47 protein-coding genes and 1 tRNA gene (2 of these 48 only partly in view) are annotated in these 57671 nt (G+C 65.0%); 4 read left to right on the forward strand and 44 right to left on the reverse strand.

The window, feature by feature from the left end; all coding sequences use genetic code 11:
* From ACSUZJ_RS18360 to ACSUZJ_RS18375, 4 genes are all read right to left on the reverse strand, one after another.
* Positions 1-687: the 5' portion of a GspE/PulE family protein gene (locus tag ACSUZJ_RS18360; RefSeq protein WP_499416595.1), read on the reverse strand. It extends 966 nt beyond the left edge of the window; 687 of the gene's 1653 nt are visible here — the first part of the coding sequence; the start codon lies at positions 685-687; the stop codon falls past the left edge of the window.
* Positions 688-710: 23 nt separating this feature from the next.
* The gene (locus ACSUZJ_RS18365) at positions 711-1910 is read right to left on the reverse strand and encodes a type II secretion system F family protein (RefSeq protein WP_499410546.1); all 1200 of its coding nucleotides are present in this window, start codon (positions 1908-1910) and stop codon (positions 711-713) included.
* Positions 1911-1949: 39 nt separating this feature from the next.
* The gene (gene gspG, locus ACSUZJ_RS18370) at positions 1950-2390 is read right to left on the reverse strand and encodes a type II secretion system major pseudopilin GspG (protein WP_499410548.1); all 441 of its coding nucleotides are present in this window, start codon (positions 2388-2390) and stop codon (positions 1950-1952) included.
* A gap of 152 nt (positions 2391-2542) precedes the next feature.
* Positions 2543-2965, reverse strand: coding sequence for a hypothetical protein (locus ACSUZJ_RS18375; protein ID WP_499410550.1), 423 nt, complete (start codon positions 2963-2965; stop codon positions 2543-2545).
* 321 nt (positions 2966-3286) lie between these two features.
* Here ACSUZJ_RS18375 and ACSUZJ_RS18380 point away from each other — a divergent pair, with 321 nt between their 5' ends.
* Entirely contained in the window at positions 3287-3571 is a 285-nt protein-coding gene (locus ACSUZJ_RS18380; RefSeq protein WP_499410552.1) for a hypothetical protein, read from the forward strand.
* 115 nt (positions 3572-3686) lie between these two features.
* On the opposite strand, the gene ACSUZJ_RS18385 is transcribed toward ACSUZJ_RS18380, so the two are convergent.
* The 29 genes from ACSUZJ_RS18385 to ACSUZJ_RS18525 all read right to left on the reverse strand — a co-directional run bounded on the left by ACSUZJ_RS18385 (position 3687) and on the right by ACSUZJ_RS18525 (position 41665).
* Positions 3687-4271, reverse strand: a complete 585-nt coding sequence (locus tag ACSUZJ_RS18385) for an NF038129 family PEP-CTERM protein (RefSeq protein WP_499410554.1) — start codon at positions 4269-4271, stop codon at positions 3687-3689.
* 11 nt (positions 4272-4282) lie between these two features.
* On the reverse strand, positions 4283-7258 hold the full coding sequence (locus ACSUZJ_RS18390) for an ExeM/NucH family extracellular endonuclease (RefSeq protein WP_499410556.1): 2976 nt from the start codon (positions 7256-7258) through the stop codon (positions 4283-4285).
* A gap of 207 nt (positions 7259-7465) precedes the next feature.
* Complete coding sequence (locus ACSUZJ_RS18395) at positions 7466-8521, reverse strand: TIGR03790 family protein (protein ID WP_499410558.1); 1056 nt, start codon at positions 8519-8521, stop codon at positions 7466-7468.
* 10 nt (positions 8522-8531) lie between these two features.
* The gene (locus tag ACSUZJ_RS18400; RefSeq protein WP_499410560.1) at positions 8532-9278 is read right to left on the reverse strand and encodes a PEP_CTERM-anchored TLD domain-containing protein; all 747 of its coding nucleotides are present in this window, start codon (positions 9276-9278) and stop codon (positions 8532-8534) included.
* Between the two features lie 305 nt (positions 9279-9583).
* Entirely contained in the window at positions 9584-11002 is a 1419-nt protein-coding gene (locus tag ACSUZJ_RS18405) for a mannose-1-phosphate guanylyltransferase/mannose-6-phosphate isomerase (RefSeq protein WP_499410562.1), read from the reverse strand.
* Positions 10999-12168: a nucleotidyltransferase family protein gene (locus tag ACSUZJ_RS18410; RefSeq protein WP_499410564.1), complete on the reverse strand. Its 1170-nt coding sequence runs from the start codon at positions 12166-12168 to the stop codon at positions 10999-11001. Before ACSUZJ_RS18410 ends, ACSUZJ_RS18405 begins: the two co-directional genes overlap by 4 nt.
* Before the next feature lie 120 nt (positions 12169-12288).
* On the reverse strand, positions 12289-13293 hold the full coding sequence (gene galE, locus ACSUZJ_RS18415; RefSeq protein ID WP_499410565.1) for a UDP-glucose 4-epimerase GalE: 1005 nt from the start codon (positions 13291-13293) through the stop codon (positions 12289-12291).
* A 140-nt stretch (positions 13294-13433) separates the two neighbouring features.
* Positions 13434-14180 (reverse strand): WecB/TagA/CpsF family glycosyltransferase, encoded by a 747-nt coding sequence (locus ACSUZJ_RS18420; RefSeq protein WP_499410567.1) that lies wholly within the window; start codon positions 14178-14180, stop codon positions 13434-13436.
* A gap of 5 nt (positions 14181-14185) precedes the next feature.
* The gene (wecB, locus tag ACSUZJ_RS18425; protein WP_499410569.1) at positions 14186-15271 is read right to left on the reverse strand and encodes a non-hydrolyzing UDP-N-acetylglucosamine 2-epimerase; all 1086 of its coding nucleotides are present in this window, start codon (positions 15269-15271) and stop codon (positions 14186-14188) included.
* 78 nt (positions 15272-15349) lie between these two features.
* Positions 15350-17317 (reverse strand): heparinase II/III family protein, encoded by a 1968-nt coding sequence (locus ACSUZJ_RS18430; protein WP_499410571.1) that lies wholly within the window; start codon positions 17315-17317, stop codon positions 15350-15352.
* Positions 17314-18384: a glycosyltransferase family 4 protein gene (locus ACSUZJ_RS18435; protein WP_499410573.1), complete on the reverse strand. Its 1071-nt coding sequence runs from the start codon at positions 18382-18384 to the stop codon at positions 17314-17316. The genes ACSUZJ_RS18430 and ACSUZJ_RS18435 overlap by 4 nt, the downstream gene beginning before the upstream one ends.
* Before the next feature lie 115 nt (positions 18385-18499).
* Positions 18500-19768 carry a phenylacetate--CoA ligase family protein gene (locus ACSUZJ_RS18440; RefSeq protein ID WP_499410575.1) on the reverse strand — a complete coding sequence of 423 codons (1269 nt, stop codon included), beginning with the start codon at positions 19766-19768 and terminating at the stop codon, positions 18500-18502.
* Positions 19765-21000 carry a glycosyltransferase gene (locus ACSUZJ_RS18445; protein ID WP_499410577.1) on the reverse strand — a complete coding sequence of 412 codons (1236 nt, stop codon included), beginning with the start codon at positions 20998-21000 and terminating at the stop codon, positions 19765-19767. Before ACSUZJ_RS18445 ends, ACSUZJ_RS18440 begins: the two co-directional genes overlap by 4 nt.
* A gap of 127 nt (positions 21001-21127) precedes the next feature.
* Complete coding sequence (locus tag ACSUZJ_RS18450) at positions 21128-21991, reverse strand: beta-1,6-N-acetylglucosaminyltransferase (RefSeq protein ID WP_499410579.1); 864 nt, start codon at positions 21989-21991, stop codon at positions 21128-21130.
* A 121-nt stretch (positions 21992-22112) separates the two neighbouring features.
* Entirely contained in the window at positions 22113-24350 is a 2238-nt protein-coding gene (locus tag ACSUZJ_RS18455; protein ID WP_499410581.1) for a heparinase II/III domain-containing protein, read from the reverse strand.
* A gap of 337 nt (positions 24351-24687) precedes the next feature.
* Entirely contained in the window at positions 24688-25446 is a 759-nt protein-coding gene (locus ACSUZJ_RS18460; protein ID WP_499410583.1) for a glycosyltransferase family 2 protein, read from the reverse strand.
* A complete protein-coding gene (locus ACSUZJ_RS18465; protein WP_499410585.1) occupies positions 25436-26647 on the reverse strand; it encodes a glycosyltransferase family 4 protein in 1212 nt (403 codons plus the stop codon). Before ACSUZJ_RS18465 ends, ACSUZJ_RS18460 begins: the two co-directional genes overlap by 11 nt.
* Positions 26648-26657: 10 nt before the next feature.
* Positions 26658-28175 carry an oligosaccharide flippase family protein gene (locus tag ACSUZJ_RS18470; RefSeq protein ID WP_499410587.1) on the reverse strand — a complete coding sequence of 506 codons (1518 nt, stop codon included), beginning with the start codon at positions 28173-28175 and terminating at the stop codon, positions 26658-26660.
* Entirely contained in the window at positions 28172-29656 is a 1485-nt protein-coding gene (locus tag ACSUZJ_RS18475; RefSeq protein ID WP_499410589.1) for an O-antigen ligase family protein, read from the reverse strand. Before ACSUZJ_RS18475 ends, ACSUZJ_RS18470 begins: the two co-directional genes overlap by 4 nt.
* Before the next feature lie 12 nt (positions 29657-29668).
* Positions 29669-30361, reverse strand: a complete 693-nt coding sequence (gene epsI / locus ACSUZJ_RS18480; RefSeq protein ID WP_499410591.1) for an exosortase-associated protein EpsI, B-type — start codon at positions 30359-30361, stop codon at positions 29669-29671.
* Positions 30358-31287 (reverse strand): exosortase B, encoded by a 930-nt coding sequence (xrtB, locus tag ACSUZJ_RS18485; RefSeq protein WP_499410593.1) that lies wholly within the window; start codon positions 31285-31287, stop codon positions 30358-30360. Before xrtB ends, epsI begins: the two co-directional genes overlap by 4 nt.
* On the reverse strand, positions 31288-32163 hold the full coding sequence (gene epsG / locus ACSUZJ_RS18490) for a chain length determinant protein tyrosine kinase EpsG (protein WP_499410595.1): 876 nt from the start codon (positions 32161-32163) through the stop codon (positions 31288-31290).
* Positions 32164-32172: 9 nt separating this feature from the next.
* Positions 32173-33582: a chain length determinant protein EpsF gene (gene epsF, locus ACSUZJ_RS18495; protein WP_499410597.1), complete on the reverse strand. Its 1410-nt coding sequence runs from the start codon at positions 33580-33582 to the stop codon at positions 32173-32175.
* Positions 33583-33597: 15 nt separating this feature from the next.
* Positions 33598-34386 (reverse strand): polysaccharide export protein EpsE, encoded by a 789-nt coding sequence (epsE, locus tag ACSUZJ_RS18500; RefSeq protein WP_499410599.1) that lies wholly within the window; start codon positions 34384-34386, stop codon positions 33598-33600.
* A gap of 34 nt (positions 34387-34420) precedes the next feature.
* Positions 34421-35473 (reverse strand): EpsD family peptidyl-prolyl cis-trans isomerase, encoded by a 1053-nt coding sequence (locus ACSUZJ_RS18505; protein ID WP_499410601.1) that lies wholly within the window; start codon positions 35471-35473, stop codon positions 34421-34423.
* A gap of 91 nt (positions 35474-35564) precedes the next feature.
* Positions 35565-36539: a GDP-L-fucose synthase gene (fcl, locus tag ACSUZJ_RS18510; protein ID WP_499410603.1), complete on the reverse strand. Its 975-nt coding sequence runs from the start codon at positions 36537-36539 to the stop codon at positions 35565-35567.
* 368 nt (positions 36540-36907) lie between these two features.
* The gene (locus tag ACSUZJ_RS18515; RefSeq protein ID WP_499410605.1) at positions 36908-38290 is read right to left on the reverse strand and encodes an undecaprenyl-phosphate glucose phosphotransferase; all 1383 of its coding nucleotides are present in this window, start codon (positions 38288-38290) and stop codon (positions 36908-36910) included.
* A 10-nt stretch (positions 38291-38300) separates the two neighbouring features.
* A complete protein-coding gene (epsL, locus tag ACSUZJ_RS18520) occupies positions 38301-39497 on the reverse strand; it encodes an XrtB/PEP-CTERM-associated polysaccharide biosynthesis outer membrane protein EpsL (protein ID WP_499410607.1) in 1197 nt (398 codons plus the stop codon).
* A gap of 239 nt (positions 39498-39736) precedes the next feature.
* On the reverse strand, positions 39737-41665 hold the full coding sequence (locus ACSUZJ_RS18525) for an ATP-binding cassette domain-containing protein (RefSeq protein ID WP_499410609.1): 1929 nt from the start codon (positions 41663-41665) through the stop codon (positions 39737-39739).
* 210 nt (positions 41666-41875) lie between these two features.
* Here ACSUZJ_RS18525 and ACSUZJ_RS18530 point away from each other — a divergent pair.
* Positions 41876-41950: transfer RNA gene (locus ACSUZJ_RS18530), tRNA-Arg, on the forward strand.
* Positions 41951-42125: 175 nt separating this feature from the next.
* Positions 42126-43343 carry a tyrosine-type recombinase/integrase gene (locus tag ACSUZJ_RS18535; RefSeq protein WP_499410611.1) on the forward strand — a complete coding sequence of 406 codons (1218 nt, stop codon included), beginning with the start codon at positions 42126-42128 and terminating at the stop codon, positions 43341-43343.
* On the opposite strand, the gene ACSUZJ_RS18540 is transcribed toward ACSUZJ_RS18535, so the two are convergent.
* Positions 43344-43568, reverse strand: coding sequence for a helix-turn-helix transcriptional regulator (locus ACSUZJ_RS18540; RefSeq protein WP_499410613.1), 225 nt, complete (start codon positions 43566-43568; stop codon positions 43344-43346).
* Positions 43569-43840: 272 nt separating this feature from the next.
* On the opposite strand from ACSUZJ_RS18540, the gene ACSUZJ_RS18545 reads away from it, so the two are divergent.
* On the forward strand, positions 43841-44053 hold the full coding sequence (locus ACSUZJ_RS18545) for a hypothetical protein (RefSeq protein WP_499410615.1): 213 nt from the start codon (positions 43841-43843) through the stop codon (positions 44051-44053).
* Positions 44054-44394: 341 nt separating this feature from the next.
* Here the strand turns inward: ACSUZJ_RS18545 and ACSUZJ_RS18550 are convergent, their stop codons facing one another.
* The 10 genes from ACSUZJ_RS18550 to ACSUZJ_RS18595 all read right to left on the reverse strand — a co-directional run.
* Complete coding sequence (locus ACSUZJ_RS18550) at positions 44395-45123, reverse strand: M48 family metallopeptidase (protein ID WP_499410617.1); 729 nt, start codon at positions 45121-45123, stop codon at positions 44395-44397.
* 1 nt (position 45124) lies between these two features.
* Positions 45125-48406 (reverse strand): type I restriction endonuclease subunit R, encoded by a 3282-nt coding sequence (locus ACSUZJ_RS18555; protein ID WP_499410619.1) that lies wholly within the window; start codon positions 48404-48406, stop codon positions 45125-45127.
* Positions 48403-49653 (reverse strand): restriction endonuclease subunit S, encoded by a 1251-nt coding sequence (locus ACSUZJ_RS18560; RefSeq protein ID WP_499410621.1) that lies wholly within the window; start codon positions 49651-49653, stop codon positions 48403-48405. The genes ACSUZJ_RS18555 and ACSUZJ_RS18560 overlap by 4 nt, the downstream gene beginning before the upstream one ends.
* Positions 49643-50692, reverse strand: coding sequence for a virulence RhuM family protein (locus ACSUZJ_RS18565; protein WP_499410623.1), 1050 nt, complete (start codon positions 50690-50692; stop codon positions 49643-49645). Before ACSUZJ_RS18565 ends, ACSUZJ_RS18560 begins: the two co-directional genes overlap by 11 nt.
* Complete coding sequence (locus tag ACSUZJ_RS18570; protein WP_499410624.1) at positions 50685-52196, reverse strand: type I restriction-modification system subunit M; 1512 nt, start codon at positions 52194-52196, stop codon at positions 50685-50687. The genes ACSUZJ_RS18565 and ACSUZJ_RS18570 overlap by 8 nt, the downstream gene beginning before the upstream one ends.
* Positions 52197-52199: 3 nt before the next feature.
* On the reverse strand, positions 52200-52787 hold the full coding sequence (locus tag ACSUZJ_RS18575; RefSeq protein ID WP_499410626.1) for a restriction endonuclease subunit S: 588 nt from the start codon (positions 52785-52787) through the stop codon (positions 52200-52202).
* Positions 52788-52945: 158 nt separating this feature from the next.
* Entirely contained in the window at positions 52946-53212 is a 267-nt protein-coding gene (locus tag ACSUZJ_RS18580; RefSeq protein ID WP_499410628.1) for a PAAR domain-containing protein, read from the reverse strand.
* A 3-nt stretch (positions 53213-53215) separates the two neighbouring features.
* The gene (locus ACSUZJ_RS18585; protein ID WP_499410629.1) at positions 53216-54700 is read right to left on the reverse strand and encodes a T6SS immunity protein Tli4 family protein; all 1485 of its coding nucleotides are present in this window, start codon (positions 54698-54700) and stop codon (positions 53216-53218) included.
* 10 nt (positions 54701-54710) lie between these two features.
* A complete protein-coding gene (locus ACSUZJ_RS18590) occupies positions 54711-56480 on the reverse strand; it encodes an esterase/lipase family protein (RefSeq protein WP_499410630.1) in 1770 nt (589 codons plus the stop codon).
* A 19-nt stretch (positions 56481-56499) separates the two neighbouring features.
* Positions 56500-57671, reverse strand: partial view of a type VI secretion system Vgr family protein gene (locus ACSUZJ_RS18595; protein WP_499410631.1) — the final stretch only. 1579 nt of this gene lie beyond the right edge of the window; the window shows 1172 of its 2751 coding nt (coding positions 1580-2751); its start codon lies off the right edge, out of view — the gene reads right to left on this strand; its stop codon occupies positions 56500-56502.

A 57671-nucleotide genomic window follows, 5' to 3' on the forward strand; every position in this document is an offset into this window, starting at 1 on the left:
GCGCTCGGCGATGTCGAGTTCGGCCAGCACCTTCAGGCGCGAGATGATGTGCTCGGCCAGCTCGATGCCGCCGACCGTGGTGGCGTGATCGAGCACGCCGTCGACCCGGTACTTCACCGCCAGCCCGGACGCCGTGCTCTCGAGGTGGATGTCCGAGGCGCCCGCCTTCAGCGCATCGTAGAGCGTGGAGTTGACCAGCTTGACGGCCGGGCTGCCCGCTTCCGACACCGAGGCGAAGGACAGTACGGCCGCGGTCTTGCCGTCGCGCCGGGCCTCGCTGCTGCTGGGCGCGAGCGTGTCGACCGCGCGCGCCGAGGCTTCCTGGCGCGAGAGGTAGGCCTGGATATCGGACTGCAGCGCCAGGCGCAGGTGCAGCGGCGCGCGCGGCGTGGCGCCGGCCTGGCTCGACAGCCAGGTCTGCTGGTCGAGGTCGAAAGGATCGGCGATCACGCCGGTGACCTGGCCGCCGGGGCCGCGCAGCAGCACGCAATGGCGCGACATGGCCTGGGCCAGCGGCAGCAGGTCGAAGGCCGGCTCCTGGCTGAGCATCTCGGCCGTTTCCATCACGGAGAGGCCGAAGGGCTCGGCCAGGGCGACGACCAGCTGGCGCGGATCGAGGCCGCTCAATGCTTCCAGCTCGGTCACCAGCGAACGCTGCGACTGGCGGCTCTGGGCGCGGGCGCGCATCAGGAGCGCTGAATCGATGACGCTCACGACATGTCTCCGGCAAGGTCGAAGATCGGCATGTAGAGCAGCACCACGATGGCGCCGACCACGAGGCCGATGGCCGCCATCAGCAGCGGCTCGAAGGTGCGCGTGAAGCGGTCGATCCAGCGGCTGATTTCGCCGTCGTAGAAGGCGGCCGATTGCGTGAGCATCGGCCCCATCTCGCCGGTGCGTTCGCCCACGCGCAGCATGCGCAGCGAAATCGGCGTGGTCAGGCCGTGGGCCTCGAAAGCATCCGACAGCGGGCGGCCCGATTCGATGGCAGCACGGGCGCTGGACAGGGCCTGGCGCAGCGTATTCGAGACCATGGGCTGCACGGTCTCGATGGCGTTGACGATGGTGATGCCACCCTCGGTCAGCATGCCCAGCGTCAGATACAGGCGCGAGAGTTCGTAGATACGGGCGCGCTCGCCGATGCCGGGCAGGCGCGCCAGCAGGCGGGTGATGCCGCCGTTCCTGATCGCCCGGCGCACACCGGCGACCAGCAGCGCGATGCAGGCCACGGCGAAGAGCAGGATCGCCATGCCGTGGCCGGCCGCGAACTGGCCCCATTCGAGCAGCAGTTGCGACATCCACGGCAGGTTGCGCCCCGCCCCCTGGTAGACCTCGGCGAAGCGCGGCACCACATAGCCGATCAGGAAGGCGCTCACGCCGCCGCCCACGCAGAGCAGGATCACCGGGTAGATCGAGGCGCTGACGATTTTCGAGCGCACGGTATCGATGCGCTGCTGGTATTCGATGTAGCGCGAGAGCGCGCGCGGCAGATCGCTCGTGCCTTCGGCGGCGCGCACGATGCCGATGTAGAGCGGCGGGAACAGGGCCGGCTGGCTTGCCAACACGCTGGAAAAGCGCTTGCCTTCGCGCAGGCCGGCGAGCAGGCGCTCGAGCACCGTGCGCGCGGCGGGAGTGGCTTCCTTTTCCAACAGGGCTTCGAGGCCCTCGACGATGCCGAGGCCCGCGTTGAGCAGGGCCAGCAATTCCTGGCTGAACAGGACCAGCGAGAGCTTGCCGCCGCGCTGGCCCGTCAGGCGAGCATCCAATGTAAAACGCGCCGCCGGTTCGACCGCGCTGACGAAGAGGCCGCGCGCCTCGACCTGGCGGCGCGCGTCGGCTTCATCGAGCGCGTCGATGACGACGCTGGTGATCGACAGATCGGGCGCAAGGGTGCGAACCGCAAACTGCATGTGGACGTGCCCGGAGGTGAAGAAAGTAAGGGTACGGAATCAGAGCGAGGAGATATCGGCGTTGTCGCCGGTGCCGCCTGGCTGGCCATCCCTGCCGAACGAAACGATTTCGTATTCTCCCTTGGCGCCGGGCGAACGGTATTGATACGGATGGCCCCATGGGTCCTGTGGCACGCCCTTCTTCAGGTAGGGACCGTTCCACTTGGCGCCGGCGCTGGCGGGCGCCGTCATCAGGGCGGCCAGGCCTTCTTCGCCGGTCGGGTAGCGCCCGACGTCGAGACGGTAGGTGTCGAGCGACTTCTCGAAGGCCTCGATCTGGGCTTTCGCGATCGTCACTTCAGACTTGCCGAGCTGGGAAAAATACTTGGGACCGACATAGGCCGCGAGCAGGCCGATGATCACGATGACCACCAGCAGTTCGAGCAGCGTGAAGCCGCTGACGCGCTGGCATGGGGCTTTGGCGGACATTGACTGCGACATCCAATTACTCCTGATTTGGCCAGGCGGCCGCATCCGTACAGACTACCATGGCGATATCTAAGAGGCAACGCAAATGCGGAAATGCAGCCCTTTCCTCGTACAGCATATAGTCGCTGGCGCAACGGAAAATCTACCTGAAGCGGCAGGCGCGCTTACCTCACCGACAACGCATCCGTCAGCTGGCAACTCCCTGCCCGGCACACCGCCGCCGGCGGCGCGATCGCGCGGCAGTCCGACACCATGCCCGAGCGCGCATTGCGCTCCTGCTGTTCGGTGCGGAAGCGGTCGGCCAGGGCCTGGATGTCGCTGGAGGACGTCTTGGCGGTGGACCAGGCCAGGTAGCTGGCCGGGCCGCCGCAGGGACGGGAGCCGATCGGCAGGGCCTGGCACTGGCTGTCCGATGAGCATTCCGCCTTGCCGATCAGGTCCTTGATCTGGGCGAGCGTGTCCGGCTGGCTAGTCGCCGGTGCGCCGACCGTAGCGGCAGGCTGGGACGCTTGCGGCGTGGCCGGACCGTCGGCCCGGGTCGTGCAGGCCGCGCAGGCCAGCAGTGAAAGAAGGACAAGTTTTCGCATCAGCTCATCATACGCTTGCCGCGCCCGTGGTCAAGCGTGCAAGCCAGTTCGACAAGTTTCCCGATGCGCCCTTGGCGAGAGTCCAGAAGCGCTCGCAAGCCTGTGGCGGGAATGCGACGAGCCTTGCTTTCGTTACCTTAGTGCACTTTTTATTTCCTGTAGGATACATCCTACTATCGTCATTCAACTTCTTCCATCTTGCCGTCTTTTAACGTTCAATATCTTTTAACTTCTGCTATCTTTACGAAAATAAATTGATGTTTGGAAAAATTCCTCGCTACAATAGTTCATATCACTGACGAGCCCGCCTCAAACATCATCATGAACACCCAACGCCTCCGCAATCTTCTCAGCATTTCCCTGATCGCCGCCACCCTGTGCGCCTGCGGCGGCGCCAGCATCGATACCCCGTCCGCACCGGTCCAGACCGCCGCCGCCATCAAGGTGGTCGACCTGTCGGTAGATCCAGCATCGGTCGGCCAAAGCCCGGCACCGGATTGCGCCGCCGACGGCTGCGCCGGCCTGCGCATCATCGACGGCAACGCCGAAGCCTACCGCATCGACGCCATGCGCCGCGCTGCCCAGGACGGCGGCGCCGGCGCTTAAGCCTCCTCCCCCGGCTGCTGCGCCAAACAAAAAAGGCACACCGGGCCGCAGCCCGGTGTGCCTTTCTCCTGCAAGTGCCTTGTGCCTGCGACGGTCGAGGCCTGGTGCGCGCCGCTCAGCGCATGCGGCGCCGGCGCGGGGTCCAGCCCAGCAGCATCAGGCCCATCATCATCACAGCCATGGAAGCCGGCTCCGGCACTTCGCTGACGCGGGTCAGCGGGTTGTCCGCCGACACGACGATGGCGCTGCCCGGCATCAGGTCGAACTGGGCCAGGTTGCCCTCGACACCGAGATAAGCACTCAGATCGTCGTTGTACAGGGCCACGCCGAGCGTGGTGCCGTCGCCCTCCGGCGCTACGTCGAAGCGCACGGTGAAGCGGAACAGGTCGCCCAGCGTGACCGCCTGCAGGTAGTCGTTGAAGCCGCTGCCGTTGCCCAGCACGATGCCGGTTTCGCGGCTGCCGCTGGCGTCGCCCTCCAGCACAAAGTCGCCGAAAGCCCCGCTGAAGCCGCTCAGGTAGGCGGTGGCGGCGCCGGACGATTCCAGGCCGAGGAAGGCGAAGTCGAGCAGGCCGGTGCCATCCATGCCCCTGGTGTCGATGGTGACCTGGTAGATCGGGCCGGCCGAGGCGGCGCCGGCGCCGGTTGCGAGCATCAGCGCCAGCAGCGCACGGGCGAACAGGTTTTTCAGGTTCCACATGGTTCAATTCCTCAGAAGGTGCCGGAGAACAGCTTGGCGGTGTAGCCGATGCTGACCTTCGATGGGTTGGTAAAGGTGGTGGTGACGGTGACCGAGGCGCCGGCGGCCAGCGAGGCGTTCGGCAGCGTCAGGTAAGGGGCGCCGCCCTGCTCGCCGCTCTTGCCGTCCAGCGTGACGCCGGCCGGCAGGCCCTGCAGCACCAGGTGCAGCGGACCCTTCAGCGCCGCGGCGCCCGTATTGGTGATGGTCACGATGCCGCTGTACTTGCCGGTGATACGGTTCAGGGCAATGCCCGACCTGGCGATCTTCGTTTGAGCGGTAACGTCGCTGAAGGTCGGCGCCAGGTTCAGGCTCACCACCACCGGATCGTGGTCCGAAGCGCGGTAGGCGTTCTTCACGTACGGGTCCTCGGCGGTGTCGTTCAGGTTGTAGTCGATCGCATCCGGTTCGTCGGCGTTGTTGTGCCACTCGGTCACGCCCGCAACCTGGGCGGACAGGGCCGTGCTGGCCAGCGCGTGGTCGAGGTAGCCGCTCTCGCCGCCGAACACGTAGGAGTAGGGAATGCCCTGCGGACGCACGAAGCGCTCGATCTCGTTGCCGTAGCCGGCCGCGTTCAGCAGGCGGATCGGGTCTTCGTGACCGTAGGCGTTCATGTCGCCGACAATCAGCACGTCGGGATCGTTCGCGGCGGCCGTCACCTGGGGCAGGAAGTAGTCGCGCAGGCGTGCGGCCTGTTCGACGCGGGAAGCGTTCCAGCAGCCCTGGCCATCGCCCCTGTCGCTGTCGCCGCCGCTGGCGCCGCCGCAGCTGCCCTTCGACTTCAGGTGGTTCACGACCAGCGAGAACTTGCCGCCGTTCGTCGCCTTGAAGGTCTGGGCCATCGGCGGACGGTTGTTGACGGCGTCGCCGTCCGACAGCGACGAACCAACCAGGCTGACCACCGCCGGCTTGTAGATCATCGCCACGCGGATCGCGTCGGTGCCGGTCGCCGCCGGTTTCGGCACGACGGCGTAGGTGCCGGCGCCCATCTTCGCATTGAGCTGGTCCACCAGGTAGGAAGCGGCGATGTCGCCGTTGTTCTGGATTTCCATCAGGCCCACCACATCGGCATTGACTGCGCTGAGCGACTCGACGATCTTGTCGCGCTGGCGCACGAATTCGGTCATGTTGTCGGCGCCGCGGCAATTCGAGGCGCGGGTGGTGCCGCCGATGGTGCAGCCCTGGCCGGTGCGGCCCCAGGCGTCGGCGCCGTTGGTGAAGGTGGTGAAGAAGTTCAGCACGTTGGCGCTGGCGACCCTCACGTTGCCGGCAGCGACCACCGGGGCCGGCAGGCGTTCGTTGGTGCGCGAGAACACCGGCGTGACCGTCGGCTGCAGCTTGAAGGCCGCGCCGCCACCGCCGATTGCGCCGAAGTCGAGCACGCCCGTCAGATCAAGCACGGTGTCGCCCGCGCGCACGGTGCCGTCCGCTGCGAGGTAGGGAATCGTGGTCGGGGCAACGAAAATGCCGTCGTCCAGCACGATCATGTTCGCCGCGTTCTCGGCAGCCAGCGCCTTCGCTTCCGGCGAGCCGGCCGGATAGCGGTTGGTCGGGATCTCGCGGCGGCCGTAGGACAGGGTCAGTTCGCCGCGATCGCCCAGGTAGGCATTGCCGTTGACGGTGAGCGGCGTGGTGAAGCGCACCAGCATGCCTTCGAAGCGCGCCAGGTCGGCGTTCGGCATCTCGACATTGGTCGGGGCGATGCTGTAGCCGCTGCCCAGTTTCGTGACCGCGGTCAGATCCTTGAACTCGGTGTAGGAGCGGGTCGCGCCGCTCGGCTTGTATTCGGTGACGGTGCCGGTGATACGCACCTGGTCGCCCACGTTGGCCGCGCCGGCGCTGCCGAAGACGAAGATCGCGTCCGAGGTAGCCGGGTCGCCGTCGCCGTTGGGGTCCTGCAGGAAGAAGCCGCTGCCGACCTTGGCGGTGATCACGCCCTGGGTGGTCTGCACGGTGTTGTTGTAGGCGGTGCTCGGGCCGCTGCCCTGGATCTGCGGGATGGTGAGCTGCCCGGCGACGCTGACGGCGATGTTGCAGCTGGCGCTCTGGCCGTCGTTGTTGGCGAAGGTGACGCGCAGCGGATAGTTGCCGGCGGCGACCGAGGCAGCGACCGAGAGGTTGGCGCTGGCGCTGCCGCCGCTTGCGCCGGCCGGCACGAAGCCGGTCAGGTTGATGCCGGGCACGGCGCCCGATTCGATCACCGCGCTGTTGACGATGCTGTCGCCGTCGCTGGCGCCGAGCGCCACGACAGCGCCCTTGCCCTGCTCGGCCTGCACGCTGGCCGGGCAGTTCAGGACGATCTGCTGCACCACCGGGCCGGCATTGCAGCTGTTCAGCGGCGAGGTCGAACGGCGCGGGCCGGCGACCGGCGCGGCCGTGAAGTCGACGGCGTTGTTGTCGGTATCGACGCAGCCGAGCTGCGCGCGCTGGATCGAGTTGACGATCGATGGCGCCGGCGCGACCGCGGTTTCGTAGCGGTTGGCGGTGCCGAAGCCCACCAGGTCGACCACGGCCTCGCCTTCCGGCGTGGTCATGGCCTTGGCCACGTTCGCCAGCGCCACCTTGCCGGTGGTAGCCGACAGGCTCAGGCCGCCGGTCTGGTCGGCCGTACCGACGTCGCTGCCGGTGGCGGCGCCCTGCCCCGTCACCAGGAAGTATTGTCCCGGCTGCAGGCTCACGTCCGGCAGCGCGGTGGCCTGCCAGGTGGTGCCTGCCGCCGCTTGATACTGCACGCTCCAGCCCTTCAGGCTGACCGGGCCGCCGCTGCGGTTGAACAGCTCGATGAAGTCCCGGTTCCACAGCGCGCCGCCGCTGCCGGCGCCGCCGTAAACCTGGCTGATCACGACATCGCCCGGGGTGGCGAAGGCCGGCGCCGCCAGTCCGGCCAGCAGCACGGCCAGGACAGTCAGCCGTCCGGCTGGTGTGTGTGTTGCAACGTGCATTTTCATGGGCATCCTGAATAGGGTGGGTAAGCAAGCCAATCGGGAAACTGTTGTTATTACGAATAGGAATTTTATTATCAAAAAAGATAATAAATCCACAATTTGACAGGAGAATGACGGCCAAGCGCCAATTCGGTGCGGCGGATGAGGTATGCAGACAACATCTGCACGTCAAGCGCACACTGGCGGTGCGGCTGTCGAGGGCGTGGCGCATCAGCGCCGCCGGTAGGGCGCAGCGAGCGGCTCGCCGATGAACAGGCCTTGGGACGGCCAGGCCACGCTCTTCCAATAGGCTTCGATGGCGCTGTTGCCCTGCACGTAGTGGCGCAGGAGCACGGCCGGGTTGGGGAATTTCTGCCAGTGGTTGCAGGGTTCGCTGACGGTGCCGTAGCTGGCGGTGGCGCCGGCTTCCAGCCAGCGCAGGCTGCTCATCTGGGTGCTGCCGAGCAGGTCGCCGCCGTGCGAGGTCAGGTGGTCGGCCAGGGCGCCGGGCAGGAAGCGCAGGGTGTCGAGCTTGTCGACGCTGGCCTTGCCGAGCTGGTAGATCATGATGTCGTGCGCCCTCTCGAGGGCGTCGGCCTGCAAGCGCCGGGTCGCCAGCTTTTTCGCCGCGATCCGGCCCGGGGGCGGAAAGAACATCGCGCGGCTGTTGCGGGCCGCATCAGGCGTCGTCAGGTAATAGGCGCTGGCCGGCACCAGCCGGAAGCCGCTGGCGATGCCGCGGTCGATCACCTCCTTTGCCGCCGCCACCGACTCGGTTGGCAGCAGCATGGCCAGGCGCATGCCGTGAGTCGCATAGGGACGGGTGCTGTTCGAATTGAAGTAGGCGCTGGGTTGGCCGGCGGCGCAGGTCTCGCGGCACAGGGCGCCGTCGAAACCGAGGGTATAGGCGCCGGTGATGGAATTGCAGGCCACGGCATAAGGCGCGGTCCAGACCATGAGCACGGCCTGGACCCCGGGCTTGAGCTGGCTGTCGATCTCCTCCTTCAGCAGCTGGAAGCGCGCCGGGTCGAGACTGTGGGGCTTGCCGGGAATACGCACGTGCACCACGTTGGCGTCGGGGATGGCGCGCCGGCGGCGGTAGTAGTCGCCGACCGCGACGCTGGCCGGGTCGTCGTCGTTGATGACGATGGCCAGCTGCGCCGCGGTCAGTCCGCCGCGTTCCAATAATGGCAGCTGCGGCTGCAGCCGCGCCTGCGCTGCGGCGGCGCCGTGCAGGAACAAGAGCGGCAGGATCGGCCAGAGCGCCGCCCACAGGAGCCGGACCATGGGCCACCGCTCAGGCCTGGTCCGGTCCGGATGCCTCGGCGCCGGAGCGTCCGGTGCGGCGGCGGGCCCGCCGCAACCTCAGCGCCGCCCCGGCCAGTCCCAGCCCGGCCGCCAGCATGGCCGCATGCGCCGGCTCGGGAATCGGCGACACCGCATACAGCTCCATCGCGTCGATATTGAATAGCTGCCCGCCCCTGCTCTGGTCGATGATGCTCAGCCCTTCGTCGGCGGGGGCGCCATAGCTCAGGCGCCAGGAGAAGGCCGTGTCGAGCCGGTTGTTGACGAAGAGGTCGGGCCCGGCCCCGAAGGACGGCCCCTGGTTGGGCGCGTTATAGGTCTGGAACGAGCCCTGGCTGGGCAGCTCGAGCCCGGTCAGCACCTGGCGGTAGACGGCCGGAGCCGTGTAGTTGAACAGGAAGGCCGTACGCTGGAAATCGCGTTCGGTGACATTCCAGCCGGTGTCGAACTCCCAGCTTTGCGGGTTGTAGCCGCCGATCAGGTAGCTGTTCCCTAGCGGGTCGCTCACGCGCATCAGCGTGAAGGTGGGGCCGCGCTCGTCGACCGCCGCGTGGAAGTCGAGCGAGGTATCGCCCGGCTGGCGGGTGTAGAGATTGTCGAAGATCTGGTCGCCGGCCCCGAGCCAGCGCTCGAGCTGGGCTTCGAGCACGGGGTCCAGGGGTGGGTCGCCGGTCTGCGCCGAAGCCTGCGGTGCCGCGAGAACCAGCGCCAGCGCGCCGGCTGCAAAGAGCGTCTTCATGATCACCTCCTGACGGGGTTCACTGACCAAGCATTGTATGCCTGCGCGGTGCAGGGTCTCACACTGTTGACCTGGAAACCTTGCGCTGAACGATGGTGGTTCCTGTAGGGTGGACACCTGTGTCCACGCTGTACGACGGATGCATGGCGTCGCGGTCGGCGAGATCGTGGAATGCGCACGTCGGCGATACTTGCACTGCCCGTAGCGCTCAACCGTACCATACCGCGTGGACACAGGTGTCCACCCTACGAGAAACGAAAAAAAACGGGCCTTGCGGCCCGTTTGCGCTCTTGCGAACGACGTTCTTACGAACGCTTGTAGATATCCTCGAAGCGGACGATGTCGTCCTCGCCGAGGTAGCTGCCCGACTGCACTTCGATGATGTGCAGCGGCAGCTTGCCCGGGTTTTCCAGGCGGTGATTCATGCCGATCGGGATGTAGGTCGATTCGTTTTCCGACAGCAGGCTGACCTTGTCGCCGCAGGTCACGCGCGCGGTGCCGGAGACGACCACCCAGTGCTCGGCGCGGTGGTGGTGCATCTGCAGCGACAGCTTCTCGCCCGGCTTGACCGTGATGCGCTTGACCTGGAAACGGTCGCCCGCATCGATGCCCTCGTAGTGGCCCCAGGGGCGGTAGACGCGGGTGTGGTGCAGGTGCTCGGTGCGCTCCTTTGACTTCAGGTGGTCGACCACCTGCTTGACGCGCTGGACCTGGTCCTTGTGTGCGACCAGCACCGCATCCTGGGTCTCGACGACGACGATGTCCTCGACGCCGACGACCGCGACGATGCGGCTCTCGGCGCGCACCAGGGAGTTCTTGACGCCGTCGAGGTAGACGTCGCCGCGCTGGGCGTTGCCGTTCTCGTCGTGCGGCTGCACTTCCCACAGCGCCGACCAGGAGCCGACGTCGCTCCAGCCGATGTCGGCCGGCACCACCACGGCATCATGGGTATGCTCCATGACTGCGTAGTCGATCGAGTCCGACGGGCAGGCCGTGAAGGCCGCTTCGTCGAGGCGGCAGAAGTCGAGGTCGCGGTAGCCGGTATGGACCGCCTTGTCGGCGGCGGCGGCGATTTCCGGAGCAAACTTTTCCAGTTCGGTCAGGTAGCGCTCGGCGGCGAACATGAACATGCCGCTGTTCCAGTAATAGCCACCGTCGGCCAGGAAGGCCTGGGCGGTCGCCAGGTCCGGCTTCTCGACGAAGCGCTCGACCTTGTAGCAGTCGTCGCAGGCGGCCAGCGCCGCGCCGCGACGGATGTAGCCGTAGCCGGTTTCCGGCGACTGCGGCACGATGCCGAAGGTCGCCAGGCCGCCGCCCTTCACCATGGTGGCGGCGCGCTGCACCGCTTCCTTGAAGGCCTCGCGGTTCTCGATCACGTGGTCGGCCGGCAGCACCAGCATGACCGCTTCCGGATCGATGGACTTCAGGTAGTGCGCCGCCGCGGCGACGGCCGGCGCGGTGTTGCGGCCGACCGGCTCGAGCAGGATCCCCAGGGGCGTGATGCCGGCCGCACGCAGCTGCTCGGCCACCATGAAGCGGTGGTCGTTGCCACATACGACGAGCGGCGCCATCAGGCCAGGCAGGCCGGAAACACGCAGCGCGGTTTCCTGCAGCATGGTCTTGTCGGCCACCAGCGGCAGCAGCTGCTTGGGCAGCACCGCGCGCGACAGCGGCCACAGACGGGTACCGGCACCGCCGGAGAGGATCACTGGGTAAATCTTCATGCGTTCGCTTTCTCTAGGTTATTACTTTTCTGACTTGCGATTTCCTTGCGGCTGCTGCGGCGGCGGTCGCGTGCATTCAGCCATTCTTCGGAACTGTATTCGGAAGCGTGCTTCATCTCACCTGCGCGGTCGACACTGTATTCCTTGAAAACTATCATTTCGTGCAATGTTACATCATGCAACACACGAGTATATTCAAACAACACACTGCGTACGATTTCCGCGCCTTCGCAGATGTGGCTGCCGTGGCCGATCCAGGTCGGGCCGACGATGTGGGCACCCGCCTCGATGCGCACGCCCGAGCCGATGTAGACCGGCCCTTCGATCCTGGTGCCGCCGCTCCAGTCGATGCTGGTGTTCAGTCCCACCCACAGGCCCGGCTCGATCTGGATGCCCGGCACGTCCATATGGTTGACTTCGCCCGTGAGCACGGTCTGCAGCACTTCCCAGTAATCGGACATGGTGCCGATGTCGAGCCAGTTGAACGGGCGGGTCTGGGCATAGAACGGCAGGCCGCGCTCGGCCAGCAGCGGGAACAGTTCGGAGCCGATGTCGAACGGCACGCCGGGCGGGATCAGGTCGATCACTTCCGGCTCGAAGATGTAGATGCCGGTACTGATGTAGTTCGACAGCGCCTCTTCCTGGCTCGGCTTTTCCTGGAACTGCTTGATGCGGCCTTCCTCGTCGGTCACGACCACGCCATAGGACGAGACCTTGTCCCACGGTACTTCCTTGGTGATGACCGAGGCCATCGCGCCTTTCCTGCGGTGCTCGAGCAGCGCCGCCTTCAGGTCGAGGTCGATCAGGGCGTCGCCGCACAGCACGATCGTGGTGTCGTCGAAAAAGCCGCCGAACTCCTGGATCTTCTTCATGCCGCCGGCCGAGCCGATCGGCTCCGGCACGACAGTGCCGTCATCCGTCATGTAGCCCTCGAACGAGTAGCCGATCTGGACGCCGAACTGCTCGCCCTCGCCGAAATACTCTTCGATCTTTTCGTGCAGCCAGCTGACGTTGACCATGATTTCCGTGATGCCATGCTTCTTCAGGTGTTCGACCAGGTAAGCCATCACGGGCTTGCCGAGCAGCGGAATCATCGGTTTCGGAAGGTCGTACGTGAGCGGGCGAACGCGCGTGCCCTTGCCTGCCGCGAGAATCATTGCTTTCATTGAACCGTCCTCATTGTGTGTGCTGTTGAGCTGGTGAGCTGTAAAACTTTGTCTGTTTTGTTCGTGCGTTTTGTAGCCCGTTAGCGTGTTTTCATGCGTTGCGAATAAAGCGCGCCGGGCTCAGGCCTGGCCGCGCGAGGTCTGGTAACGCCAGGTATCGGCGCACATCTGGGCCACGTCGCGCGTGGCGACCCAGCCGAGTTCCTCGCGGGCGCGCGTCGGGTCGGCATAGCACTTGGCGATGTCGCCCGGACGGCGGTCCACGATCTGGTAGGGAATCGGGCGGCCGCTGGCCTGCTCGAAGGCGCGCACCATTTCCAGTACGCTGTTGCCGCGGCCAGTGCCGAGGTTGTAGGTCAGCAGGCCCGGGCCCTGGGACAGCTTTTCCAGGGTCTTGACGTGGCCGATCGACAGGTCGACCACGTGGATGTAGTCGCGCATGCCGGTGCCGTCCGGGGTCGGGTAGTCGCCGCCGAACACCGACAGCTTTTCGCGCTGGCCGGTGGCCACCTGGGCGATATAGGGAACCAGGTTGTTCGGGATGCCCGAGGGTTCTTCGCCGATCAGGCCGCTTTCGTGGGCGCCGACCGGGTTGAAGTAGCGCAGCAGCGCGATGCGCCAGTCCGGCTCGGCCTTGAACAGGTCGCGCAGGATGTCTTCGATCATCAGCTTGCTGCGGCCGTAGGGATTGGTGGCCGACAGCGGGAAGTCTTCCAGGATCGGCACCGAGGCCGGATCGCCGTAGACGGTGGCCGACGACGAGAACACCAGGGTCTTCACGCCGAACTTGGCCATGGTCTCGAACAGCACCACGCTGCCGGAGACGTTGTTGTCGTAGTAGCGCAGCGGCTGGGCCACCGATTCGCCGACTGCCTTCAGCCCGGCGAAGTGGACGACCGCGTCCACCTTGTGCTGCGCAAAGGCCGCTTCCATGGCCGCGCGGTCGCGGATGTCGGCTTCGATCAGTTCGAAGGTCTTGCCGGTGATTTTCTGCACGCGCTCCTGTACCGAGCGCTGGGCGTTCGAGAGATTGTCGACCACGACCACGTCGTACCCGGCATTTTGCAACTCGACGACGGTGTGGGAACCGATATAGCCCACGCCGCCTGTAACCAGAATCTTCATGTCGTCACTCTCTATACTGTTGATGCGCGCCTGTATCGGCGCTCCAAGGACGGCGCTGCGCCGTCCCCCTCGTGTCCTTTTGCTTGCGACTTCTGCGGCCGCACTTCCCTATGTTTTCTCCGGCGTTCCCGGATGACGCGCTAAGTCCTGCGTCCCGCAGCTTCCTTGATGAACAGCCAGATGAAGGCCATGTCGTCGATGAAGTAGCGGCGGAACATGCGGCGCGGCTCCTGCAGGAAACGGTAGAACCATTCCAGTCCCGCGCGCTGCATCCAGCGCGGCGCGCGCCGTACCCGCCCGATCGCCACGTCGAAGCTGCCGCCAACACCCATGGCGAACGGAATCCTCATCTCGGCCTGCCAGCGGCCGAGGAACTGTTCCTTCTTCGGCGAGCTGATCGCCACGAACAGCAGGTCGGCGCCGCTGGCGCGCACCTGCTCGGCGACCTGGGCTTCTTCGATCTCGCCCTGCCAGTAGCCGTTGCGCCAGCCGGCGATGGCCAGTTGCGGATAGCGCCGGCTGTAGGTCTCGGCCACCGCCGACACCACCTCCTCGCGCGCGCCCAGCAGGAACACGCGCCAGCCCTTCTCGCCGGCGCGGCGCATCAGCGCCTCGAACAGGTCGATGCCGGCCACGCGTTCCTTCAGGGGTTTGCCCAGCAGGCGCGAAGCCCACACCACCGGCATGCCATCGGCATTGACCAGCGCACACTCGTTGACGATGCGGCGCAGCTCGGGGTCGCGGCTGGCCTTCACCAGCTTGTCGACGTTCACCACCACGTGCTGATGGGGCTTGCCGGAGCGGACGAATTCCTCGATACGGACGAGGGTTTCCTCCATCGACAGGTTGTCGATCCTGCAGCCCATCAAGGTGATGGCATCGTTCATCTCATTTATCCAAGTGCGCCAAGTTCGCCGAGTTCACGTTCGAGGATGGCGACGATGCGCTCGGCGGCCTTGCCGTCCCACAGTTGCGGGCGGCGGCCCTGCTTGCCTTCGCCGCGCAGCACCTTGCGCGCTTCCAGCAGGATTTTCTGCGGGTCGGTGCCGGCCAGGACGTTCGAACCCTCGTCCACCGTCACCGGGCGCTCGGTGTTCTCGCGGATCGTCACGCAAGGCACGCCCAGCGCCGTGGTTTCCTCCTGCAGGCCACCGGAGTCGGTGAGCACGACAGCGGCGTCCTTCCACAGGTTGAGGAAGGCCATGTAGGCCTGCGGGCCGGCCAGGGTGATGTTCGGGCCCAGGTCGATGCCGAATTTCTCGATGTTGGCGCGGGTGCGCGGGTGCACCGGGAAGATCAGCGGGAGTTCGGTCGCGATTTCCTTCAGCGCGCCGGCGATGCGGGCAAAGGTTTCCGGCTCGTCGACGTTGCTCGGGCGGTGCATGGTGACCACGCCGTAGCGGCCGCCGTTTTCCTGGGCGGCAGCCTTGAAGGCGCTGGTCTCGAAGCCCGAGGTGTCGGCGCGGGTCAGCTTGTCGGCCTGGTAGAGCACGTTGTCGACCATCACGTGGCCGACGTAGTGCACGGCGGCGTCCGGCTTGCCCTCGCGGCGCAGGTGCTCGACGGCCGCCGGCTCGGTGGCGAAGAACCAGTCCGAGATGCTGTCGGTAACCAGGCGGTTGATTTCCTCCGGCATCGACATGTCGCCGCTGCGCAGGCCGGCCTCGACGTGGGCCACCGGAATGTTGAGTTTCTTGGCCACGATCGAGCAGGCCAGGGTGGAATTGACGTCGCCGACGACCAGCACGGCGGCCGGACGCTCGGCCACGCACAGTTCCTCGAAGCCGACCATGATCTTGGCGGTCTGCTGGGCGTGGCTGCCGCCGCCGGCGGCCATGAAGACGTCGGGCTGCGGAATGCCGAGTTCTTCGAAGAACACGTCATTCATCTCACGGTCGTAATGTTGTCCGGTATGGATGATCTTGAACGACAGCTTGTCCTGCGCCTGCAGTGCACGCACGATCGGGGCAATTTTCATGAAATTGGGCCTTGCGCCCGCGACCAGGTAAATGAGCATCTTTGGACTTTCCTGCACTGTAGTAGTGATGAAAACTAGTTAAAAAAACGTTATTGTAAACCTGCATTCGACAGGAACGGCGGACGATACGGTCGAGATACGCAGAACATCGCATGGCTGCTTCGACTCATAGCAGCGCGAGTACCAGCCCAGCGGGGGATTTTCGGCGCCGCGCACCAGCTCGAGCTTGAGGTCGGCGCCGCTGGCCTGCATCTGCAGGGCGAAGCGCTTGCCGCGCACGTGCAGGCCGGTGCTGGTCAGGCGCACATTCAGTTCGGGCGCAAAATGCCAGAACAGTTCCATCGGATGCGGCTTCTTTCCGGCCACCTCGTCGCGCACCGTGAGCGTGGAACTGGCGGCGTCGAAGCGCACGCTGCGCACGTGGCGCACCGGATCGGGCAGGCGCGCATAGCCGTCGTGCGAGCCGCGGAAGTCGAATTCATGGGGAGACGTCGGCATGCGCTCGATGCTGGCGCGCGCCTTGCGCAGCCAGAGGAAGCGCCCGCCCGAGACCGACTGGTCGCGCCCGTCGATGCGCACCGTGTTGTGGCTCGAGGTGCCGCGGAAATAATCGCGCCACTTCTGGTCCTGCCAGTAGGAATAGGTGCCGGGGTCGACCAGCACCTCTTCGCCGCCCACCGACAGCGTCAGCGAGAGCGCGTCGGCGTGGCCGTGGGCGGCGATCCCGAGGTAGCCGAGCGGGCCGCAGTCGAGCATGCCCTTGATCTCGTCGGGCGCCCCGAAATGCGAACCGAACAGGAAGTAGCCGCCGTCCGGGAAGGCCCAGCCGGTATCTGGCTCGTGGGCGTCGGCATCGGGCCGGCGTCCGGGCAGCGCGTGCAGCAGCCAGCGCACGCCCGGGTGCTTGTCGGGCGCGCCGCCGAATACGGTATCGCCCAGCGCCAGCAGTTGCGCGGCGCGGTCGCTGCCGGCGGCATCGAGCCGGAACACGATGCCGTCGTCGGCGTCGCCGACCATGGGGACGTGGCCGCCGACGTCGCGCACCGAGCGCAGGAAGCGCAGCGCGCGCTGCAGCACGCCCCAGTAGTTGCGCGAGAACGGCACGCCGGTGGCCTGGCCGACCAGGCCGGCAACGAACAGGAATTCGGCCGAGAACACGTGGTAGGCAAAGGCCTGCTCGCGGTTCACGCCGTCGAGCGAATACTGCAGCCGCGCCTGCTGCTCGAGCTCGCGCCGGGCCTGCTCCATCCAGGCGCCGGATTCCTTCCAGCAGGGCCAGACCGAGGCGCCGACGAACAGGCCGGTCAGCTCGCCGATCAGGTGGTTGTTGGCCGAGGAATGGCGCGACAGGTTGCGCGCGATCGTGCGGCAGTGGGCGTGGATGCTGTCGAGCCAGTCGGCGCGCAGGCGTTGGCCCGATTCGCCGGCGAACAGGCTGCTGCCCTCGCCGCCGACCAGTTGCCACAGCAAGGCCCAGTTGACCAGGCGGATACCCATTTCCAGCGGACTGGTCCAGTTCGGACCCTGCAGCGGCGGGCATTGGTCGAGCCAGCTGCGCAGCTGCTGCTCGAGCGCATGCAGCCAGCGCACTTCCCCGCTGACGCTCCAGGCCTGGGCCAGGCGCACGAGGTGCAGGTGGCGGTTCAGTTCCCAGACGTGCTTGATGTCGCCGACCAGTTCCTGGTTGTCGATGGCGATGTCGCCGGCGAAGACGGCGGGCCCGGTGATGCCGCTGTCGGGGTCGCGGTTCCAGACGGTGGGCACGCCGACGTCGAAGCTGCGGTCGGCGAACAGCACCACGTGGCCGGCGCAGACGCGGTCGGCCTCGGCCAGCAGGGCATCGATCTGGACCGGGTCGAGCGCGGGCGCGCCCTGCACGTCGAAACTGCGCGCACGCGGCAAGGGCGCCGGCGCGGGAGCGGCTCGCAGGGCCGTGCCACGCGCCATCCTCGTTCTCGCCGCCTGGCGCATCCGGTATCCGATTTCGGCCACCGACATGCAGCGCAGACGGTTGACCAGCCAAACCATGCGTACTGTTGCGTTCATCGAGTCCCCGCCAGATCGTTATAGATTGCGGCCAGGCGGCCGCAGACTGCCTGCGTTGAATACTGGGTTTCCACAGTCATGCGGGCACGCGCGCCCAGTTGCCGGCACAGGAGCGCGTCGCCGAGCAGGCGCGCCAGCGCCGCGGCCAGGGCGGCGCCGTCGCGCGGCGGCACCAGCAGACCGTTGTCGCCGTCGTGCACCAGCTCGGGAATGCCGCCCACCGCGCTGGCCACCACGGCCTTGCCCGCCGCCATCGCCTCCAGCAGGGCCATCGGCAGGCCCTCGGCATGCGAGGGCAGGCAGAAGAGCGCCGCGCGCGCCAGTTCCGCGTCGCGTGCCGCCGCATCGAGCCAGCCCGGCAGTTCGATGCGGTCGCCCACCCCGCGCGCGACCGCGGCCTGCCGGAAGCCTTCCAGGTCGCCGCTGCCGCCCAGCACCAGGCGCAGTTGCGGAAAACGCGGCGCCAGCATGGCCAGCGCTTCCAGCAGTTCCGCCGTACCCTTGGCCGCTTCGATGCGTCCGAGGAAGAGCACGCGTCCCGGCTGCGCCGCGTCGGGCAGCGAGGGCAGCGGGACGGCGTTCGGCACCACGGCCACGCGTGCCTGGGGCGCAAAGCCGCGCACGAAGGCGGCCCAGCTGTCGGTCAGGGCGATGACGAGCGAGCTGCGCTCGAGCGTATAACGGATCCAGCGCCGCATCAGCGCGCCCGAGCGCTCGAGCGTGTACTGGCGGAAGGTGCCGCCATGCAGGTGGACGATGGTCTTGCAGCCGCTGGCGCGCGCGACCAGCAGCACGAGCGACTTGCGCACGAAACTGGCGCCGGTGGAAGCATGGGCGTGGACGATGGCCGGACGATGCCGCAGGCAGGCGCGCAAGGTGGCGAGCAAGCCCGCGCCCGCATGGCCGAGCTTGGCCAGCTGCCCACCTTCGCGGTGGGTGCTGACGTAATGCACCGCCTCGCGCTCGAACAGTCCGCTTGCGCGCAAGACCGACACCACTGCCGCCACCCCACCCCGCCCGTCCAGGGCCGTGCCGACCATCAGAATGCGCGGCGCGCGTGCTTTCATGCACGGGCTCCGGCAGGCTTGGACGCCAATCTGGTGAGGGGATGGAGGCTCACGTCTCTTAATAAAGGTACAATATTTCGATCATACATCAAGTGTTTCCCCTGCCGCGCACGGTTCACATTTCAAAAGCAATAAATTCGTACTTCCCGTTTGGCCCGCGTGCAATCGCCGGCACCCGCTCCACCCTCACCTCGACCCTGGGCACTCGCAGGAGAAACTTGTCGATCAGGGCCGCCTCGTCGGCGGCGCCGAACGCTTCGGTAGTGACTACCCTCAGCACGAAGCGGGCGTCGCCGCGATACAACACCTGGCCTTCGAGGAGGCCCCGTTCATGCCCCTGGAATACCCGGTCGAGGCGGGCCACGATGCGTCCATCCGGCAGCGTGACGCTCTTTTCCTGGCGCCCGATCACGGCCTTGACCGTCGGGAAGACGCGGCCGCAGGCGCAGGGCACTCCGTTGCCGGGGATGACACGGTCGCCGGTGCGGTAGCGCGACAGCGGCATGGCCGGGTTGTTCAGCGTGGTGCCGACCAGCTCGCAACTGCCGTCGCCCAGTTCCAGCAGCTCGACGCCCCCGTAGTCGGTGAGTACGTGGTAGTTGCCGCGCTCGCAGGTACCGATTGCCACCACCCGCTCGGCCTGGCCATACCAGTCGTAGACGGGCACGCCGAAGGCCGTCTCCACGGCGCCGCGCACGTCGGGTTCCAGGGTTTCCGAGGAAGTGAAGACGCCGCGCAGGGCCGGGCCACGGTAGCGCCGGCCGCAGGCGTTGAGCCAGGCCGCGAGCGCGCCGACCGAGGACGGATAGGCATGGATGACCACCGGATCGTGCCGTTCGAGCGCCCTGATATAGGCGCCCATGGTGGCGCTGGAGAGGTGGTAGGACGACATCATGAGGATCTTGCCGAACCAGTCGTGGCACCAGTAGCGCGCATCGCGTGGCCGGTCGGGGCAGACGATGTCGCCGCGGATCCAGGCGCGCCGCTGGCCGTGGCGGTAGCCGATCCAGCGCAACTGGCGGTGGACGAAGCCTTCTTCGCGGATGACGGCGCCGAGCGTCTGCACCAGCGCCAGCGGGGTGCCGGAGGTGCCGCTGGTGCGGATCGTGCTGCGCAGCAGGGTCTTGAGGCCGCGCGGGCGCAGGAAGCGTTCCGGATGGCGCTGCAGTTCGCTCTTGGTGAGCAGGGCTGCGCCCGGTTCGGCGCGGCGCAGGCGGGTGCCGTCGGCATCGACCGCAACGCCGAGCCTGCGCGCGCGGCGCGCGATCGCTGCATTGAGCAGGCTGGGGGAACGTTCCACCATGGCCAGGCGCGGGTAGACCAGGTAGCGCCCCCAGAAGCCGCGCAGCAGTTCGCGGCCGACGGAACGCAGCGTGTATTTCACCGAATAGGTCCACATGGCGGACAGATGTCGCCGTAGGCCTGCGCGACCTTGCGCGCCAGGATGCCGTAGCTGCGGTGGGCCCGCACCCATTCGGGCCCCCGTTCGCCCAGGCTTGCCGCCAGCGCGCGGTCCGCCAGCAGGCGCAGCGTGGCCACGGCAAAGGCCTCGGGCTGCATGGGCACGCACAGCCCCGCCCCGCTCTGCGCGATGACCTGGGCCTGGTCGGGAATGTCGTTGGCCACGCTCGGGATGCCGAGCGCCAGGTACTCGACCAGCTTGGTCGGCGAGGAAACGTCGAACAGCGGCCCGCGCGGGATCGGCGAGAGCCCGACCTCGGCGCGCACCGCGTAGCCGAGCGCCGCGCGCTGCGGCAGCCAGCCGGTCAGCAGCACGTGTTCGCCCAGGCCGCGCCCGGCGATCTCGCGGCGCATCCAGGCCATTTCGTCGGGCGAGGGCGCATCGCCCGCGATGACGAGCAGGACCTCGGGCAGGCGCGCGCGCAGCAGGGCGGCGACGTCGAGCAGGAAATCCGACTGGCGCGACTGGGCGACGCTGCCGAGATACACGACGACGCGGCGCCCGTCCAGGCGGGGGTCGGCACTCGGGGCCATCGCGGCGCGTTCGAACAGGTCGACGTCGACCCCCATCGGCACTGCTGTCATGCGGTCCGGCAGGATGCCCTGCCCCGCCAGCCAGGCGCGCATGGCCTCGCTTTGCACGAAGACGTGGTCGGCCCGCGGCAGCACCAGGCGGTAGACCAGCAGGCGCGAGGCCCGTGCCCGCAACGCATGCGCCAGCCACAGCGCGCTCCTGCCGCGCTCGGCCAATGCATCGCGGCGCACCTCGAAACCTTCGACGATGGGAAAGGACATCCAGTAGACGAAGGGCAGGCGCAGGCAGCGCGCCGCCAGCCAGGCGAGCAGCGCGCTGGCGACCTTGTCGCGCACCTGGATGCAGCCGGGGCGGGCCCGGCGCCAGGCGCGCAGCAGGCCAAGCAGGTCCCAGAACGGCGAGCACACGGCGGCGAAGCGGCTGCCCAGGCTGCCGACGACGTGCATGCCGCCCGCACTCCACCGCCCCGGCGCCGGGGTATCCGGACCGCCCTGCCCCACCAGTTCGGTATGCACGCCATGGCGCGGCATTTCGGCACCGAACAGGGTCAGCACGTCGGCGCGCCGCGGCGGCAAGGGGTCACGGACGATAAAGGTGATGGAGAGCGGCCTGGAGCGCATGGGTAGCCCGTCGAGTGGTATCCGGTCGATACTAGCCCAGGGATGGCGGCGCAGGTCCCTGTATTGCAAGCGGGCGCACGGCGTCTTTGAGCCCGATCAAGCGCGGCGCTGCCCCCGAACCAGGAAGCTACGGAACACCGGAAGCACGCGCCTGATGCGCCAGCAGCTGCGCGCGCAGGCCGGCGCTGGCAACGCCGTCGAGCTTGCGGCAGAAGTGGGCGTTCGATGCCAGCACGCGCTCCAGGTCGGCTTCCGTCAGCACTGCCGGATTGCGCGCCCCGCCCTCCGGCCACTGCACGTAGCGGAAATTATTCGTCAGTACACGGTCACGGAAGTGCGAGTTCATCAGCAGGGTCTGGAAGACCATTTCGTCCGGACACAGCACATAACGAAAGAAGCGCAGCAGCGCGGGCCGCCTGTCGGCTTCGGCCAGGAGTTGCGCGATGCAGGGCCGCGACAGGGTCCACCAGGTCGACCCGCCCCAGGGTTCGACGCCGCCGGGCAGCCGGCGCGTCCGACCGGCCAGGCGCAAGGCGCGGTTCAGCAGCGCGCAGGCGAGCTGCTGCGGGCGGCTGCTGCCCTCGCGGTAGAAATACTGGTAGCGGAAGGCGACCTGCCAGCCCCCGGGGCGGATTGGCGCCGCCTCGATCAGTTCGCGTCCTTCGAGGCGCGCCAGTTCCCGCTTCAGGCCGCTGTTCGACAGCACCGGAAAATCCTGGGCCGAGAGGAAAAGCAGCTTGTCGAATGCGGGCTCGCCGGCCAGGATCCGGCGCAGCGACGCGAACGTGGCGGCGACCTGGCTGAAGCCGCCCCAGCGCACGTCGATGCGCGGCTCGATCTGGCGCGCGCCCGGGTGGACGCGCGAGGTGTCGACCTGCCACTTGCGGTCGAGGTGGACGTAGATGGCGAAATCCGGGTCGCACAGTTGCGCCACCAGGGCGTTGAGCTGGGCGAGGTCCTTGTGCGCGTGGATCAGGAAGACCTGCTTCATGCTGCCCCCCACGACGGCGCGGCGGCGCCAAAAAAAACGTCCCCGGGGCGCGCAGCCGCGGGGACGTCCGCCGCGCCGGAAGGCGCAGCCAATATAGCGCAGGCGCGAATCAGGCCTGCATTCAGTTCAGCGTGACACTTTGCCCGGCAACAGTGACCGTGCGCACGGTGCCGGACGTGGCGACCTGCACCGCCGGACGCTTGCAGCCCACGTCGAGCAGCACCAGGAACTCGGCGACCGACTTGCCGTCGTTCGGCAGGTAGAAGGCGCCATGGTCCTCGACCACGTTGGGCTTCGCGCCCGGGCCGATCCACTTGGCGAACTTGGCGTCGGCGTTCAGCGAACGCACGCAGACCGACTGGCCGCCCGCCGCGATCTTCACCGCGCTCGGGCTTTCCACCGTCATGATCACCGGGGTATGCAGGTTGAACTCGTAGGTGTGCGGCACGGTCGCCGAGAGCTTGTCGCGTACCAGGATCGCATTGCCGGCATTGCGCAGGTGCCAGACCTGGCGCTTGGCCATCGTCAGCTGGCCGCCATAGGACGGCGTGGCGTCACCTTCGGCATAGTCGTAGCTCGGCTGGGCCGCATAGGACGTGATCCTGCCGTTACGCTGCAGCTGTTCGCGGTAGCCGTTCACCAGCTGGCCCTTGCCGCCGTCGAAGGTGATTGCATTCTGCGAGCGGGTCTGGTGGTACCAGTCAGTCCAGTAGGGCGAACCGTACCAGTCGTACCAGCCGGCCTTCACCAGCAGCGGCTGGCCGGCGACCGACAGCAGCAGGCCGTTCTGGTCGCCGTGGCTGTGGCTGAACGAGCCGTAGGGGCTGGACTTGAAGTACAGCGAGCTGCGCGAGCTCAAACCGATATCGCTGTGCATCGAGACCCAGCCGGTGCTCGGGTAATAGGCCGTGCTCGACGGCGGCAGCTGCACCTTGGTATCGGCCACCGGCATCGGGTAAGGCGCCTGCAGCAGCGACAGCGTGTCCTCGGTGCCGCCCAGCTTGGCCACGTACCAGGCCGCGCGCGGCGAGACCATGCGCGAGCCGAAGGCGTGGAACACGCGGGTGTCGGGCTTGGTCTCGGAGCCGTCGCCAAAGGCGTGGACCTTCGAGCCCGGCGGCGTGAACTGGATCGCGAAATCGAGGAAGCCCAGGGACCAGGGCTTGGCGTAGAAGTTCACGCCGGTGGCCTGGGTCAGCGGATCCCACAGCGACACCAGGTAGCCGGCCGCGTATTCCGCATAGGCGGTGCCGTTGGCGAAGCCGCCTTCCGGGCCGGCCCAGGGCGACGGCGCGTTGGCGTAGGCGCGGAAGGAGAAATCGAACCACTTCTGCGCTTCGGGGATGTCGCCCAGCGACAGCGAGGAAATCAGCACCAGGAACACCAGGCTGGTGTTGCCGTGCGAGTCGAACGGGAACTGGTCGAGGCGGCCATTGTCGCCGGCCAGGTTGCGGTAGATTTCCTCGGTGCGCACGCGCACGGTCTCGAGCCACTTGGCCTTGCGCGTGGCGTCGAGGTCGCCCGCCAGGCTGTCGATGGCCTTGATCAGCGACACCGAGATCTGGCGCGTGGCCTGGTCCTGGTTGACGTAGCTGGTCGGGCCCTTCGGATCGAGGCTGGCCAGCTGGTCGCCCTTGCGCAGCGCTTCGGTCAGGAACATCGGATCGCGCTTCATGCGCCACATGATGGCAGCCGCTTCGAGCTGGCGGCTGGCTTCGTTGATGCGCTGGCGGATGTCGGTCTGCTGCGAGGCCATCGCGGCGGTCAGCGGCGTGGTGATCGCGATCGGCCAACGGGCGTCGCTCAGGACCGGCAGCGCGTTGATCTGGAGCTTGATCTCGTTGGTCATGCGGCTGACGTAAGGATCGAGTTCGGCCTTCTTGCCTGCGCTCCAGGTCGAGTACAAGGTGAAGGAAGGCGGCAGCGCGCGCGGACGCGGCTTGGCGCTGATGCGCTTGCGCAGGGTGTCGTTGTCGGGCACCTCGAACACGGTCGAGCGCGTGGTCAGCTGGAAGCTGCGCGGCGTCGACCAGTCGCTGCTGCCGTTCGGGCGCACGCGCCAGGTGTAATTGCCGAGCGGCAGGGCCGTGGTTGGGAGATACCAGTTGCGTTCGACAATCGCCTTGATCGGCGCGCCACCGACGGGCGTGATCTCGATTTCATAGGCGGCCGGCCCGGTCGGGTGGCGCGCCCAGGTAAAGCCCGGCGGGTTCTGGGCCTGGACGGCGTTGTTGGTGGGACCGGGCTGGACCACCAGCGGATCGGTCGACTGAGCCCAGTCGGCACGCGCGTTCAGCGACAGCGCGCACAGGGACGCCAGGGCGAGGGCCTGCAGCAGGCCCTGTCGGTTGAATTTCATGAATGATGCTCCGAGACGATGGGATGAATTCCGGGCAGGCCGTCCGGGCGTGAACGGCCTTGTGTTACGTACGTTACGTACGACAGTTACGTGCGACAGGCACTTGGGGAGACAAGTGTCGATCGGAACGAACTGATGTTACCTCACCAAGAAATTGAACAGAGGCAACTTTTTTCCCAAAATCATCCTTTTTTTAATTGCATCGCAGAAATCCAACGCAAGAATATTAAGCTTGTTTTACGTGCATTTTCACTCTTGCAACAGCTGTGTTTTGTTCGCAAAGACGTTCCATTATTTTCGTTTCCGTACAGTCAAGCCGGGCAGTCCAAGCGCGCAGTCAGGCCATCCCCCGGGCGCGCAGCGCGCGCATCCGTTTCAGGTAACGCAGGCAGTAGACCGCGAAGGCCAGCGGCGCGCTTCCCATGTAACGCCGTCGTACCGCGAACTCTTCCTGGCGCGCCCGGATCTTGTTGCTTGTGGAGGCGCTTCCGGCATGCTCCCGGAACACCGTCAGCGGCCTTTCGATCAGCGCCGGCGCCGTGCGGGCGCCCAGGCGCAGCCAGAGGTCGATGTCCATGGCGTAGCGCAGGCGCTCGTCGAACATGCCGACCTGGGCGAAGACCTCGCGCCGCAGGAACACCGCCGGGTGCGCGATCGCCGCCCGACCCGAGCAATAGGCGCGGTAGCTGAACGGGTGCATCGGATACGGCTCGAACAGGTGGCCGTCGCGCAGCACCCGGATCTGGCCGACCACCCAGGCGGCGCCGCTTTCGTCGAAGCGGCGCGCCACCTGTTCCAGCACGTCCGGCGCGGCATAGTAGTCGTCCGAGTGCAGGTGGGCGACGAATTCGCCGCGCGCAGCCAGGATGCCCTGGTTCATCGCCCGGCTGATGCCGCCCCCGACGTCGCGCAGCACGCGCTTGGGAAGCGGGTGGGCCGCGACCAGGTCGAGCGTGCCGTCATGCGAGCCGCCGTCGACGAAGATGTGCTCGACATCCGGACAGGTCTGGGCGCGCACCGAGGCTAGCGTGTCGGCAAGTGTGGCTGCACTGTTCCAGGTGCAGGTGACGATCGAAAACCGCGGTTCATTCGGCATACAGGTCCACCAGGCGGGGAAGGATGAGGTTGACGTCGGCGCCGAAGCGCGCCGGCCGCGGCATCCAGAGCGGCGGCGTGGCGAGCCGGGCGCCCAGGCGCTCGACCAGCTCGGGCATGGCCTGGCTCAACTGCAGTTGCCCGGGGTATTGCTCGTAGGCCGCGAGCTCGGGCGTGCCGCCGCGCGCCAGCGCCACGCAGGGCCGCCCCAGCGCCAGCGCTTCGAGGATGGTGGTGCCGCAGGGCTCCTCCCATACCGACGGCACCACACAGACATGGCTGCTGGCCGTGTGGGCGACCACCTCGGCACCGGCCCGCCATCCGAGAAAGCGCACCTGCTCGCCGGCGAAGCGCGTCTCCAGGGCGGCGCGCGCGGGGCCGTCGCCGACGACCAGTATCCGGGCCCAGGACGGCAAGCGTCCCTGCGCGGCCTCGAGGAACTCGCCGAAGCCCTTGCCGGTGTCGATACGGCCCGCCACCAGGACTTGCCCGGCGCGCGGCGGTCCTGCCTGCGCCGCCAGCCCGGCCAGCCGGTCGAGGTCGATGAAGTTGTGGATGACCCGCGCGCGCCGCAAGTCCGCCCCGGGCCGCGCACGCAGGAACTGGCGGCGCAGGAAGTCGGAAACGAACACTGTCTTGTGGCGGGCAAAGGCGCGCTCGGTCTCGTCGCGGTAGCGCTCCACCGCATGCGCGGACAGGCTGGTGCGCAGCGGTCCCGGCCGCGGATGGGCGCAGGCGGCGCAGGCGCGCGCCGCGCGCTGCTCGCACACGGTACCGTCCTTGAAGCGCAGGTGGATGACGCACTCGCTGCCCTGATCGTGACGAGTCTGGATAAAATTGATTGCCGAATCGAGGTAGAGGCCGACCATCGGCAGGTGGCCGTGGTAGTGCACGACGTCGGCCTCGCGTGCATGTTGCGCGATCGCGCGCGCGAGCTTGCGGGCGAAATACGGACGCTTGAAGGGGTTGAAGACGCCAAGCTGGCTTTCCTTCCAGCCGACATGGGCGTAATCGAAGGCCGGAACGACCTCCCCGTGAAAGCCGATCTGCCGGGCCCCGTCCGCAGCGTCGCGGCCGCTGCGCCCCAGGATGCGTACTTCATGCCCATGCGCCAGCAAGGTATTACCGAGCGTCACCACATGCTTTCCCAGGCCGCCAATCTGTGCGCCCGGCAGGTCTTCCGACACCAGCAGAATACGCATCCTGGGCACCCTAGCCTCCTCCCAGGGCCTTGACGCGCGCCCAGGCCCAGCGGCGGTCGTCGCGCTCGACCACGAACAGCATGCCCACCAGTCCCAGCAGGCCCATCGTCGACACGAGGATCAGCACGAAGTCGAGCGCGCCGCGGTGGAACCAGCGCTCGGCCAGCGCGGCCGCCAGCGCCACGCCGGCGGCGCCGGCCATGCCTGGCAGGTATGCCCGCGTGCACAGGCGCAGGAGCGAGGTCGGCACCGTGCGTCCGTGCACGAACACCAGGAAAGCCGCCGTGAACAGGATCGATGCCGCCAGGTGCCCCCAGGCCGCGCCGGCGATGCCCCAGCCGGCCACGCCCACATAGACGATCAACATCCCGGCCAGGGCGCGCGCGACCGCGAACAGGCCTGAAACGCGCGGATGCCCCATGCCGTCGTTGACCACCGATGGCAGGCTGGTGAGCGAATCGACGAACTGCGACAGCGCCATCACCGCCAGCACGGTGGCGCCGTTCCTGGCGAACTGCGCATCCATCCAGTAGGCCAGCAGCGGATAGGCGAAGACCGCCAGCAGCACCAGCATGGCGGCGTTCAGGTAGACCACGTAGCAGGTCGCCTTCAGGTAGGCCTGGTCCAGGCGCCCCAGTTCGCCGCCGGCGGCCAGCATGCTCGCCGCCGGAAAGAACACGCCGGACAGGCGGAAGGTCAGCCCCAGCACCCGGTTGGCAAGCGTGGCGGCGACGGTGAAGTACGCGAGCCCGGTGACGCCGACCAGCGCACCGATGATCAGCTTGTCGGCATGGGCATAGGACAGCGCGGCGAAACGCGACAGGAAGGAATAGGCGGAAAAGCCGAGGATGCCCTTGCGCAGGCCCTGGTCCGGCCAGCGCCAGCGCAGGTCCGGGAGCAGTTGCCTGACGCCGCGCCACAGCACCAGGCAGTGGATGGCGCTCGCCACCACCCGCAATGCGATGACTTCGACCAGGCCGAAGCCGAGCATCAGGACGCCGACGGTGGCCACGGGCACCAGCGTGCCGAACGCCATCTCGAGACGGGCCGACACGTCGAAGCGCATCAGGGCCTGGGGTACGCTGTTCAGGTAGCTCTGCAGCTGTCCGAAGAGAAAACCGAACGCCGCCCACTGCAGGCTGGCCACGGCGTCGCCAGCCAGGCGCGGCGGCACCGTGAACACGTCGGCGACGAAGAAGCGGGCGCCGAAGAACAACCCGAGGCCGCCGAGGACGCCGATCAGGGCATAGATGGCGCTGCCGAAGCACAGGGTCTCGGCGATGCGCTCGTGCTCGGCGCAGGCCTGCTGGGCGGCGATGTACTTGACCGAGCCGGCGGTGACGTTGATGTCGATGACCGCAAAGTAGCCGACGATGGCGGTGACGAGCGCATACACGCCATAGTTGGCTTCGCCCAGGCCGGCCACGATCAAGGGCACGGTGGCCAGCGCCGCCAGCGCCGGCACGGCGGCGCCCAGCAGGTTCGACCAGGCATTGCGGAACAGGCGCAGCTCCATGATGCGCGTCAAGCCGGCACCGGATGAATGCGGAAACGCTGGCGCAGCGCGCGTGCAGGCGCGGCCGCGACGGCGCTGGCGGCCAGCGCGACGTAGGGCAAGGCCATGGCAATGGCCAGCATCTGGGTGGTGCGCACCTGCGGGAAAGGTGTGCCGATCAGCACGTCCGGAATCATGAAGGCGAGCGCGGCGGCGCCGGCCGTGCCCAGGGGCAGCAGCTCGGGCGGCAGCACGCGCAGCGCGCGGCGCGCGGCCAGCACGAAGGCGCAGATGGTGCCGGCCAGCAGCGCCATCCCAGGCAGGCCGCACTTCAGGGCGACGTGCAGCACACCGCTGTGCAGGAACAGGCCGCCGTCCGGATTCGCCTGCCAGGAAATCTGCTCGTAGCCCGAATAGCGTCCCCAGGAACCGATGCCCGTGAAAGGCCGCGCCAGGATGTCGTCCAGTACCAGCTTGAGTTCCAGCACGCGCTCGCTCTCGGGGCCGAAGCGGCCCGACTGCATGTCATAGAACAGTCCGCTTCCGCCCCGGGTCTGGCCGAGCCGGCGCAGCGCCGCATAGGCCAGTGCCGAGCCGACCAGGGGCAGCGCGCCCAGCACCAGCTGCATCCGGCGCCGCAGGGGAAAGCGCAACAGCAGGACAGCGAAGCCGAGCATGAAGCCGAACCAGGCGCTGCGCCGGTAGGACAGGACGATGCAGGCGGCGGTCGCGGCCAGCGTCAGCCACTCGAGCACGCGCCAGAGCGCGGCGCGGCGCACTTGCGTGGCTTGGAACAGGAACACGGCGGCGATCGCGAAAGCGAGCATGCACAGCAGGCTGTCGTTGATGTCGAAGAAGGTCAGGCGGATGTGGATCGCATTCCGGTTCGCGTAGACATTGTTCGGATCGCCGCCAAAGGCCGCCCAGCGCACCAGGCCGAACAATGCGCGCCCCAGCCCGGCGAGCATGATGAAACGCGCCAGCTCGATGGCATGTTCGCGCGTACGGAAGGCCAGCAGCATCAGGCCGATCAGCGGCCCCATCCAGACGATGTTCGAGAAGCCCGACGGCGCCAGCGCGTCCTTCAGCGGGATGTCCGAGATGAACGCGGCGGCGGCATGCGCCGCCAGCAATACCGTCCATCCCCAGAACCAGGGGCGCAGGTTGCAGGGCGGCGCGGCAACGCTTGCGCCACCCTGCAAGCTTCCCTGTCCGTATCCCTGCCCGAAGGCAGTGGCCACGCGCGCGCAGCACCAGGCGCCGAGCACGTACCACAGCACCAGGGGAAAGAACAGCATGCCCGACCCGCGGCTGTAGACGCCGGGCGAGGCGAACACCGACAGGCTGCCGTAGCTGGTCGAATTCATCCAGAAGAAGATGCACAAATAGGGATAGACGAGCAGGCGCGGCCACACCAGCCCGAGTCCCATCCCGAGCACCGCAAGCACCGCCAGCAGCACGACGACGATGAAGGGCAGCGAGGTGAACAGGTATTGGAGCAGGGTGTCGCTCATCGCAGCTACCGGTCAGGTCGCGGGACCCTGGACGCCGATCAGGCGGGCGCGGTCGCGTGCGTCGAGGGTCGCCAGCAGCTCGGCCACGAAACGGTCCTGCAGGGCATAGGCGCCAGCCTCGTCGGTTCCGATGCTTGACACGCGTACCAGCATGCCATCCGGGATCTCGCCCGACAGACCGTAGGCCAGGCGCCGCAATTTCTGCTCGATGCCCGAGCGCGTGGCCTTGTCGCCAATCGTGATCCAGTAGGTGATCGGTTCGTTGCGCTGTTGCTGGCGCGCCACCAGGCGCTTGACCGGCAGCGCACCATACGGCGTGACCAGGCTGCCGGCGCCGTCGCTGACCAGCTGGAAACCCTGGGCGACATAGCAGACTTCGGGCAGGTGCAGCTGCAGCGCCTTGCTCTGGTCGCCGCCATAGGCGATCGACAGCATCACGCGCCGCCCCGTTCCATCGATATAGGTGCGCGACAGGGTTTGGTCGTAGAGTTTCTTCAGGAGTCCCTGCTGCTCGGGATCGGGCGTGAGCGGCACCACGCTGGGATCGACCTGCCAGGCGCCGAAGCGCTGCGGGATCATGGTCTCGAGCTGGAACGGCGCCTGCCCCTGCGCCACCTTGACGGTCGGCGTCAGCGCCCCGGTCAGGGCCGAGGTGCCGGCCATCGCCGCTCCCAGCACGACGCTGGTGAGAAAACGCCGGTTCATGCCGCCTCCCTGGCCGTTCTCCGCCGCCGTCCGACGTACCATTGCAGGCTGGAGTCGACCGCCAGGATCAGGCCCAGGGCCGTGAGGAACAGGACCATGCCGGCAAAGCCGTGCAGGAAGCCCTGGCCGGCGGCGTCGCCCAGGTAATACGTGACCAGGGTCAGCACGATTACGCGGATCACGTTGGCCGAGAACGAGATCGGGATGATCAGGATCGCCAGGCCGATGTTGCGAAAGGCCGAGGGATGGCGCATCAGGTTCAGGTAGAACAGGCCAAGCGCCTCGAGCGTGAGCAGGGTCTGCAGGCCGGCGCAGGCATCGGCCACCAGCAGCTGGTACTGGCCGATCTGCAGGATCACGCCGGAGCGCGCGATCGGGTAGCCGGCGGCGAACAGCAGCTGTTCCGTGGCCCAGGACACCGCCATCTTCATCGGCATGGTGACGGCGGCCACGAACTCGCTGGGCAGGGGCACCATGAACAGCATGAAGAAGAACGGGAACCACAGCACCCGCAGCGCGCGGCTGCCCAGCTTGACCAGCACGATGGCCGCCAGCACCACAATGATGGAACCGATCTCGAACATCAATATGTGCTGTGAGCGCCCGAGCAGGTGCAGCGCGAGGCCGACGGCCAGCAGCGGCCAGCCGAGCCAGCACGGCGTGGCGGGCGCGGCCAGGACCTCCGGCCACTTGCGGTAGACCAGCCACAGGGCCAGGCCGAAGATCATCGGGCCGTGCGCCTGCTCCTCGCCTATCCAGGCGCCGGTGAACAGCGAGTAGAAAGTGGGCAGGAACAGCGCGGCCAGCCCGAGCATCACCGGCCACCATTCCGGCAGCGCGGCGCGCAGGCTCGAGCCCAGCGGCACGCGCGGCGGCGCCCCGTTCACGGTCTGAGGCGGCGGGCCGGGTCGCACCTGGGCCGTCATTCAGAACTCCATCACGACGGCGCCGACCACCTCGGCTCCCGCCTCGGCCAGTTGCTCGGCCATGCGGGCAAGCTGGGCGACGCGGGTATGGTCCTTGCGCACCGCCAGCAGCACGCCGCCGGCCCGGCCGGCCACCGCCAGCGCATCGGCGCCCACGCCGAAAGGCGCCAGGTCGTAGAGCACGACGTCGTAACGGGCGGCGAGCGAACTGTCGAGGCTGAGGAAGCCGTCACGGCTGAGCAGCTCCTGCGGGTTGGGCGGCAGCGTGCCGGCCGGCAACACCGACAGATCGACGAAGCCGGGTATCCGCGTTACCACGTCGAGGCCGGCGCGCCCGGCCAGCAGGTCAGACAGCCCCTGGCGCGGGCGCAGCCCGAACACCTCGTGCTGGCGCGGCGTGCGCAGGTTGGCGTCGACCAGCAGGGTCTGCTCGCCGAGCTGGGAGAACACCACGGCCAGGTTGGCGGCGAACAGGGCGGCGCCGTCCTCGGGGTCGGCGCCGAGCACGGCCAGTGCACGCCGGCCGCGCGCGAACCAGCGCAGCATGAGCTGGCTGCGGATCGCGCGCAGCGACTCGACCTGGGGCGCAAACGGCTCGAACGCCGCCACCAGGCGCGGCGACAGGTGGGTCTGCCCTTTCGGCAGGTAGGGATAGGCGAACTGGCGCGCCAGGGCCTGCTGGATATCGTCTTCGCTCACCAGGCCCAGGCGTACGGCGGCCTCGCCGAAGCGGATGCCAAGGTCTTTCTGCATGCGCAGCACGCGTTCGGCGCCTTCCGGCGTGAGTTTGCCGGCATCGAGCAGGAGCGCGCCCATGCTCGATTCGGCGGCGTCGGCGGAGTCGGCCGAGAGCGGCGACAGGATCGGTGAATTCATGGAGCCCTCCTAGTTCAGGCGCAGCAGGCGGCGCGGCGCCATCAGGGAGCGCAGCGCCCCGCGCGGACGCGGCGGCTGCCATGCCACCGAGCCGAGCACGGGAATGCCGAGCAGTTCCTGGACGTCGCTGCTCGAGCGCACCGGGCGATTGAGCAGTTCGAGCAGGAGCGCCACGCCGACCCCGAGCACGGTGCCGAGCAGGACCGCCACCAGGGTATTGAGCAGGATCCGCGGTCCGGAAGGCTCGCTTGGGGCCACCGCCGGATTGAGGACGGCGATGTCGGATTGCTCGGACTGGGCCTCGATGCGGGTCTGGGAGAAGCGCTGGCTGGCGGCATCGAAAGCGCGCTGGGCGCTGTCGAGGTCCTTCAGCAGCACCCCGAGTTCGTCGCGCGTGCGGTTCAGTTCGAGCACGCGCGCCTTCTGGGCGGCCAGCGCCGCGCGCAATTCCTCCTCACGCTGGCGCAGCACCTGGGCGTTGCCGCCGACGCTGCGCGAGACCGTGGCCAGCGCCGCGTTCAGGTCGGCGCGCATCTTGTCCACTTCGGCGCTCGCGGCCTGGTAGCCGGGATGGTTGCGGCCGTAACGCGAGGCGCTTTCGGCCAGCTTGGCCTCGGCCGCCGCCAGCGCCACGCGCAGGTTCTGGACCAGGGGATTGTTCGTCACGTCCGGCGAGTGGGCGTTGCCGCTCCCGGCCATGCGCTCGCGCGAGGTGGCTTCCATCGCCATCGCCTGGGCCGCCACCAGTTGCGAGGACAGGTCGTTCAGGCGCTCCAGCTCGACGTCGACGCGGTTGTTGTCGAGGCTGACGATACCCTTTTCCTGCTGGTACTTGGACAGCCGCGCCTGCGCCGTCTCGACGTTGTCGCGCAACTGCTTCGTCTGCTCGTTGAAGTAGGCCGAAGCCTTTTTCATGGGTTCGGTCTTCAGGCGCACGCTGACGTTCTGGTATTCCTCGGCAAAGGCGTTGGCCACCGCCGCTGCAAAAGCCGGGTCGGCACCCTTGAAGCTGATTTCGACCACGCTCGACTCGCGCGAGGGCTTGATGTCGAGCTTGCGCAGCAGCAGGTCGGCCAGCCAGTCGCGCACGGTGCCGCGCCCGTCGGTCGCCTCCTGAAACTGGGAGACGACGGCCGGGTTGCTGGCCAGGCGCAGGCGGTCGACCACGCGCAGCGCCACGTTCTTGCTGCTGATGATGTCGATCTGGGTCGCCATGTAGCCGGGCAGCAACTGGCCGGGCATGGTCAGCCCGGTCAGGGGGTCGACGCCCTTGTAGTTCAGCAGCACCGAGGTGGTCGCGGTATAGGTCTTGCTCTGGACCAGGCTCCAGCCCAGCGCCAGCAGGATCGTGGCAAGCAGCGTCGACAGGATGAGTTTCCTGCGGGCGCGCAGCAGCAGGAGGAACTGGTGGAGGTTCATGGCTTGCTCCCGCGCTCAGAACCAGCTTTCGCGCACCGTGATGACATCGTCGACCTGCACCGGGTCGCTGGCGCGCGCCTCGATCGTGACCGGGTTGCCGGAAGCGTCGCGGCGCGTAATGCGCAGGCGGCTGTCGCTGCCGCGCGGGGTCAGGCCGCCGCCGGCGGAAATGGCTTGCTGCACCGTCATGCCGCGCTCGATGCGGAAGGCCCCGGGCCGCTGCACTTCGCCGGTGACATAGGCGCGCGGCGCGCGTTCGACAAAGATGATGTCGCCGCCGGCCACCTCGTAGTCCTTGTCCAGCTCGCCCTTGCGCACCATGTCGACGACGTCGATGGTTTCGCGCGTGGTCTTGCCGTCGCGTGTGCGCACCAGGCTGATCAGGTCGCCGCCCTCGGCGCTGACGCCGCCGGCCATCGCCAGCAGGTCGAGCACCTTGCGCCGCCCCTCGACCGGGTAGCGTCCCGGCCGGTTGACCTGGCCGAGCACCGAGACCTGCTGGCTGGCCAGGGTCGTGATGATCATGTTGACCTCGGCTTTTTTCAGGTAGCCGCCCTTTTCCAGCAGGTTGCCGATCTTTTTCTCGGCGGCGGCCACCGACAGCCCGCCGACGCCGACCTGGCCGAGCAGCGGGAAGGTGATGGCGCCGCTCTCGCTGACGCGGGTCTCGATCGACAGGTCCGGGCTGCCGTAGACCGACAGGCGCACTACGTCGCCCGGGCCGAGCAGTACTTCGGCGGCGCCGGCGACGCCGGCGCCCACTGCCAGCACGGCCGCAGCCATCCAGTGTGCAAGTGGTTTCATGGTCCTTCCTCCTGTTGCAATCGATGGATCGGTTTCATTTCAGGCCTGCCACGCCGCGGTCGACAGCGGCATGGTCGGGCGCGCCCGCGGCGGCGCTGTCGCCGGAGGGGCTGGCCGGCGCCGCGGTGGCCGCGCCGGCGTCCTGCGTGGCGCCGCCCTCCCCTTCCTGCGGGGCGGACGCGCCGCCCGGCTCGTTCGCCGCATCCGCGGCTGGCGCCGTCATGCTGGCCGGGGCCGCCTTGGCACCTTGCGCCAGATCCTTGTTCAGGTACTCGATCTTCGCGTTCTGGCGCAGGCGCCCGACCTCGGCGGCGGCCATTTCCTTGTTCCTGTTAGTCATCAGGTAGCGCTCGATCTGGGGCGCCGCCACCTCCAGCGGCACCGGGGCGTCGCGCACCTCGGCGACCGCCAGCAGCATCGCGCGATCGCCCTCGCGCACGCTGAACAGCTGGCCCTTGGGCATTCCCAGCAGCTTCTTCGACAGTTCGGGATTGAGCTCGGAGGTACTGCGCGTGACCTGCGCCCTTCCGTACTTGATGCCCCGGGCGTCCAGCCACACCGCCACCTCCTCCAGCGAACGGGCGGCGTCGGCGGCGGCGCGCGCCTCGGGCGTCAGGTCCTTGGCGGCCAGCACCAGCTGGTCCATCTGGAACTGCTTGCGCTTGCTGAAGAACTCGGGATGCTTGTTGAAATACTCCTCGACCTCGGCCGGTGTGGGACGCGCGACATTGGCCAAGCGCTTCTGCATATAGGCCTGGGCGACGATCAGCGAACGCGCCCTCTCGATCGCCTGCAGGACCTTGGGATCGCGGTCGAGCTTTTCCTGCACCGCCGCGTGCTCCAGCAACTGGCGGTCGATCAGCGCCTGCAGCAGCTGCTTGCTCGCCTCCTGCTGGCGCGCCGCCGGTACGCCGGCGCGCTGGATTTCCTCGTTCAACTGGAGCACGGTGATTTCCTCGCCGTTCACGCTGGCGAGCGCCTGGCCCGGCTTCGATTCCTTGGCCCGCTCGCCGCATCCGGCCAGCGCCGCCGCGAGTGCGATGGCGGCCCACGTCGATGCCGCGCGCGCCTGGTGGAAGTTCTTCAAGATGGCTCCTTGTGAGTGATGCGCTCTTTGCGGATGGCGAGCGGCGCCTGGCAAGCCGGCGCCGGACGGATAAAGGCCGGCAGGCGCCGCTTCAGGCGGTCGCCTCCGCGGTTTCGGTCGCGAGGTAGGCCGCATAGGCGCGCCGCAGGCCTTCCGGCAGGGGTGTGCTGGCGCGCCAGCCCAGCGCATGCAGCTTCGATACATCGAGCAGCTTGCGCGGCGTGCCGTCCGGGCGCGAGCTGTCGAACACGATCTGGCCACGGAAGCCGACCACCTCGCCCACCAGCCGGGCCAGTTCGGCGATGGTGACGTCGACACCGGTTCCGACGTTGATGTGCGAATGCATCGGGTCCGTGATATCCGCATACACCTCGGGCGCGAGCTCCATCACGTGGACGCTGGCGGCGGCCATGTCGTCGACATAGAGGAATTCGCGCATCGGCTTGCCGCTGCCCCAGATCACCACCTCGGGGGCGCCCTGGGTCTTCGCTTCATGGAAGCGCCGGATCATGGCCGGAATCACATGGCTGTTCTCGGGGTGATAGTTGTCGCCCGGCCCATACAGGTTGGTTGGCATGACGCTGCGGTAATCAGTGCCGTACTGGCGGTTGTAGCTTTCGCACAGCTTGATGCCGGCGATCTTGGCGATCGCATAGGGCTCGTTGGTGGGCTCCAGGCCGCCCGACATCAGGTAGTCCTCGCGGATGGGCTGCTGGGCCAGCCGCGGATAGATGCAGGACGAACCGAGGAAGAGCAGCTTGCTGACGCCGGCGCGCCAGGCTTCGTGCACGACATTGGTTTCCACCAGCAGATTGTCGTAGATGAATTCCGCCGGGTAGGTATTGTTCGCGTGGATGCCGCCCACCTTCGCCGCCGCCAGGTACACCTGGTCGATGCGCTCGGCGCGGAAGAAAGCGCGCACCTGCGCCTGGTCGGTCAGCTCCAGTTCCTCGTGGGTGCGGGTGACGATGTTCGTGTGGCCACGGGCGCGCAGCGCACGGACGATGGCCGAGCCGACCAGGCCACGGTGGCCGGCGACGTAGATGCGGGGGTCCAGATTATTCAAGCTTCCCTCCCATGACAGTGCGACGTCCTGATTGATGCAAGGACTGGGTACGCCGGACCCGCCGCAATGGGAGCGGTCGGGCAGAACGCCGTTGCAAGCGTACCTGTCGCACGAAGCACATTCCTTGACAAGGATCGAAGCGCGGACAGGCCTGAACGCGAACCAGGAACATCCTTCGCGGTCCTGGGCTGCCGGCACATAGCCATTCTTGTCGTCGCTCCAGTTCTCGCTGTTCATGCCGCCCGGCCTGCGCCCCGCAGCGGCGGCCGTGCGTGCAGGCCGGCTTCCAGCATCGCGCACGCCCGCCCGGCGGACAAGCGACGTGCGGCGCGCATCTGCCTACTTAAGCCACCGTTAAGCGCTTCGTCTCAAAACGCGTTCTCACGCGTCAAAACGACCTTCACTGTCTTTAAAATGATCCACAGGTCCAGCCAGACCGACCAGTTGCGCAGGTAGTCGAGGTCATATGCGATGCGCGCTTCCATCTTGTCCAGCGTCGCCGTCTCACCGCGCAGTCCGTTCACCTGGGCCCAGCCGGTGATGCCCGGCTTGACCTTGTGGCGCAACATGTAGCCTTTGATCAGTTTCCGGTACTGCTCGTTGTGTGCGACCGCGTGCGGACGCGGCCCGACGATGCTCATGCGACCTTGCAGCACGTTGACGAATTGCGGCAGTTCGTCGAGCGAGGTGCGACGCAGGAAGCGTCCGATCGGTGTCACCCGGCCGTCGTTGCGGCGCGCCTGGACGATCTCGCTGCCGTCGTCGAGCACCTTCATCGAGCGGAACTTGTAGACCCAGATCTCCTCGCCATACAGGCCGTAGCGGCGCTGCTTGAAGATGACCGGGCCAGGCGAAGTCCATTTCACCGCCAGCGCGATGGCCAGCATCAGCGGGGTGAGCGTCAGCAGGATCGCGCTGGCGAGCGCGATGTCGCTGGCGCGCTTGATCATGCCGTTCAGCCCCATGAAGGGTGTCTCGCGGATCGCGATCACCGGCATGCCGCCGACGTTGTCGAAACGCGCCTGCATCAGGTCGAACACGTAAACATCGGGCAGGAAATAGACCGAGGCCGTGGTGTCCTGCAACTCGTCGATCAGGCGCCGGATGCGCGGCTGCGCGGAAATCGGCTGGCTGATGAAAATAAGCTTGATGTTGTGGGCGCGCACATACTGGCTCAGGTCGGACATCTTGCCCAGCATCGGGTGCTTCAGTTGCGGCGGGTGGCGCTCGCCGGCGCGGTCGTCGAAGAAGCCGTGCACCTGCATGAAGAGGTTGGGATGGCGGTCGCAGATGTCGGCGAACTTCAGGCCGACCTCGTTGGCGCCGACCACCACCACCGAACGCACCTCGGGACTGCGGACTGGACTGCCGGCGGCGAACCGCACCGCGATGTGGCTGGCCAGCAGGGTCGCCGGCGCGGCGATCGCCCAGGCCAGGAGCACGCGCTCGTCGTAGTAGTATTTCAGGCCGCTGGCCGAGCCGAGGAAGTACAGCACGCCGATGGTCACGCACCAGCCGAAGATGGTGTCGCGCGCATACGCCAGCATGCGTCCGCTGCGCCAGGTGCGGTAGGGGTCGATGTGCTGGTAGACGGCCGAGGAAATGAAGAAAGCCAGGATCATCAGGACCAGCAAGTAGCCGGAAAACGGCTCGTGGAAGGCCATCGACGACACGTACAGCGACCCCATGATGATCAAGGGATCAAGCACGCGCTGGAAAAACGAGATGATCGGGATGTCGTTGACCGTCATCGCATGGTCTTCAGAACTGTCCGCTGGCGTTGATGGCGAAGGTATTGGACTCGAACTTGCCGATCCCGAGCACGGGCGAGCCGGTGCGGGCCTGGTGGATGTAGGCGGCCGACAGTGTGATCTTCTGCCGCACCGCCCAGCTGGCCTTGAGGCTGGCGGTGCGCAGCGAGTCGTCCAGCGAGCCGGGCGCGCTAAAGCCGGTGCGCGGCTCGTAGTTGCGGCGCTCGTAGACCGCGTCCGCTTCGACCCGGACCTTGGCGGTGGCGTCCCAGGTCGCGCCGACGCTGGCGCCCTTGTTCCGCGTGTAGCTGACAACCGTGCTTTCGAGCGGCGCGAAATCGCGCCATACCGATGCCCGGTAGCGCATCTTCCCGGTCGGCTCGTGCAGCACCGTGACCCGGCCGTTGACGCCGCTGGTGCGGCCGGACCCGAAGGACGGCTGCTTGCGCCGCGCATAGCCGGCCAGCGCCTGCAGCGTGGTGGCGCCGGTAAACTTCCAGTCCACGCGCGCTTTCAGTTCGTCCTGGGTGAAGTCGTCGGTCAGGGGGCTGAGCGAGAACGGCCGCCGGTTCGGATAGTCGCCCTCGATACGGCGCAGCACCAGGCCCACCGCGCTGCCGCTGGGGGCCAGATAGCGCCCTTCCAGCTCGAAGACATCCTCGGTGCGGTCGTTGTAGGACTGGATGGCCAGTTCGTAGTCGTACTTGTCGCGCGAGAGCGCCGCCCGCGCTTCCCAGCGCGGATGCAGTTTCCAGCCGCCTTCGAAGAAACCGCGGCGCTGCTTGCGCAGGTTGCGCTGGTTGCTGCGAAAGTCGGTATAGGGCGCCAGGGTCTGGGCATGGCTGGCGCCGAGCCGCCCTTCGAAGCGGTTACCGAACTGCCAGTACCAGATGCCCTCGATGTCGCGGCCGTCGTAATCGAGCTGCCGGAAATGGTCGAACTTGACCTTCGACAGCTTGACGTGACCCACCAGGCGCTGGCGGCTGATCGTGCGGTCGTAGACGGCGCCGGCTTCCAGCGTCGTCCAGGAGTCCGAGCGCTGGTTGTCGAAAGCCGGTTCGTCGTCGGGGACGCGCAACAGGTTGTCGTCGCGCGCCCAGCCGATGCGTCCGTACAGGTCGAGCGCCGTATCGGGGACTGCCAGCGCGGGAGCGCAGGCAAGTACGCCGGCCAGGAACACCGGCGGATGCAATCGAAATCGCGACATGTCGTAGGCCAGCTCGCAATAAGCTTGAAACAAGCTCGATAGCGCTGCGTCGGTCGGGAACCGTGCCGCCGCGGGCAAAGCGCCGCCAGCTGACGCGCCCGCGTGCGCGGTTCCGGCGCGGACCGGAGCAGCGGCGATCCGAAACGCCAAAGCCGATACTGACGAAAACCCTGCGATTCGATCTGTGCTGGATCAACGCGACCGGGGTTGTCCCGGCTGCGTCTTCGTTCGCCAGCGGCTCAGGCGTCGCCGCGGGCGCGTGCCTCGATCTGTTCCCAGCGCTCCAGCGCGTCGAGCAGCTGGTCCTCGATCTCGCTGTAGCGGGCATTGATGCGGCGCGCGTCGGCCGGGTTGGTCTTGTAGAAATCGGGGGCGTTCAGCTGCGCCGTGATGGCCGACTGCTCGTCCTCGAGCGAGGCGATCAGCTTGGGCAGCTCTTCGAGCTCACGCTGCTCCTTGTAGCTCAGCTTTACTTTCTTGCCTGGCGCAGCTGCGGCAGGCGCCGGGGCCGCCGCCTCGGCCGCCTTGGCCGGCGCCGCTTTCTGCGCGGCAGTGGCCGCCTGCTTCGGCTCGTTCGCCTTGACGCGCTCCCAGTCGCTGTAGCCGCCGACGTATTCACGCCACAGGCCCTGCCCTTCGGCGACGATCACCTGGGTCACGACATTGTCGAGGAAGGTGCGATCGTGGCTGACCAGGAATACGGTGCCGCTGTAATCCTCGAGCAGCTCTTCCAGCAATTCGAGGGTGTCGATGTCGAGGTCGTTGGTCGGTTCGTCCAGCACCAGGCAGTTGGCTGGCTTGGCGAACAGGCGCGCAAGCAGCAGGCGGTTGCGCTCGCCGCCAGAGAGCGACTTGACCGGCGAACGGGCGCGCTCGGGCGCGAACAGGAAGTCGCTCAGATACGTCATGACGTGCTTGCGTTGGCCATTGATCTCCACCCAGTCGCTGCCCGGCGCGATGGTGTCGGCCAGGCTGGCTTCCTCGTTGAGCTGGGCGCGCATCTGGTCGAAATAGGCCACGTTCAGTTTCGTGCCGAGGCGGGTGGTACCGCTGTCGGCCGCCTCCTCGCCCAGGATGATCTTGAGCAGCGTGGTCTTGCCGGCGCCGTTCGGGCCGATCAGGCCGACCTTGTCGCCACGCAGGATCGTGCCGGTGAAGTTGCTGATGATGACTTTCTCGCCGAAGCTCTTCGACACGTTTTCGAGTTCCGCGACGATCTTGCCCGAGCGCTCGCCGGTAGCCACATCGAGCTTGATCTGGCCCTGGGTCTCGCGGCGTGCCTGGCGTTGCAGGCGCAGCGCCTCCAGGCGCCGGACCCGCCCTTCGTCGCGGGTGCGGCGTGCCTGCACGCCCTTGCGGATCCACACTTCTTCCTGCGCCAGGAACTTGTCGAACTTCGCGTTCTCGACTTCCTCGTTGGCCAGCAGTTCGCGCTTGCGCTCCTGGTAGGTCGAGAAATTCCCCGGGAAGGACAAGAGCTTGCCGCGGTCCAGCTCAATGATGCGGGTGGCGACGTTGTCGAGGAAGCTGCGGTCGTGGGTGATGAAGAGCACCGAGCCGCGGAATTCGCGCAGCAGGCCTTCCAGCCACATGATGGACTTGAAGTCGAGGTGGTTGGTCGGTTCGTCGAGCAGCAGCACGTCCGGTGCAGAAACGAGCGCGACAGCCAGCGCCACGCGCTTTTGCATGCCGCCCGAAAGCGTGCCCATCTTTGCGTCGCGCGCCAGGCCCAGGCGATCGAGCGTGGTGTCGACCTTGTTGGCCAGGTTCCAGCCATCAGTGGCGTCGAGCTTACCCTGCAGCACATGCATGCGTTCCATTAGGGCCTCGTCGTTGCCCTGGCCAAACTGGCCGGTCAGCGCTTCGTACTCGGCCAGCATCGCTTGCTGCTCGCCCATGCCTGCGGCCACGGCATCGAACACGGTCGACTCGGGATCGAACACCGGTTCCTGCTCGACATAGGCGATGTTCAGGCCCTGCTGCATGACGAGCAGGCCGTCGTCGAGCTTGGAACGGCCGGAAATGATCTTGAGCAGGGAGGATTTACCGGTACCGTTGCGCCCGATCAAACCGACGCGTTCGCCGGCTTCAAGGGAAAAATCCGCATGGTCGAGCAGCGCGACGTGACCGAACGCGAGTTGCGCGGACGTGAGGGATATGACAGCCATATTCTGTTTGCGGGCCGCCCGGCAGTCGTCGAGGACGCCCGGCGCGGCAGAAAATTAGTGAAAGAAGCGAGCATTGTACCGACTGTGGCGCTTACACTTCCAATGAAGCCGCTTTCCTCGGCTATAATTGCGTTCGGTTCACGATACCGGCCTGCTTCGTGCAGGGTCCGCTCGCCGAATCGCAGTGCCGCCGTGCGCGGCACAGGTGTCCTCCCCGTAGCACAATGGATAGTGCACATGCCTCCTAAGCGTGGGATACTGGTTCGATTCCAGTCGGGGGGACCAACCCTTCAAATCGGGATGTTTCACCGCATCTCAACATTCCGCCTCACCATCTGAGGCAGCGCAGAACGCCAATCTCATCAGGAACCATCCTGAGTCCGGTCATCTCAAAATACTGTTGGTACTTTTGTTGGTACCTTCATGTCGACGTCAAACACATACCAACGGGGCGGACGAGATGGCACTTACGGACACGTTCATTCGGCAGGCAAAGTGGAGCGGCACGAAAGCGGGCGACAAGCACAGTGACGGCGGCGGGCTATATCTTCTGGTTAACGCAGTCGGCAAGTATTGGCGGTTGAACTACCGTTTTGGCGGAAAACAGAAGACGCTCGCCATTGGCGTCTACCCTGCCGTCCCTCTGTCTGCCGCCCGCAAGACGAGAGACCGGGCTCGTGAGCTTCTGGCTGCGGGCAAGGACCCCGGCGCAGAAAAGCAGGAAGCGGCGACGCTGGCCAAGCGGGCAGCAGGCGCACTGTTCGAAGTGGTTGCACGTGAATGGCTGGCGACCTCGGCAAGTACGCGCGGCGCAGCAACGCAACAGCGCGTCGTGAGCTGGTTCGAGCGCGATGTTTTTCCGCTCATCGGCAATGTACCGGTCAACAGCGTGCGCCCGCCCGACATCCTGGATGTCATGCAGCGGATGCAGGCACGCGGCATCATCGATTCGATGCGCCGTGTGCTTGCTTACATCAGCAAGGTGTTCGAGCTTGCGATGGTCAAGGAACTCGTCGAGCGTGACCCGACTAAAGGCATTGCGGCACAACTCCAGCAGCGCAACGAGGGGCATTTCGCCGCGCTTACGAAACCGGTCGAGGTCGGCGGATTGATCCGCGCGATTCATGGTTACCAAGGCCATCCATATTGCCGGGCGGCGCTCAAACTGGCGCCGCTGGTGTTCGTCCGCCCTCACATGCTGCGTCACGCGGAATGGTCGGAAATTAATCTAGATGCCGCCGAATGGCGCATTCCGGCCGAGAAAATGAAAATGCAGAACGATCATATCGTGCCACTTGCCTGGCAGGCTGTCGGCATCCTCCGTGACATGCACGCGGTGACCGGTAGCCGGCAATACGTCTTCCCCAGTATTCGCCATGACGGGCGCCCAATGAGCGAAAACACGATCAACGCTGCGCTGCGCTCTTTGGGCTACGAGGGCGAGGTGATGACGGGGCACGGCTTTCGGGCAATGGCACGTACGCTACTGGACGAAGAGCTTGGCGAACGTGTAGACCTGATCGAGCATCAGCTGGCACATGCGGTCAAGGACGCAAATGGGCGCGCCTATAACCGGACTACTCACTTGGCCGCACGTCGGGAGATGATGCAGCGATGGGCCGACTATCTCGACAAGCTGCGGCTCGGCGCCAACGTGGTGCCGTTACGGAGCGCCTGATCAACGCGGCGTATCCAGCCAGGCGCGCACATCTTCAACGCGCCAGGCAGTGACGCCAGCAGACAGCTTGACCGGGGCCGGAAACTGTCCCGCCGCGACTTTACGCCAAAGGGTCGCTGGTGAAAACGGAATGATGCCGGGTGATCCCTTCTTACCGACGAGCTGGCTTTGCCGGACATAACCGGTTTCGTGCAAGGTAACGGTGTTTCTTTCGGTGGAAGACATCGGACTGTGCAATTGAAGGTTGACAATTTACTAGCAGTTTGGCGACGACGGCCCGCCGTAGCAAGCTTAACCTCGACAGTCTTTTCGTTGCATCAAATCGCACGGGCTTGACTATTGACGATCAATAGTATTAAGGCTAACTCAGCAGAAATCGGTCCCAGATAAGCCCGCATGTCATGTTGGGTTCACACGACTGCAGGTGCGTACCGCGTCTGTGACAGCGAACGTCGCTCTATAATTGGACACTCGAACCTGCGCGGAGGTGGCCAGAAATGAGCAACTTGGTAAGCATGACATTGGAGGTTTCGCCAGAGTTAAACGAGAAGCTCCGCCGGCTCGCGAAACTGAACGGCACGACGATGGATACGATGCTACTGAAGGCGCTGACTCTGTACGGTATTGCGTCCCAGGCGAAGATCGACAATCAGCGGATTGGCATCGTCGACGCAAATCAGCAGTTGCTTGCCGAAGTCATCGGTATCTAGAAAAGGTCCTGGCGAGACAGGCAGGAGGATGAGGCCGCGCGTTGCGCGGCCTTTTTTCTTGCTCTGAATCGCGACGGCTATTCAGCGCATGTAACTGAATGGGAACAGCCAAGCGACTGATTACACTGCGCTTTTCGAGTTTTGGATTTTCCAGCGGCACTGCGACCAGCAAAGTGTGAACACCAAATAGCTCGATGAATCAAAGAGTTATCGCCATTTTTTCGCTCGCACGTTACGTGCGTAATGTGTGTGTACCATCTTCATGGGGGAACGGGGGCACGCCCCCGCTTTCGCTTGTTTGCGATGCGCTCCGAGTCGCCGTATGACATCGGCCGAGCCGGTCATCGATTGAGCAGCAACTCCGCCAAGTCATCGAGCTCAGATTTACGCGCGGCCCAGTCGTTCAAGATGGTTCCCAGCAGCCGATAGAAGCGCTCGCTATGGTTGTGCTCTTTAAGGTGACACAGCTCGTGGGCGACCACATATTCGATGCAAGCTCTTGGTGCTTTCACCAGATGTGGGTTGAGCAGAACCTCCCCTTTTGGTGAACAGCTCCCCCACTGAGTTCTCATCGACAGCAAGCGCAAAGGCGGCGCCTGGCGCAGGCGCATGCGGCTCGACAAATCTCCCATTACCCGTGCAAACACTTCACTGGCACGCTCCCGATACCAGGCGTCGAGAAGCCGGCGCACGGCTTGCGCGTCAGGCTTCGCGATGGTGACCTCAAAACGGCCACGCCACAAGCGCACCCCAGTGCTCTGCTTTCCCTGTGCGGGCTGGATTTTCAGCATGTGGCGTCGCCCCAGGTAGAAGTGCGTCTCGCCACTGACATATTCCCTGGGGAGCACGTGGCGCTTGCGCTCACGCTGTGCCTGCAGTTGCTGCCACACCCAGCGCGCGCGTTGGTGGACGGCGTGTTTGACTTCGGCGATCGCAGTGCCTTCGGGTGCTTCAACTTGCACTGCGCTATCCGGCATCACGTGAATCGAAACACGCTTTCGTAGGCGAGGTACGAAGCGCACCGAAAAACTGATGCGCTCTTCGCCATAGATAACGTAATACTGGGCCACCTCAGTGGCCTCCGCGCGCCAACCCCACCCGAGTGACCTGGATCACTTGGTCGATCGTCTCTTTCGCCTTTTCCAGCCCCATCAAACCGAAGAGCTTGGGCAACAGCGCCTTACGGATGGCCGACTCGATATCCTGGGGGCTTAGCGAATGCTCGGCCACGGCCCGCTGTACGATGCTGTCGATATCCTTGGCCTGTTGGACCAACATGGCATGGTCGGCTTGTGCGAAATCCTCATCGCCAAGCACCATGCGACAGATGCCGAAATAGGCTCGTACATGCCGGTTTTCGCCTAGCCCCTCGGGCAATCCGCCAATGTCTCGCGCCTCGACCTGTTCTTCGAACTTCTTGAATATCGCGTATTGCTTGACGGGGTGGTCAAACATGGCTTCGGCTTCGGCGATCGCTTGCTTCAACAATTCCGCAAACACTTTCTGTGCATAAGGATCGCCAGCCAGGTCCTGCTCGATGGTTTTCTTCAGACGCGTGCGGATCATATCCGTCTCGTTGCGCGTCTTCTCCTCGCTCCACTCCTCCATGGTTTCCGGCTGGCCGAGCTGATGAACCACATAGACGCCCTCCGGCTCCCGCACCTGGCTGCCGATCACCTGCTTGTCGACCAGGCGCCGAATCTGCTCCTCGTAGACGCTGTAGTCCACCGTTTCCAGCGCGTCCTGCCGGGCAATCTTCCTCAAACTAGTAAAGAAGCGCAAGTCCTCTTTGTAGCGCTGCACGTCGGCTTCGGAAAAGCTATGGTCCTCAAAGAAGCTGCGCGACGACAAAGCGGTCTGCAGGCATAAGCCGAAAGCAGTCAATGCGCTGTAAAAATCATCGCGCACCTTCTGGCGCGTGTCGTAAGTCTGGCCGTCTTCGTCCTCGCTGTAGCGCGGCATCAGGACGTGGCGGTACTGCTCCAGGTCCTGCTTGTTCTTCACCTCGGCGAAAATAGTCCACAGAGAATCGTGCAGGCTGGGTAGCCGCTTGTACTCGGTGCTGATCTTTTGGTACAGGCCTTCGATGTCGGCCAGTTCGTAGCCACCCTGCGTGCGGGTTTCGAGGTCATGATACGCGCGCACCGCGGTATCGAGCTCCTCAAGGATGCCGCGATAGTCCACGAGCACGCCGTAGCGCTTGGCTTCGTGCAGGCGGTTCACGCGAGCGATGGCCTGGATCAGGTTGTGTTCCTTCAACGGCTTGTCAATGTAGAGTACGGCGTTACGCGGTTCGTCAAAGCCGGTCAATAACCGGTCCACGACGATGAGCAGATCCGGGTTGCCGTCGCCCCCAAAATCTTGCAACACCCCGTCCTCATAGGTCTCGGCGTTCTTGCCAACATGCGTGTTCCACCACCTCTGCACCTCGGGAAGCTTGCTCTCGTCGACCTTGGTATTGCCTTCGCGGCTGTCAGGGGCGGAGATGATGACGGCACTGCTTACCAAGCCAGTATCGTCCAGGTACTGCTTGTAGCGGATGGCTTCCAGCTTGCTGGCGGTGGCTACCTGGCCCTTGAGTCCCAGGCCGAGCTTCTTGATGTTCTCGCTGAAGTGCTGGGCGATGTCCCAGGCAATAAGCTCGATGCGATTGGCCGCCCCATACACCACCTGCTTGTTAGCAAATTTGCGCTTGAGGTCAGACGCCTGCTCCGGGCTCAGGCCCGCCGTAATGCGGTCGAACCAGCGATTGACCGCGTCCTCGTTAATGGTCAACTCGGGCTTGCGCTCTTCATACAGCAGAGGCGTAACCGTACCGTCCTCGACCGCACGCTGCATCGTGTAGGCATGGACAATAGGGCCAAACTTGTTGGCCGTCTTCTCCTTCTTCAGCAACGGCGTGCCTGTAAAGGCGACGTAGGCGGCGCACGGCAATGCCTTGCGCATGCGCTCGTGCGTTTCGCCACCGTGGCTGCGGTGGCCTTCGTCCACCAGCACGATCATGTCGCTTGAGGGGTTGTAGCACTCTGGCAGTTTGGATGCAGTGGCGAACTTGTGGATCAATGTGAAGACGATTCGTTCGGTCCCTTGACCGATGCGCTTGGCGAGGTCGCGTCCGGAACCGACCTTGGCCCTTTCGCCGTCCTTTTTGGTGGCGACGGCCGAGCCGAAGGCACCACTGTTCATGAAGTTACGCGCCAGTTGGTCTTCAAGGTCCAACCGGTCCGTCACCACGACCACGCGACAAGCTTGCGTGTTCTGATGCAGGACCAGCGCCTTGGTGAGGAAGACCATGGTGAAGCTCTTCCCGGATCCTGTTGTGTGCCACACCACGCCCCCTTCGCGTCCCCCGTCCGGTTTGCGCAGGTTGATGCGTTCCAGCAGCGCACGAATGCCGAAAAACTGCTGGTAGCGGGCCACCACTTTGCCGGCCTTGCGGTCGAAAAGCACGAACAAGCGCAGGAACTCGAGGAAGCGCTCAGGCTTCAGTAACGCGGCGAGCAGGCGATCCTGGTCGGTGGGGAGCAGCGGCTGTGCCCACAGTTGGCGGAAGTAGGCCTGCAATCTGGACGGCTTTCCGGTCAGGAGCGCAGCCTGGACACCGGGTGCAAGTGGCCGGTTTTTCCACTCGCCCAATTGCGCATCGCTGAACTGCTCTTCACGCCAGCGTGCCCAGAATTTCAGTGGGGTGGCGGTGGTGCCATAGCGCCCATCGGTATGGTTCACCGCCAACAGCAACTGGGCGTACGCAAACAAATGAGGAATCTCGTCGGGGCGCTGGTTTCTCAGTTGCTGGCTGATGCCCTCGTCGACCATCGCTTTGCCTGCATGCGTGGCATCGGGCCGCTTGGCCTCGATTACCGCCAGCGGCAGGCCGTTCAGGTAAGCCACCACATCGGGTACACGGTGGTGCGTACCGTGGGTGGAGAGTACCTCCAACTCCTCGGTCACGTCCCAGCGGTTGGCCGCCATGTCGCACCAATCGACAAGTGCGATAGTCGGCTGGTGCTTTTTACCGTCCGGCATGAACTCAGTAACGGTCACGCCCAGCGTGAGCATCTGGTAGAGCCGCTCGTTGGCCGGCATCAGCCCCTCGGCCAAATTTAGTGCATGTACTTGGCGTACGATCTGATCAATTCCGCTTGGGGACAGCGGATACTGCTCACCCTTATAGTCGAAGCGGCGGGTTTGCAGCACTTCAATCAACCGGGCTTTCAGGATGAGCTCGCGCGTGCTACCACGTAGAGCCAAGGCTTCTGCCGTGGGCAAGAAGCGCCAGCCCAGGTTGATCAGCAAATGCAGCGCCGGTAAGTGGGCGCTGTACTGCTCGCGGGTTTGGGGGATGGCGCTCATGCGGCCTTCGGCTCCGCAGTGGCTTCCAGCAGATGGACGCGGCGCTTGCCGGTGAGCAGATCGGCCATGAGAACGCGTTTTTCCTTTTTGAGCTTCGCTAGCTGTTGCTCGATACAGCGCTCTTCAGATTCCGCAGTGTTGAGCACTGCTGCAATTTTCCGCTGGCTCTCGATTTCTGGCACGCGAAGCTTGAGCTTGAAAAAGTCTTTCACACCAACATTAAGTAAACCATGGTTGCGGGCGCCTTCCTGAGCGATGCCGGTGATCGCGTCGTTTAGCATGCCGGCCTCAAAGTAGTGCCGGAAAAAGTCCGCGTCAGCCTCGACGTCTGCCCTGATTCGGAAACAGATGTACAGGCTGGAGACTACCCCGGACTTATAGGCCAACAGGGGCTTGATAGCGCCAACCGGATAACCTGCGGAATAGCTCTTGTTGTAGGCGAAATCTCCCTTTTCCAATAGCGTATAGCCCTGAAGATTTTCGCTGGCTACGTTTTTATTAAAAAACTCGCGTTGGCTGATCAACCCGTGCTGCCCCGAAATAGTGAGCACATTCTGATCGCCTACAGCATTCTTGCGGGTGATACGCTCGAATACCTCATCGAAATCAGGTTGCGCCCAGGACAACTTAGCCAGTCCAAATTTGCGATGGCCACTCAGCAGTCCTTGCATCAAGTCGCGCTTCCGTCTACGACTGTTAGCAAGAAGTTTTTCGGTTGAGTTGATAGCAGCTTCCCAAGTATCCAACACACGAGCTATTTCCTGCTGTTCTCGATATGGAGGGAGGACGACAGGGAACTCTTTGAGCTGGGATGAGTTAATACTCGCGAGGTTCGTGCTTCGCTTCGCGCAGCTTTTGAAATAAGCCCTACCATATTGACTGGACGAAAGAGCCGCCAAGAATGTTGAGTCAAGCACCTCTTTTAGAGGGCGTACAGCAAACACATGGTTCTGGTGTAGACATGGCGCCACCAGAGCTTTCCATACAGCTCCGCGGCCAAGTTTGTCGAAATCTCCGCCCTCAGTCATGAGAACGTCACCGGACCTCAATGTATATCGCTCAACCGCACTGCGTTCAACCAAAATAGTCTTGACCTCATTCAGATTGAAATGTCCATCTTGCACATTCGCGACTCTTAGATAAGGCAATTCAACTGGGTCAGCCAAACCCTGCTTACCTTTTGCGACACCCGTTCGAATCTCAGCAACGGTATGCAGCGGGACCCGTTTCCAATTCTTAGGCAACATCGTTCCCTCCCTTGCCGTTGTTCCGTCGACTGCTAAGTTGTTTCTCTACCTGCTCCAACTCGCGCAGTTCTTCGCAATCCGCCTCCAGTGCCTCGGTTTTGCGTCGCCCAGCATCGAACTGTTCGTATCGCTCGTGCGCGATTGTGGTCATTGCTTGGTGGCTCATGCGCCCCGCCCCTTGCAGTACCGCCTGCTCGTTGAAGGTCATGAAACTATCCACGTAGGTCCGCCAGTCAGCCATGCGCAGGTTCTTGCGCTGCGTGGCACGCAGCTCGGCAAAGTCCAGGAACATGCTGACGATGCGGTTGAGCTGGTCCAGCTCTTTGGCGTTCAGGTAGTTCTTGGCCACCGTCACGTCCGCTTTGCGCACGCGTCCGCCCTTCCATGAGGTAAGCGCCATGTTGGGCAGCCTGGGATCGGCCCGCTGCACGATCAGCTCGGCGGCAGTCTGGCCGGTCACGGCGAAAAACATCTTATTCTGCACCTCCGCAAAGAAGAGGCCGGTGGCCTGCCCGTCGTCGGAATAGTCCACCGATAGGGCGAACAGGTCACGCACCTTCTGGTAAAAGCGCTTTTCCGAGGATCGTATGTCCCGGATGCGCTGCAGCAGCTCGTCGAAGTAGTCCCAGCGCTCCCCTCCCTTGAGGCGCTCGTCGTCCATGACGAAGCCCTTGACGAGATATTCCCTCAAGTGTGTGGTTGCCCACTGTCGGAACTGCGTGCCGCGCGGTGACTTCACCCGATAGCCGATGGCAAGGATCATGTCCAGGTTATAGAGCTTGACCGTACGGCGAACCTGCCGCGTGCCCTCAATTCGAACTATTAAGTCATCTTTAACAGTTCGAACTTCGCTCAACTCCTGTTCATCCAGCACGTTTTTGATGTGAATATTGACGTTAGGCACAGAGGATTGGAACAGCTCGGCAATTTCGCTTTGGCTAAGCCAAACACTGCCATCCTCGGCGCGCAGGAAAAACTGCGCAGACCCATCCTCGGTGGCGTACAGCACCAGTTCGCCGCGCGGCGTGGACTCACTCATAACCAAGCTCCTTCAGGTAACCGGCCATCTTCTCCTCCAGCACCGCCAACTCGGCCTTCAGTGCGAGCCGTTCTTCGCGTACCGCCTTCAGGTCGATGGCCTCGGCCTCCTCGAAGGTGTCTACGTAGCGTGGGATGTTGAGGTTAAAGTCGTTCTCAGCCATCTCGGCCGGGCTGGCCAGATAGGCGTATTTATCCACGCTCTGGCGCGCACGCACGGTCTGCTCGATGCGTTCCAGGTCTCGCTTGCGCAAGACGTTCTGGTTCTTGCCGTCCTGGTAATCGCGACTTGCGTCGATGAAGAGCACCTTATCGTCGGGCTTCTTCTTGCGCAACACCAGCACTGCAGCGGGAATACCGGTGCCGTAGAAGAGCTTTTCAGGCAGACCGATGACGACGTCGAGCAGGTTCTCTTCAATCAGCTTCTGGCGGATCTTGCCCTCGGCTGCGCCCCGGAACAGCACGCCGTGCGGCACCACCACGGCCATGCGGCCTGTGCCGGGCTTCATGGTTTCGACCATGTGCAAGATGAACGCGTAGTCGGCTTTCGTGCGAGGCGGAACGCCGCGACGGAAGCGCTTGTAGGGATCACCGGTTGCCGCTTCATGTCCCCACTTCTCCAGCGAGAACGGTGGATTGGCGACCACGATGTCGAAGTGCTTGAGCAACCCGTCCCCATCGAGTAGCTTGGGATTTCGCAACGTGTCGCCCCACTCGATGCGGTGATTGTCCTCGGCATGCAAAAACATGTTCATCTTGGCCAGCGCCCAAGTGCTGCCGATTGCCTCCTGCCCGTAGAGCGCGTATTTGCGGCTGCCTGCGCGTGCGCGGATCAGCTGGCCGCACTTCATCAGCAGCGAGCCAGAGCCGCAGGTGGGGTCGCAGATTTCGTCGCCCTCCTGCGGTTCCATAAGGCGAGCCATCAATTGAGAAACTTCAGGCGGCGTATAGAACTCCCCCGCCTTCTTGCCACTGGTCGATGCGAAATTCTTGATGAGGAATTCATAGGCATTGCCGATCACGTCCAGTGTGCCGACACGACTTTCTCGCAGATTCAGTTCAGGCTTGGCGAAGTCTTCGAGCAGGTGGCGCAGGATGTCGTTCTTTTGCGCTTCGTCGCCCAGCTTGGTCGAGTTGAAGCTGATGTCCTGGAACACGTCGCGCAGTTTGGACAGGTTCGCTTCCTCGATAGCGTGCAGGGCCTTGTCGATGCGCTCGCCGTTGCCGGGTTGATGGCGCGTCTCATGGAGCTTGTAGAAATTTGCGTTGGGGGGCAATACAAAACGCTCGTTCTTCAGCAATTCTTCGATCAATTCCGGATGGTTGCCATGTTCGGCCTTGTAACGGTCGTAGTGATCCTGCCAGACATCGGAGATGTACTTCAGGAAGAGCATGGTCAGGACGTAATCCTTGTAAATACTCGGATCCACGGTGCCACGGAAGGTATCGCAGGCGTTCCAGACGGCGGCATTAATCGAGTCTTGCTGGATGGGAGAAATGGACATCGGTCAGTTCGATTCAGGGTTGTTCGTGATAAGCGCGAACGCCAGGGCGTCCAACTGCTTGTGGCGGTTATGTATCAGGGCTTGGAGTCGGCGTTCCTCATGTACGGCCGCTTCTGCCAAGGCCACGATGAGTTGCTGCTGCGACAACGGAGGTATCGCGAGCGGAAGAGCCTCCAGAACCGGGCGCCGAATGCTGAGCTGATCGGTCCCTTCAGCGCTTCCCGCAAGGTAGCGTTGCGCCGGGGTCCTATTGATCTGCCATGCCAAAAACTCCGGCAACAGCGCCGGCGACTTAATTCGCACAAGAAAAAAGTATGGCGAGCAGACTGTCGGTTTTGGCACTTCTCGCAGGCACACAGCATAGTTACGCGTACCACGAGCAACGAAAATCACATCGCCGGGCTCCAGCCATTGGATGGGCTTACGGGTGTCGACCTCAGTGCGGACGAGTCCGTCCCAAGCAACGTCACCACCAGGGTTGAGATCGCGCATCTGCAATGCGTAGGCATTTCCGTTCTCGACAAATGGAACTCCACTGCGGAACGGGTGCCCCGCTTGCACATCGGCAATACTCTTTAATGGTAAACTCATCGTGCATCATTCAGGTTGATGCACTGATTTTGCTTGTTAACGGACTACAATGCAACTACTATTTTTTTGCTTAACGGCAGGTCATTTGACTAGAGTGGGCTCAACGCACCGTTTGCGTCGCAGCCCCTCACATCCGCCAGAGACGTCCGCATAACCGGTTATTCACCGCTAAAGTTGGCAATAGACGAAACCAAGCTGGCGCCACAAGTGGTTTTATGCCCATCATAGGCTACGGCAGTGCCGTCGATGACGTGGGTTGGGTCGCCCTCGGCAACCGTACAGTTGTCATGCCCCTTGATGGGACAACTGCATTTGTCGCCGACGCTGGCGACCGGGATGCCGTCGACCGTGAAATGCGTGGCGCTCACGCTCTCGACCTTGCCACCGTGTGACGTGGCATCACCGAGACGAATGACGTTGCGCATTGCTCAGCCCTTCTCCTCAGGTGAAGTCCCTCCGCTCGGCCCGACGTCGGTCATGTCGCCTGTTGCGTTTTTTGAAGGGGTATCCCCAAGGGAAACCTGCGCGACTGCCGGCGTCTGCGCCGCCACATCGACAGGGGGCGCATCACCGTAGCTGACCAGTTTCCACATGGCCGCCGTCCGGTAAGAAGGCCTTTCTCCCTTGAGCTTTTGCCACATCGACGGTTCGCCCAGCGAGACTACGTGCGGCATGCGTTCGCCGGCTTGGATGTGCTGGCGCCGCCCACCTTGTATTTCTCCGGATATGTCGGACTCCCACCAGCCGGTTTGCGGGCAGGTACGGCCGGTTGCGGCCAGTTCGCCGAGCGGAAGATGCGGTTGCGGGCTGGTCTCTGCGGTCTGGACAGGCACTGCGCTTGTCGGGCGCACGCGAATGGTGCTGGTGATTTTGTCCCAGAGCGCGATGGTTTCCTCGTCGCTCAGGCTGGTCTTGGCGGCGCCGGCGGCGTTGTCGCCGACGCCGGTCTGGAGCTGGACGCTCACATAGGGCTTGAAGGCATCGTTCGGTTCGCCGGTGAACCTGAGCTCGAAGTCATGGAAAGAATGCACGCCTTCCTCATCGGGTGCGCGCATCAGCACCTCGTAGCCGGTTGTCCAGTCCCGGATCTGGCGTGGGCTTTCGCGGAAATATTTGACCTTGGCGAACACTCTATCCAATTCGGGTGTAAGCGGCTCCTTCATCCGCTTCCATTTTTCCTTGAGCGATTCGCGTTCCCGGTCGCGGGGGGTGGGGCGGACTTCAATCGACAAATGCGCGTCCGGAAATTCCTTCAGGCGGAAGCCGATGCTGACGAATTCGCCAGGATGATTCTTCTCGTCATCCGACGAGTCCGGCAGGAAGGCCCTCTCGAGGCAGTTGCCGGGCTCGGCAGGGGCTTCGTCGTCGGCACGTTGGCGCAGGCGGCGGGCGATGCTCTTTATTGTTGCCGTAGCCCTATCCCGATTTTCTTCTAACGGACGCGCATCAATGATAACGCCGTCATTGTTCATCCTGAAGTAACCGCTGATTTTCAGCATACCAATCGCCTGAAAACCGTCGTAGCCAGTCACGATCTTTCCTTCGGGCTGGCGCATGTCGTCCACCGAAATCAGCAAGGGGATGTCGTTGAGGTAAATGGCCTTTTCGCTTTTCAGCTCGTCGACGAACTGCTGCGCCAATCCCTTCACTTCATCCACGCCATCGGGGTAGATGGTGACGTCCAGCGACATAATCATCCTACCCCAGACGACGGTAGCCGATGCCGGCACATCGACCACGAACCGGCCGAAGCAGACGGTTTTCGTTTTTTCGAACAGAGGTTGCAAGCGGGGCGTGAGTGCGGTCATGTTCGGCGTCTTCCATTCTTTCGGGTGGGGGTCGCATGCCGCGAGCAGCAGGGCCGCGGCGGCAAGCGGAACAAGGAACAGGCGTCTGATGGCGGTCGGGTACATAGTATTCCTTTCAGCAGTTCCAGCTTGCCTTCTGGGCGATGCGCACGATGCTGTACAGGGTCGAGGCGATGGCCCGCGGGTCCTTGTAACTGGACTGGTGTTCGTAACCGGTCTGACGGAACACGCCCTTGAACATGCCGCTGTGCAGCTGGTGGTCGGCGGACCTGGCGGGCACGGTCTGGTCGCCGGCCGCCGCAGGCGGGAGGATCGTCGCATGCATAGACGCGGGCGCCCCGACGTTAAAGGGAAGCGCCACGATGTTGAAGGAAAGCGCCCCGGTGTTGCTCCCCCGATCCGGGTCCCGGGCAGCGAATTCCAGCCTGCCCTGCCTGCTGTCGCGGACGACGGGCCAGTCCTGCCAGCCGCTGGGATCGGCACAGTTCCTGATTTCCCATACCACGTCGCCGAAGCTCTGTCGTCCGCCATCGGCGCCATAATGCGCATAACTGTTGGGGTGGTAGGTGCTTGCAATCGTTTGATGAAATTGCCGTGCCTGATCGAGATACATGCAGGTCCGTGCGAACGTTCCGCCTCCCTGGTCTGGGGGATTGCCGGATGGGTTGATCCAATCTTCCCGGAACAGCGCATACCATTTGCCCCGCAGTTTGTAGATTTCGCTGTAGGGATCGCCCCGTTTCGGCCAGGCTTCCAGATCCTGCCCGTTGTGGCGCACCCGCAGCCAGCCGTTGCCGTAGGACGCGGTAGGCAGCAATTCCAGTGCGCCCGGCGCATTCGCCAGCACCGCCGTGACTTCGTCGCCATAATTGCCGGCCACCTTGGCGGCCAGGCTTTCCTGCAGCGAGCTCATCATGCCCGGATCCTCGAATCCCGCCCGCATGCGCTTGTAGGCCGCGGGCGCCCCGATCGCCGGCATCACGCCGTGCACGATGCCCAGCACCTTGTCCTGCAGGTTGCCGTACTTCGGGTGAACCAGCGCCCTTCCGACCAGCCCGCCCATGGAATGGGTGACGACGATCACCTGCTTGCACTGGTATCCGGAGCCGTTCAGGTCGTCGATGACCTTGTTGATGCGCTTCGCGACGATTTTTGCGCTGTCGCCGTTCGATTGCAGCCAGTTGTAGCCGAACGCATACACGGCAAACCAGCAGCCGGTGGCAACCTTCTTGAGCTCGTCCTCGCTCAGGGCCTGCTGAGGCAGCCTGGGGTCGGGATTCCATGCCTGTGGATCGACGCCGACGACGTCGCGCCACTCCTGCCGGACCTTGCCTCCAGAGAAGGTATTGTTCAGGCGTGACTCGAGATGCTGCAGCAGCTCGCCATAGCTCTTGAAGAAGACTTCGCCCCAGCCCCGCTCCCGCGCCTTCTGGACGGCGGTACGCCGGTTTTTGGCCGTGGGCGGATCGTCCATCAGCAAGGGCGAGTTGAGGCTGCCGTCGAGTTCGACGTTGTCATGCCGTCCGTCGCCGCTGACGTCCGACGGGCCGGCAGGATCGTAGATGTCGACCGTGGTTTGCAAGGGGTCCAGCTGTAGCTGGCGTTCAGTTGGCGAAATTCCCGCGTTTTTTCGTACGTTCATTGCACCCAGAGTGTCCGGGCGCCATGCGATGTTGTTCTCCCGGCGCAGTTCCCGCTGCCGCTCGGCGCTCATGCGCAGGTTCGAGCCCATGATCCCGGGCAGGAAGATGACCGGCAACACCCGCTTGGGCAGGAACCGGGCGCACTGCGGCCGCTTGTCCTGCTTCGGTGTCGCAAAGCCTTCGGCCTTGCCAGCGGCGCCAGGATTCAGTTGCGCGGGCAAGGGGTGTTCTGCGGTCGCCATCGGTTTCGTTCTCCTTGATTCAGTCGTCGAGCGCCTCGATGCTGTAGCGCCCGAAAGGAATGGTGCTTGCAATTCGCTCGGTCAGGCCGGCGGCATCGGTCCGTCCCTCGAAGCTGCGGCCGTCTTCCGTGGTGATGCGATAGCGCTGGTTTGTCATCGGCTCGTCGGTCCCCATCCAACGCAGGACGGTCTGCAGGTCGTGCGCCGACTCGCTCTTCGGCAACGTCACGGCAGCCGGGCTGCTGCCGCCTGGTTTGACGTGGGCGAACTTCGAGGATTTGATGGTGTGCTCGCCGCTGCTTTGCTGGGTAATGGCGCCGCCGCCGATCTCCACCTGCGCGCCTTGCGCCACGAAACGCAGCTTGGGCGCCTGCAGCACGATTTCGTCGGTGGCAGTCAGGACGATGCGCTTGGCGGACGTTAGCTCGATATCGTCGCCGTGCGTCTGCAGCTCGAGTTTGCCGCTGGCGGCGATGAGTTTCATGCCAAACCGGTGGGCGAACAGGCTGATACTTTCCGACACGCGCGCCAGCAGTTTCCTGCCGACCGACAACTGGGTATTGCCGATGCTGACCATATCGACATGCGTTTGCGCGCCGATCGCGATGTTGTCCTGGCTAGTCACGGCAACGCCGGCAGGGGCCGACAGTGCCACCACCGGCCGGCCGCCGGCGCCGGCCCCGTCCTTAGCGGTATTGCTGCCGGCCTCCCATTCCTTCAAATATGTGATCAGCTGCGCAAGCAACTTGTCGTCGGCACCCTCCGCATGATGCGTCGTCGACAGTTTCGACAACTCCTGCTGCACGCCCTGCAACGCTTCGGCCAGACCGATCAGCTCGGTGCGCTCCAGTTGCTTACCGCCGGCTTGCGGGCGCGCAGCAGCACTGATGAGCACCCCTTGCCCGCCGCGTACCGCAACGGCTTGGTCGCTGCGCAGCTCCGCACCTTCGCCGCGCGCCTCGCCTTTGCCGTCGTTGCGCGGATGGGTGAGCCAGCCCAAGTTCAATTCGCTGTGGCCGTGCTGCGAGGACAGCTGGGCATTGATCTGCCCCGGCGTGTCGTCCAGCCGCAGCTGGTTGTAGCGGGTGCCGTGCCCTTCCTTGCTTTTGATGCCGGCCAGGTATTTGTTTCCGGGCAGCGCGCCGGTATGGCTGAACGAAGGCGGCAGGGCGACGCCACTGTGGACCCGTG

Origin of the sequence: Telluria sp. B2, assembly GCF_051789535.1 — a bacterium.
GTDB lineage: Bacteria > Pseudomonadota > Gammaproteobacteria > Burkholderiales > Burkholderiaceae_D > Telluria.

Coding starts and splice junctions, on each gene's coding strand:
- ACSUZJ_RS18455 (WP_499410581.1), bottom strand. CDS start 24,350: ATGAAATTCAACCGACAGGGCCTGCTGCAGGCCCTCGCCCTGGCGTCC.
- ACSUZJ_RS18560 (WP_499410621.1), bottom strand. CDS start 49,653: ATGTTGCCTAAGAATTGGAAACGGGTCCCGCTGCATACCGTTGCTGAG.
- ACSUZJ_RS18540 (WP_499410613.1), bottom strand. CDS start 43,568: ATGTCTTCCACCGAAAGAAACACCGTTACCTTGCACGAAACCGGTTAT.
- epsF (WP_499410597.1), bottom strand. CDS start 33,582: ATGAACCTCCACCAGTTCCTCCTGCTGCTGCGCGCCCGCAGGAAACTC.
- ACSUZJ_RS18525 (WP_499410609.1), bottom strand. CDS start 41,665: ATGGCTGTCATATCCCTCACGTCCGCGCAACTCGCGTTCGGTCACGTC.
- ACSUZJ_RS18460 (WP_499410583.1), bottom strand. CDS start 25,446: ATGCCGAATGAACCGCGGTTTTCGATCGTCACCTGCACCTGGAACAGT.
- xrtB (WP_499410593.1), bottom strand. CDS start 31,287: ATGACGGCCCAGGTGCGACCCGGCCCGCCGCCTCAGACCGTGAACGGG.
- ACSUZJ_RS18450 (WP_499410579.1), bottom strand. CDS start 21,991: ATGAAGCAGGTCTTCCTGATCCACGCGCACAAGGACCTCGCCCAGCTC.
- ACSUZJ_RS18365 (WP_499410546.1), bottom strand. CDS start 1,910: ATGCAGTTTGCGGTTCGCACCCTTGCGCCCGATCTGTCGATCACCAGC.
- galE (WP_499410565.1), bottom strand. CDS start 13,293: ATGAAGATTCTGGTTACAGGCGGCGTGGGCTATATCGGTTCCCACACC.
- ACSUZJ_RS18565 (WP_499410623.1), bottom strand. CDS start 50,692: ATGAGTGAGTCCACGCCGCGCGGCGAACTGGTGCTGTACGCCACCGAG.
- ACSUZJ_RS18390 (WP_499410556.1), bottom strand. CDS start 7,258: ATGAAAATGCACGTTGCAACACACACACCAGCCGGACGGCTGACTGTC.
- ACSUZJ_RS18515 (WP_499410605.1), bottom strand. CDS start 38,290: ATGACGGTCAACGACATCCCGATCATCTCGTTTTTCCAGCGCGTGCTT.
- epsI (WP_499410591.1), bottom strand. CDS start 30,361: ATGAACCGGCGTTTTCTCACCAGCGTCGTGCTGGGAGCGGCGATGGCC.
- ACSUZJ_RS18380 (WP_499410552.1), top strand. CDS start 3,287: ATGAACACCCAACGCCTCCGCAATCTTCTCAGCATTTCCCTGATCGCC.
- wecB (WP_499410569.1), bottom strand. CDS start 15,271: ATGAAAATTGCCCCGATCGTGCGTGCACTGCAGGCGCAGGACAAGCTG.
- gspG (WP_499410548.1), bottom strand. CDS start 2,390: ATGTCGCAGTCAATGTCCGCCAAAGCCCCATGCCAGCGCGTCAGCGGC.
- ACSUZJ_RS18375 (WP_499410550.1), bottom strand. CDS start 2,965: ATGCGAAAACTTGTCCTTCTTTCACTGCTGGCCTGCGCGGCCTGCACG.
- ACSUZJ_RS18580 (WP_499410628.1), bottom strand. CDS start 53,212: ATGCGCAACGTCATTCGTCTCGGTGATGCCACGTCACACGGTGGCAAG.
- ACSUZJ_RS18435 (WP_499410573.1), bottom strand. CDS start 18,384: ATGAAAGCACGCGCGCCGCGCATTCTGATGGTCGGCACGGCCCTGGAC.
- ACSUZJ_RS18545 (WP_499410615.1), top strand. CDS start 43,841: ATGAGCAACTTGGTAAGCATGACATTGGAGGTTTCGCCAGAGTTAAAC.
- ACSUZJ_RS18590 (WP_499410630.1), bottom strand. CDS start 56,480: ATGGCGACCGCAGAACACCCCTTGCCCGCGCAACTGAATCCTGGCGCC.
- ACSUZJ_RS18465 (WP_499410585.1), bottom strand. CDS start 26,647: ATGCGTATTCTGCTGGTGTCGGAAGACCTGCCGGGCGCACAGATTGGC.
- ACSUZJ_RS18395 (WP_499410558.1), bottom strand. CDS start 8,521: ATGGTCCGGCTCCTGTGGGCGGCGCTCTGGCCGATCCTGCCGCTCTTG.
- ACSUZJ_RS18445 (WP_499410577.1), bottom strand. CDS start 21,000: ATGCGCTCCAGGCCGCTCTCCATCACCTTTATCGTCCGTGACCCCTTG.
- ACSUZJ_RS18535 (WP_499410611.1), top strand. CDS start 42,126: ATGGCACTTACGGACACGTTCATTCGGCAGGCAAAGTGGAGCGGCACG.
- ACSUZJ_RS18420 (WP_499410567.1), bottom strand. CDS start 14,180: ATGAACGATGCCATCACCTTGATGGGCTGCAGGATCGACAACCTGTCG.
- epsG (WP_499410595.1), bottom strand. CDS start 32,163: ATGAATTCACCGATCCTGTCGCCGCTCTCGGCCGACTCCGCCGACGCC.
- ACSUZJ_RS18430 (WP_499410571.1), bottom strand. CDS start 17,317: ATGAACGCAACAGTACGCATGGTTTGGCTGGTCAACCGTCTGCGCTGC.
- ACSUZJ_RS18575 (WP_499410626.1), bottom strand. CDS start 52,787: ATGAGTTTACCATTAAAGAGTATTGCCGATGTGCAAGCGGGGCACCCG.
- ACSUZJ_RS18585 (WP_499410629.1), bottom strand. CDS start 54,700: ATGTACCCGACCGCCATCAGACGCCTGTTCCTTGTTCCGCTTGCCGCC.
- ACSUZJ_RS18385 (WP_499410554.1), bottom strand. CDS start 4,271: ATGTGGAACCTGAAAAACCTGTTCGCCCGTGCGCTGCTGGCGCTGATG.
- ACSUZJ_RS18400 (WP_499410560.1), bottom strand. CDS start 9,278: ATGAAGACGCTCTTTGCAGCCGGCGCGCTGGCGCTGGTTCTCGCGGCA.
- ACSUZJ_RS18555 (WP_499410619.1), bottom strand. CDS start 48,406: ATGAGCGCCATCCCCCAAACCCGCGAGCAGTACAGCGCCCACTTACCG.
- epsL (WP_499410607.1), bottom strand. CDS start 39,497: ATGTCGCGATTTCGATTGCATCCGCCGGTGTTCCTGGCCGGCGTACTT.
- ACSUZJ_RS18410 (WP_499410564.1), bottom strand. CDS start 12,168: ATGAAAGCAATGATTCTCGCGGCAGGCAAGGGCACGCGCGTTCGCCCG.
- ACSUZJ_RS18405 (WP_499410562.1), bottom strand. CDS start 11,002: ATGAAGATTTACCCAGTGATCCTCTCCGGCGGTGCCGGTACCCGTCTG.
- ACSUZJ_RS18570 (WP_499410624.1), bottom strand. CDS start 52,196: ATGTCCATTTCTCCCATCCAGCAAGACTCGATTAATGCCGCCGTCTGG.
- ACSUZJ_RS18475 (WP_499410589.1), bottom strand. CDS start 29,656: ATGAGCGACACCCTGCTCCAATACCTGTTCACCTCGCTGCCCTTCATC.
- epsE (WP_499410599.1), bottom strand. CDS start 34,386: ATGAAACCACTTGCACACTGGATGGCTGCGGCCGTGCTGGCAGTGGGC.